The sequence below is a fragment of the Litoribrevibacter euphylliae genome (genome assembly GCF_042646085.1).
GTDB classification, from domain to species: Bacteria; Pseudomonadota; Gammaproteobacteria; order Pseudomonadales; family Litoribrevibacteraceae; genus Litoribrevibacter; species Litoribrevibacter euphylliae.
The window spans coordinates 57,672-115,342 of record NZ_JBHRSZ010000004.1; the positions used below are offsets into that span (position 1 = coordinate 57,672).

The following is a 57,671-nucleotide window of genomic DNA, read 5'->3' on the forward strand; positions in this document are numbered from 1 at the left end:
GGAAGCTGGAGGAATCGCTGCGCTGTCGATTTTCTTCCGATTTTTTATCTGCTTTCAAGTCGTAATTGAAAATCTTAAGACTGTTGGTATTAAGCTTTTCTAGAGGGAAGCGAACCCAGCTGTTTTCCCAAACACCGGATTGGTTTTCCAAGTATTCATTGAGTCGTTCCACTGCGGAATCCGCAACATCACCGGTTTGGGACCGGCGAAGAACGTTAGCGTAGTAGGAAGACTTTCTGATGGTGCAAGGAAGGTCAACATGGTCCTTATCACCCATCACAGCCACTTGGAGTTCAGTTTCTGAGCCTGCAGTTATGTCTTCGGCAGAGAAAGGAAGGGTGGAAAGGTCTTTAGGGTTGATACCGAGCAAATCACAGCATATTTTTTCGTTCAGAAGCTCATTGGTTGGGCGTTCTTTTTCTTGTTCTTTTAGCTGGATATAGGTCGGATGTTCACGGCTTTGGGACATCTTGAGTCCGACTCCTATTACTGTTTTATTAGAAGTCTATGGCGGTTATGTGTATGAAATTTGGCCGTTCGTTGAACAAGATGTGACTGTTTTGTTTCAGTATTATTACAGTGGCAAGCTGAGAAATACCTAAAAATCTCTATAAATTAAGAAGCTAGAGGAGACTTTTCAGGTGGTGGTTAATCATTGTGATGAGTGCTTTAAAGACGCTGTGTGGAAAAATTGAGAGGTTTCCTAACCTCTCATTGAGAGGCTAGAAATATTACTTAAGCGGCAGGAATGATTCGGGCAGATTTGATGATATTTTCTTTCACCTGAAGAATTTCAATGTAATAGCCATCTAATTTCAGGCTCAGGTTGGCATCCGGTATGTATTCCAAGTATTCAACAATTAGACCGTTGATGGTTTTTGGTCCTTCCGTAGGTAACGCCCAGCCCAGGGTTTTGTTGATGTCACGAATTGCTGCAGTGCCATCAATAATGAAAGAGCCATCGTTTTGCGGCGTAATATCTTTGTTGAAGGTGGCTATGTCGGTAGTGAACTCACCGACGATTTCTTCAAGAATGTCTTCCAGAGTAACGATGCCCTGAACGTCTCCATATTCATCTACAACCAGAGCAATACGACGCTTTTCTTTCTGGAAATTGAACATCTGAGTATGCAGTGGTGTGCTTTCAGGAACGAAATATGGCTCTCTGGTCGCTTGCATGATCATTGACTTGGTCAGTCGGTTTTCATTAAGGAAACGGTTAATGCTTCTTAAATGAACGATACCTACTACTTTATTAACGTCGGATTTGTACACCGGCATTCTGGTGTGCTGACTGTGGCGTATTTGCTCGATGATTTCTTCTATATCGAGATCAATGTCGATACCAACCACTTCGTTTCTAGGCACCATGATGTCGTCGACAGAGACTTTTTCGAGGTCAATAATCGAAACCAGCATGTCCTTGTATCTAGGAGATATGCGTTGGCTTGATTCAAACAGAACTGTTCTTAGCTCTTCTTTGCTTAGTGCGTCTGAACCTTCACCGTTGGAGCGAATACCTAGAAGAGATAATAAAGACTTAGTGATGATGTTCAGTAGCCAGATTACTGGGTAAAGAACTTTCAATAAAATGGCTAAGATATACGATGCAGGGAAGGCGATGCGTTCTGGATGCAGTGCCGCAATAGTTTTTGGTGTCACTTCAGCAAAGATAAGTACCACAATGGTTAGCGCGGTAGTGGCAATCGCAATACCCGCATCACCCCAAAGTTGTACTGCAATGATGGTTGCAATGGCGGAAGCAAGGATGTTTACAAAGTTGTTTCCAACCAAAATGACGCTAATCAGCTTGTCTGGCGTCTTCAGTAGTTTCTCAGAATTTTTTGCACCCCGATTTCCGCTTTTGGCCAAATGTTTCAGGCGATAGCGGTTGAGCGACATCATGCCAGTCTCAGAGCTTGAAAAGAATGCAGATAAGATGATTAAGAATACAAGGAATGCACTAAGGAGTGCTATGGGGTACTCGTTCAAGGAATGTTTGACCTAAAAAGCTGATTTGTTCGAATTGTTAAGCACAAAAGAGTATCCGTCAAGAAGTGACTGGAATTTGAAGTACTAATTCTAATACTGCCTTACTTCCAAAATATCCAAGCAGTAATAACGCCCAGCCGCCTAAAGTCCAGCGAATGGCCTTCTTGCCACGCCAACCATACAGTTGGTGGCCCAATAGTAACGTACCCAAAACAATCCAGGCTGCAATAGACAGTACCGTTTTATGGACTAAGTGCTGTTCAAAGAGATCTTCTACAAATAAAACGCCAGCCACCATGGCGCCTGTCAATAAAATGAAGCCTGTCCAAAGCATGTTGAACAGTAGGTGTTCCATAGTTTGCAGTGGAGGCAAAGTTTTAATGATGTTCCAGCTGTTGTGGCGTTGTTTTAGTTTTTTATTCAGAACTAAAAGCAAAATCGCTTGCAATGCCGCAATGCTGAAGAAGGCGTACGAGGTAATCGACAAGATAATATGTGTCGCTAAGCCTGGCGAAAGATGTTCAATGGTTTGTGAATCAGAGTGCGTGGCAAGCACTGACCACATTAAAGCGCCTGCGGCAATCGGAGCAATGCCGATAAATAAGCTGAGGACAGGTTTTTTAAAGCTGTTAAGGAACACCATCAGAGCAATAAGAGCTGCCACTAATGATGAAATATTGTCGATGCTGATGTCTGGACCATGATCGGTACGAATGCTACTGCTGCATAAGACAAAGTGGATAAATATAGCGAATCCCAGAATAATGTTCTGTTTTTCCAGAGGGATGCCAGATTTTCCATTGAGAATCCGTAGCTGAGAGCCAGCTACAATTATGTATGTAATGGAAACGACTATGGCCGCTGCAAGTTCCCACATATTCTCTTATTGTTCCTGTTTGCGCTTAGATTCTTACCTGAATACCGAGAGGTTGACCTGTTCAAGATCAAAAAAACCATCGTAGTTTGTCACAGATAAGGGGTTTATAGAAGAGTCTGAATAGCTTAACAGGGGTGGAATCAGTTAGAATTGTCCTCAATCATAAAAAAGGTGTGTTTTTAAGCTGTTTTGATCCCTCTGGATATTTATTATTGTCAGCCCTTGGGATGCGCTATATACACCCTTATTATCAAGAGTATTACTGACAGATTTTTATGTGCGGTGATACTCGTTTGAATTTAGCCGTATTAAGGTAGACAGATATTCATGTTTGAAAATTTATCCGATCGTTTAACGGACTCCCTCAAACACATAACCGGTCAGGCCAAACTGACAGAAGACAACATCAAGGGCACCTTGCGTGAAGTTCGCTTGGCGTTGCTTGAGGCTGATGTTGCTTTGCTGGTTGTTAAAGAATTTATTGGTAAAGTTAAAGAGCGAGCTATTGGTTTGGATGTTTCCCAGCATCTGAATCCTGGTCAGGAATTTGTCAAAATCGTTCAGGAAGAGCTTGAAGCTCTTATGGGCGAGGCGAATGAAGATCTTAACCTTAATGCGCAACCGCCGGCTGTGATTATGATGGCTGGTTTACAGGGGGCGGGTAAAACCACCACTGTAGGTAAGCTAGGTAAGTTTCTAAAAGAACGTAATAAGAAAAAAGTGCTTGTTACATCGGCTGACGTTTATCGTCCTGCTGCAATTAAACAGCTGGAAACCTTAGCTAATGACCTCGAATTAGAATTCCACCCTAGTACAGGCGATATGGATCCTGTGGAAATTGCACAGGGTGCTATTGCTGATGCGCGTCGTAAGCAGGCAGATGTGGTGATTGTGGATACCGCGGGTCGTCTTCATATCGATGAAGAAATGATGGGCGAAATTAAGCGTCTTCATGCTGCGATCAACCCAGTAGAGACTTTGTTTGTTGTTGATGCGATGACAGGTCAGGATGCGGCAAATACAGCGAAAGCATTTAACGATGCGTTACCGTTAAGTGGTGTGATTCTAACCAAGGTTGACGGTGATGCGCGAGGTGGTGCTGCATTATCTGTACGCCACATCACAGGTAAACCAATTAAATTCTTGGGTGTTGGTGAGAAGACAGATGCGTTAGAGCCTTTCCACCCAGACCGGATGGCGTCTCGTATTCTTGGGATGGGTGATGTTCTATCTCTTATTGAAGAAGCTGAACGCAAAATCGATAAGCAGAAAGCTGAAAAGTTCGCGAAGAAGATTAAGAAAGGTAAAGGCTTTAACCTGGAAGATTTTCGTGATCAGCTTCAGCAAATGAAAAATATGGGTGGTATGACCAGCTTACTAGATAAGCTTCCTGGTATGGGGAATTTATCTCAGATGGCCGGTGACCATTTGAATGAGAAAATGTTTGTTCAAATGGAAGCAATTATCAACTCAATGACACCTCATGAGCGTCGCTTCCCGGATGTTATCAATAACTCTCGTAAAAAGCGTATCGCTGCCGGTTCAGGTACTTCTTTGCAGGATATTAATCGTCTTCTTAAACAGCACAAGCAAATGCAGAAGATGATGAAAAAATTCAGTAAGAAAGGGGCTGTAGCAAATCTGATGCGAGGTATGGGCGGTATGTTTGGTGGCGGCGGCCCTGGTGGTGGTATGCCACCGGGCGGAATGCCTCCTGGTGGTATGGGGGGCGGTTTACCACCTAAGTTTTAGGCCGTTGTTGAGTATTATTAAAAGCCGTAACCTGAAGGTTACGGTTTTTTTATGTCTACTATTTATATAGTTTATATTTTTCTCTGTTGGCTAGCCCATGTTGGGACAAGGACTTGTTCAGAGGTTCTCTAGAAAAAACAGGTTTCTTTTATTTGAGTGTTCACGTAGAATACGCGCACTTATTTTACCGGGTATTTCAGGCCTAGCTAAGTCTGAATTGCCTTAAAACCAATGGTAGGTGATATCAAAGCCTCCCGCAGATAAAGGATCGATACTATGGTAGTAATTCGATTAGCACGCAGCGGTTCTAAAAAACGCCCTTTCTATCACATTTCAGTAGCTGACTCACGTAATGCACGTGACGGTCGCTTTATCGAGCGGGTAGGGTTTTTTAATCCAGTCGCTCGTGGTCAGGAAGAGCGTCTACGCATCGACAATGAGCGTGTTGAATACTGGGTGTCTAAAGGTGCTCAGCTTTCTGACCGCGTTGCTAAGCTTGTTAAAGAAGCTAAGTAATTAGCTAAGAAATATTTTGGTACCGGACTGATATCCTTACTCGATGCAAAATAATATGCAGTCAAAAAACACTGAAAAGACAATTAAGCTAGGAAAGATTACTGGCGTTTTTGGTGTTAAAGGTTGGGTTAAAGTGTATTCCTACACTGATCCGATGGAAGGGATATTTGATTATCAGCCTTGGTATATCAATCACAACGGTCAGGAACTGGTTGTTGAGGTTGAAAGTGGTCAACGACATGGCAAAGGTTTGATTGCCAAGTTGAAGAACTACAATGATCGTGATCAGGCGGCATTGTTATCAGGAAGTCTTATTGAAGTCGCTTCTGATGAGTTGCCTGAATTAGATGAAGGTGAGTATTACTGGCATCAGTTAGAAAAGTTAAATGTTCTGACTGTGGCGACAGAAGGTGAACCTGTTTTATTGGGTAAGGTTGCTTACTTAACAGAAACGGGATCAAACGATGTAATGGTAGTTAAGCCTTGTTCAGGAAGCATCGATAAAAGAGAGCGTTGGGTGCCATATTTACCTGACCAGTTTGTACTTAAAGTCGATCTTGATGAGCAAACGATTACTGTAGACTGGGATCCTGAGTTCTAGGTGTGGTTTTCAACCAAAGAACTAAAAAGGTTTAGTCAATGCAAAGTAAGTGGATTGGGGTAATCTCTCTCTTCCCTGAAATGTTTTCAGCAGTGACTGAACATGGGGTGACCAGAAGGGCATGTGAGCGCGACTTGTTGAAAGTCGAAACTTGGAATCCTAGAGATTTCACTCATGACCGACACAGAACAGTAGATGATCGACCTTATGGTGGTGGTCCTGGCATGTTGATGAAGGTTCAGCCTTTACAAGATGCGATCCATGAAGCGAAAGCAACCATGGGGCAGGATTCGAAAGTCATCTATATGTCGCCTCAGGGGCGGCCGTTAGATCAAGAGGGTGTTAAATACCTCGCTTCATTAGACAAGCTGATTATTGTAGCGGGTCGATATGAAGGCATTGACGAACGGGTAATAAAAACGGAAGTCGATGAAGAGTGGTCAATCGGTGATTATGTGTTGAGCGGCGGCGAATTGGCTGCAATGGTGATGATAGATACGGTAACCCGTATGATCCCAGGCGCTTTAGGTCACGAGATGTCAGCGGAAGAGGATTCTTTTGCGACAGGGTTGTTGGACTGCCCACACTATACCAGACCGGAAGAAATAAACGGTTTGACGGTACCGGACGTATTACTTAGTGGCAATCACGAAGCCATCCGCAAGTGGCGATTGAAGCAAGCACTTGGCAGGACATGGCAAAGGCGGCCTGAGTTACTGGACCAGCAAGAGCTGGATAAAGAACAAAAGGCGTTATTAGAAGAGTTTGTACGTGAGTCGGAAAACCCGGCCACGAGTAAGTAGGAGTTGTGTCATGAGTGGCAAAAACCCAATTATTCAACAAATCGAAAACGAACAAATCAATAAAGAACTACCAGCGTTTGGCCCAGGCGACACTGTAGTAGTTCAAGTAAAAGTAAAAGAAGGTAACCGTGAGCGTCTTCAGGCATTTGAAGGTGTGGTAATCGGTAAGCGTAACCGTGGTTTGAACTCTGCGTTCACTGTACGTAAGATCTCTCACGGTGTTGGCGTTGAGCGTACTTTCCAAACTTATAGCCCGCTAGTAGACAGCGTAGCAGTTAAGCGTCGTGGTGACGTTCGTCAAGCTAAGCTTTACTACTTGCGTGAGCTTCAAGGTAAGGCTGCTCGTATTAAAGAGAAAGTGTAACTTTCTAGTTAAGCGAAATGCTGTTGGTGGTTTAGGTTGTTTCGGTAACTTGAACCACTTACTAAAAAAAGGCAGTCTTGATGACTGCCTTTTTTAATGCCTGTATTTTTTATGGCTGTAAATAATGGGTGATTAAGGCTTAGCGGTAAGATGGATGTTTACTTGAATGAACGCTGACAACGAACAAATTATTTCAAATTATTTAGATTCGCTCTGGTTGGAAAAGGGGTTGAGTGATAACTCATTGGCAGCCTATAGAAGAGATTTAAAAAGCCTTGCTGAGTTCGTTGAAAAACTTGATAAAACTCTCCTTCAAGTGGATCGAATTGATCTGATGGATTATCTGGGAAGTCGAATGCGTGCAGGTTATAAGGCGCGATCAACGGCTAGAATGATGTCGTGTGTTCGTAGTTTCTATCGGTATTTGATTCGAGAAAGTAAAATCTCTGAAGATCCAACACAAAACTTGGAAAGTCCAAAGCTTGGTCGTCCGATTCCTGACTCTTTAACAGAAGAAGAAGTAGATCGACTCTTGGATGCGCCTGATATTAAGACAAACCTTGGTTTAAGAGATCGAACCATGCTCGAGGTTTTATATGCAACAGGCTTGCGAGTGTCGGAGTTGGTTGGTTTACGTTTGGAGCAGGTTAATCTTCGTCAAGGGTTGGTTCGAGTTACCGGAAAAGGAAATAAAGAGCGACTGGTTCCGTTAGGTGAAGAAGCGATGGATTGGATTGAGAGCTTTTTAAAAGAAGCGCGGGGAGAGATGTTGCCTGATTTATCTGATTCCATTGTGTTCCCGAGTCAGCAGGGTCGTCCTATGACACGTCAGACGTTTTGGCATCGTATAAAGCGGTATGCCATTGAGGCAGGGATCACTAAACATTTATCTCCTCATACGCTTCGGCATGCATTTGCTACACATCTGTTAAATCATGGGGCGGACTTGCGTGTTGTTCAAATGTTACTGGGTCACAGTGACTTATCCACAACTCAAATCTACACTCATGTTGCTCGCCAGCGATTGAATGCACTTCATCAACAACATCACCCGCGTGGGTAATTTCTTAAGGTAGTTTCGGAACTATCGCTGTACCCTCAAGTCTGATAGGGTATGTCAAAATCGTAACTAATTGGATTATTAGGTCATAGAATGAAAATGAATCAGGTTACCAAGTTGTGCTCTGGAGTTGCATTAAGCTTGGGTTTATTCATGGGTGCTGTAAATGTTTCTGCCGATGAGACAACGCCAGATATTACTGCCAAGTTAAAGAAAGTGATTCCGCAGGCTCAAATTGAGTCGGTATCTGAGAGTCCGGTGCCTGGTTTGTACGCGGTTGAAGTGGTTGGCAACGGTATTATTTATATGTCGGAAGATGGAAAGCACTTCATTGCCGGTGATTTATATCGTATTGGTACAGATGGTTTGTCCAATGTCACTGAAGAAAAAATGAACACAGTGCGTGCCAAAGCTTTGTTGTCTGTGAATAAAGATCAAATGATTACGTTTCCTGCAAAAGGGAAAGAGAAAGCTAAACTGACGGTCTTTACCGATATCGACTGTGGATATTGTCGTAAGTTTCACCAGGAAGTCCCTGAGTTAAATGATTTAGGTGTTTCTGTGAGTTATCTGGCTTTCCCTCGTGCGGGAATTGGTTCAGGGTCGTTTAACAAATATGTGTCTGTTTGGTGTTCCGATGACCAGCAGGCCAGCATGGATAAAGCAAAGTCTCGTAAGCCTGTTGATCCAAAGACGTGTGAAAATCCAGTTGAAGCACAATACCTGTTAGGGCAGCAAGTAGGTGTTAATTCTACCCCTAACTTGGTAACAGAGTCAGGTGAGTTGATTCGTGGATATGTGCCTGCAAAACAATTGGCCGAGCGTCTTGGTGTAAACTAAGAGTGTCTTGCCGTGAGGCAAGTTTATTCGGTCTTGGAAAGCCATCAGATGATGGCTTTTTTTTGTCTGTACTTCTTGTGTGACCAGTGGTCACAAAATGACTGGTAGTCATTTACGAAGGCTTTTTGTTCAGTTAAGCTGTCGGCTATTCAATGTACTACTGAAATGTGGGTCTATGACGACAGAGTTAACTTCAGCTCAAAATAGAAAAGAGCGCGAATTTCAGCGTAGGGAGCAAGAGATATTAACTGCTGCCACTTCTTTATTTAAGAAGGATACGTGGGAAGATGTAACGGTTTCGCAAATTGCGGAGCAGGCTGAAATAGGAAAAGGCACTGTTTATAAGCATTTTAGCTGTAAAGAAGATATCTATGCACGTCTTGCACTGAACTTTCATTATCAGTTAATGGCGGTCTTTAAGTCGATCGAACGCAACCAAGATACTCTTGCGTTTATGAGGGATGCGATTTCGGAATCGTTTCGTTTTTATCGTAAAAATACGGTGTGTGCCAAATTAAGTTCGTACTGTAAGCGAGTTGATTTTAAACAGCGTATTTCTCCGACCTTGAGGGCAGAGTACGAGTCTCTTGATCTTGAATTTGAGTCTTTTTTTGGCTCCTTGCTTCAAACTGGTATTGACGATGGAACCATAAAGTCACAACCCATTACTCATTTGATGGTTGGTCTAGAGGCTACGTTCGAAGGGGCACTCTCTATGATGATGAATGATTCTTATACTGACTTTTCGGAACTAAAAGAAGATGAATTTGTCGAGGTTATCACAAGTTTCATGATGAATGCGTTAAGTGCTGAAGCGGAAAAAACAACGATATAACAACCAACAACAGCGGAAGTTGGATCTTAGGGGGAACTATGAATAAATCAATGTGGATTGCCTTAGCCTTATCAGTAGGGTTATTAGCTTGGGTGGTGACCGGGCCTGGTCGCACAACCTCTGAAGTGGCTCAAAAGGAACAGGTACCGTTAATGAAGGTTCAGGTGGTTGATGAAGTAGCGAGCTCGGTTGATCTGAAAATTAAATTACAAGGCGAGTTGTTGCCTGCTCGAGCTGTTGTGTTGCGTGCGGAGACTCAGGGTCGGGTTGCATCGATTGACGTCGATAAGGCGCAGAAGGTTAATGAAAACCAGGTTCTACTTTCGATAGCGATGGATGATCGTCACGCCCGTTTAGAAGGTGCGAAAGCTGAACTGCTGAAGGCGGAAAGTGATCTTGAAGCAAATCGTAAGTTATTCAAGCGGGGCCTGTTATCTGCTAGCCAATTAAAGCAAGATGAGGCCAATTATGCCTCGGCGAAGGCGGCGTTGAGTCAGATTAAAACAGAGATTGATCATACCCGAGTGAAGGCGCCCTTTAATGGCGTTGTGGATGATCGATTTGTGGAAGTTGGTGATTACCTGAAAAGTGGCGATGAGCTTGCCAGAGTTCTTGATATTACTACGTTGAAAATGACTGGCTGGGTTCCTCAACAAAAGGCAGCGTCTTTATCTGTTGGCCAGGACGTCGAAACAACCTTAGTTAATGGTAAGAAATTACATGGAAAGATTAGCTATGTAGCCCCTCAAGCCAATACAGAAACCCGTGCGTTCAAAGTTGAAGTTACGATTAAACCGGAGAAGCACATCAAATTGTTGGGTTCTAGTGTCAGCGCAGAAATTACAACGGAGCAGATTACTGCGCATTTCTTATCGCCGTCAGCCATTAGTCTTGGTACGGATGGGACATTGCTGGTTAAAACGGTGAATGAGGAGTCCAAAGTTGAATCCTACCCTGTTGAAGTGTTGCAAAGCGAAGCCTCTGGTTTATGGATTAGAGGCTTGCCGGATCGTGTTCGAGTTATCACAGTAGGGCAAGGCTTTGTGATCGAAGGTCAGCAAGTCGAAATATCATCAGTGGATGCAGAAAAAAATGAGCCAACAACGTCTGTGTCCGAAGCTTCGACGAAGCCATTAGCGGATGAGAAGACCGCTCAGGAAGTGTAATTATGGCTAAATTGATTGAATTTGCACTTCAGAAGAATCGTTCTGTTTTTATCATTTTCTTGTTCCTCATGATCAGTGGCATTGTGGCACTCAACAGTATGCCAAAAGAGTCGGAACCTGACGTAGCAGTTCCCTTCATCTATGTATCTATGGTGTATGACGGAATATCACCTGAAGATGCTGAAAGACTGCTGGTTCGTCCGATGGAATCAGAATTAAAAAGCATTGAAGGTGTAAAAGAAATGAAAGCCATGGCCAGTGAAGGTCATGCGTCTGTGACCTTGGAGTTTGATGCTGGCTTCGATAGCAAAACTGCACTACAGGATGTTAGAGAAAAAGTGGATCTAGCCAAGGTTGAATTGCCGGATGGGGCAGAAGAGCCTGAAGTGCATGAAATTAATGTGGCGTTGTTTCCGGTAATGTCGATCGGCTTATCGGGGCCGGTTCCTGAGCGCCAATTACTTATGATTGCCCGTGATTTACGTGATGACATTGAAGCTTTAGGTGGTGTACTTGAGGTTGAAATTGGTGGCGAACGTGAAGAGATGTTGGAGATTGAAGTAGATCCCGTCATTCTTGAAACTTATAACGTGAATCTTGAAGAAGTCATTACCATTGTTAGCCGAAATAATCAGCTTGTGGCTGCCGGAGCGTTAGATACTGGCCATGGCCGTATGGTCATGAAGGTGCCAGGAGTCATTGAAGAGCCAATGGACTTACTTGAATTGCCTGTGAAGGTTCATGAAGGGCGTGTGGTGAAGATTGGTGATGTGGCAAAAGTACGCAGAACCTTTAAAGATCCGGAAGGGTTTGCTCGTGTAAATGGTCAACCCGCCTTTGCTCTAGAGGTTAAAAAACGTATTGGCGCCAATATTATTGGAACATTGGATGAAATTCGCACCATCATTCAAACCAAGCGCGAGTTTTGGCCGGCGGAAGTTGAAGTTTCTTACATCTTGGATAAGTCAGAAGAGATTGAAGAAATGCTTACCGATCTCTTCAATAATGTACTCAGTGCAATTGTGCTGGTGATGATCGTTATTATTGCTGCGATGGGTTTTCGTTCTTCTTTGATTGTGGGCTTGATGATTCCTGGGTCCTTTTTAGCGGCATTGTTAATCATTGATGTAATTGGCTTTACACTGAATATTGTTGTTCTGTTCAGCTTAATTCTCGTTGTGGGAATGCTGGTGGATGGTGCCATTGTGGTGGCAGAGCTGGCAGATCGTAAGCTAAAAGAAGGGGAATCACCTAAAGCGGCTTATGCGGCGGCAGCAACAAGAATGGCTTGGCCGGTGATTGCTTCTACTGCAACAACACTTGCTGTATTTTTGCCTCTACTGCCTTGGCCGGGAGTGATGGGTGAGTTTATGAAGTTCTTACCTGCCACTGTGATCATTTGTTTGATTGCTGCCACGCTGATGGCGTTGATTTTCTTACCCGTGATTGGTGCTGCCATTTCTCGTAATAAGTCGAAAGGCTTTGTAAGACAAGAAATAAAACCGTCGTTAATTACCCAAATGTATGGCCAACTCTTGGCGGCGTTGTTGAAAATGCCGGCTCGTTTTTTCTTGCTGATCATGGTTTTGGTGATTACAGCTTATGCCTCCTATTTTAAGTTTGGCAAAGGTACTGAATTCTTCCCGGATGTAGAACCCGAGTCCGCACAGATATTGATTCGTGCGCGTGGTGATCTATCGATCTATGAAAAAGATGCATTACTGCGAAAAGTTGAAGAGCGTATTGTTGGTATGCCTCAATTACTGAATGTCTATGCGCGTTCGTTTAATCAAGCCTTGAATGAAATGCCAGCAGACGCAATCGGTGCCTTGCAGTTTAGATTTATTGATTGGCAAGATCGACCGAAAGCCTCAGTGATTCTGGAGGAAATGAAACAACGTACGCAAGATATCTCAGGTGTGATTCTTGAATACCGTAAGCAAAATGATGGGCCATCAGGTGGTAAGCCAATTCAGTTGCAGGTGTCAGGCTATTTCAATGAGAGTATTCAGGAAGCGGTGAATACAATTGTTGGTGCTTTGGACTCAATGGAGGGGATTAAGGACTTAGAAGATAATCGTCCATTACCTGGTATCGACTGGAAATTAAATTTGGATCGTGAATTGGCGGCTCAGAATGGCGCCGATGTAACCTTAACTGGCTCTGCAGTTCAATTGGTCACGACAGGTATTCGAGTTGCTGGTTATCGTCCTGATGACAGCGATGAAGAGTTAGATATCCGAGTTCGTTATCCAGTGGAGTTTCGTAATCTAGAGCAATTCGAACAGATTCGACTTAAGACGGATCGGGGGATGGTGGCGTTGGGGAATTTCTTGACGTTGGAGCCAGATCCTAAAGTCGGTAACTTAACGCGTGTTGACAGTCGGCGAGCTATTACAATTCAGGCTGATGTTGCTGAGGGAGTCTTGGTTAGCGATAAGTTGAAAGAATTGCAGGACGTGTTAGAGGGGGCTTCTTTCCCTGTGGACATTCGCATTCAGTTCAAAGGGGAGGACGAAGATGCGAAGGAAACAGGTATGTTCCTAAGTAATGCCTTTTTGATTGCGATTGTTTTGATGTTACTGATCTTAGTAACCCAATTTAATAGCTTTTATCAAAGCTTGTTGGTGTTAAGTGCGATCGTGCTCTCATCAGCCGGTGTTATGCTTGGGCTGTTGGTAACTGACCAGCCGTTTGGCATTGTAATGTGTGGTCTTGGTATCATTGCTTTGGCCGGTATCGTAGTGAACAACAACATTGTATTGATCGACACCTACAACCAATATCGTTCGGCGGGCTATGAGGCTTATGATGCGGCACTGCAAACGGGGATGTTGCGCTTGAGACCGGTATTTCTTACTGCATTCACTACGGTGCTAGGATTAATTCCTATGGTAATGTCGATGAATATCGATTTAATTAACCGTTATGTGGCTTTTGGTGCCCCTTCGACTCAATGGTGGACACAGCTGTCCAGTTCAATTGCTGGTGGCTTGTCTTTTGCTACAGTTTTGACGTTATTACTAACGCCTTGCTTATTGGTCTTGGGAGATAATGTATCGAGCTGGATTCGTGGTTTTAGAGCTAAACCTGAAGGAGTAAGGAATAATCCTTTGGGAAGTTCTTCGGAGGAACCGAGTAAACCTAAACCAAAGAATGAAGTTGTTTAATAAAAAGGCCTGAGATGATCAGGCCTTTTTTCTTTCTGAGAGATGGATGTAAGTTTTGTAAGCTTCTGCTGACTTTTGTCAACTCTAATTAGTATCTGATGAAAACCTGCTATCTTGAATTAAAAGCGATAAAAGGTCTGAAGGAATATTGGACTAATTAATAATAGAGACGCAGGATGAAACAGACAGAGAAAACACTCATTGAGCAGATGAAGATCAGTGAGTTTGAGATTGCTCAACGAAAACTACTTTTCTCCCTGACTTCTGAAGACATTATGCTTCTTAAGGTCTCAAAGCCTCTAATTGATCGTAATATCGATTTCATTGTAAAGCGGTTTTATGAACTGCAAACGGAAATTCCAGAGATTTCACTTCTGATCGGCGATGCGGATACGCTGCAACGATTAGCTCATGCTCAGCGAAAGTATGTGGTTGATTTGTTTAGTGGTTTGTATGACATCGAGTACGTTAATAACCGCTTGCGTATTGGTTTGGTTCATAAACGTATTGGTGTTGAACCAAAATTGTATTTATCTGCTATCTATACGTTGAAAAGCCTTTTGAATCAGGTGATCAGGGATAACATTCAGGATCAGGAGCAAAGAGTAAGAACCCTGAATGCGTTGGAAAAACTAATGTATTTCGATATTACTTTGGTATTTGATACCTATATTCGGAGCTTAGTGACTGAGATAGAGATCGAAAAAGAAAAGTCGGATCAGTATGCGCAAGATCTTGAAGAAAAAATTAAAGAGCGCACCAATCAGCTTGAAGTTATGTCCCGTACCGATCCTTTGACTGGATTATTAAACGTTCGCCATCTCACGGATACCTTAACCAGTGTTTTGCGGGCTGCGCAGCGTCGGTCTGAACCGGTGTGTTTTGCTTACATTGACATTAATGATCTCAAGAAAGTAAACGATACCAAAGGTCATCAAAGTGGTGATGAAATCTTAAAGAATTTTGCAGAGACAATTCGCATTGTGTCTCGGGCTGAAGACAGCTGCTTTCGTTATGGTGGTGACGAGTTTTGTATTATTTTGCCGAATTGTGGATCTGCCAATGCGATTGAAATTTATAAGAAACGCCTCGAAGATGAGATTCAAAAGCGTTCAGGGTTTGTGAGTTACAGTATTGGTGTCATTCAAACCGGTCCTCAAGATTTTTTAGATCCTGAGGAGTTGATTCATCAGGCCGATGATTTGATGTATCACCAGAAGGAGCAAGCGAAAATTAAATTGCAGGCGTCTGAGGTATTGGAGCTAAGACAGAAGAAATAGCGCTTAACGTTTTACTTTGCTGTATACCTTTTCATAAATAAAGCTTCGAAACCATTTGTGTAATGGGTCTTGGTGCATTCGGGCATGCCAGAACATGGAGACTTTCATTTCTGGTATTTCAAACGGAGGTTCTATTACGCGGAACTTCGCATCATCGACATAGCGTCTGATAAAGTGGTTAGGAAGCAGAATCATATGATCGGTGTTGGCAACGACCTCGAGTGCTGCAAAAAAGTGAGGAACCCGAACAGAGACATTTCGTTTATACCCTCGTTGTTCCAACAATTCGTCGATCACACTGTTGCCGTGGCCTGATGGACTGATCATGATGTGATTCAAAGATAAGTAATCTTCAAGGGTTATGTTTCCTGATAATGGATGCCCTTCTCGAACCACGCCTTGAAAGTAATCATGTGCGAGTACTCGTTGGAAAATATCGGCAGGTGGCTCTTTCGTTCCTCCTATAATCAGATCTACCTTGTTGGTTTCGAGTTCTGTCAGCAGATTGGAAGGCCAGTCAACGGCTGAGATTTGGACATTTGGCGCTTCTTCAGCGAGCAATGGGATCAGTTTCGGTAATAACGTATGAGTACCGTAATCTGTCGTCGCCAACCGTATGGTGCCCTGATGTGTCTTAGGATCAAACTGCTCTGGTTTCAGTACATCCTGAATTTGTTGAAGAATCCTGGATAGGATTGGCTGTAAACGTTCCGCTTTATTGGTAAGCGCTAAATGTTTACCAGATTTTACTAAAATTGGGTCATCCAGTGCTTCTCTTAGCTTGGATAGGCTTCGGCTGACCGCAGATTGCGTCAGGTTTAATTTTTCTGCTGCATGTGTGACATGTTTTTCTTCCAGTAGAACATTTAAGGTCACTAACGAATTTAAATCGAATTGTCTTAAAGCTTTGATATCCATGGTGTCTTGTCCTCAGGCCTGCAAAGCATACTTCTATTCATGATTATAAATCATGATGGTTATTAGTGTAATGAATTTCAATTATGTTTGATTGAGCGAGATAATACTCATTCAAGATACTGATTAGTGAGAGGGGTTCCTTATGTCTGAAGCTTTGTATGAAAAAGCGTTTGAAATTCGTTGGGCTGATTGCGATGCAAACCAACACATGAGACATAGTGCGTACTCAGATTTGTGTGCTCATACTCGTATTGGGTTCCTTACTCAAATCGGTATGACGCCACAATGGTTCAAAGAAAAAGGCATAGGCCCGGTATTGTTTAAAGAGCAAACCGAGTACTTTCGTGAAGTATTTTTAGGGGAAGAGGTTCGCGTTACTGTTGAAACGGGTGAACCAACTGGGTCTAAGAAATCTGTTTGTATTGTAAATAAAGTCTATAAGCCAAGCGGTGAGCTTGCTGCCCAGCATCAGGTCGTTGTTGGTTGGATGAATGTGGTTAAACGCAAAGTCGTTGAGTTACCGGAGAAAATTCGAGAACTCTATTTTGTGGATGAGGCTATCGTTAAGTCGTCTCAAGCATCAGTAGAAACAGAATCCGCTTAATACAATTGATACGCTTTCTCGAAATGTCTGATTAAGCGTTGATTTTTGTTGTTCTATTTAGTGTTGTACGTTTTGGCCCCTTTGGGGCCTTTTTTGTTTGTGAAGTTTATTTTCCTGGAAGTATTCAGATGTATTCCTTTGCTGGCCGATGGCGTAGTCGTTTGACTACCAATTTTGGGGTGGATTCATGTAGAATGTCTGCCTCTTTATATCTAGATAATAAAAAACGGAGTACGTTTTGAAACCGGTTAGCGTTGGTATTTGTGGACTAGGCACCGTAGGCAGCGGTACTTTTAATATTTTAAAGCGAAACGCCGAGAAAATTTCAGGCCGAATTGGTCGTGATATTGTGGTAACACAAGTAGGTGCTCGTCGTGATAATCCAGCATGTGATTTAACTGGTGTTGACGTAACCCGTGATATTTTTGATGTAGCAAAGAATCCTAATGTTGACGTTGTGGTTGAGCTAATTGGTGGCTACGACGTTGCTAAAGAATTAGTACTTACCGCCATTGAACATGGAAAACACGTCGTTACGGCAAACAAAGCTTTGATTGCTGTTCATGGTAACGAAATCTTTGCAGCGGCTGAAAAGAAAGGTGTTACTGTAGCTTATGAGTCGGCAGTTGCTGGTGGTATTCCAATCATTAAGGCTATTCGTGAAGGTCTTGCCGCGAATGATATCGATCATCTATCGGGTATCATCAATGGTACTGGTAACTTCATTCTGACTGAAATGAGTCAGAAAGGGCGCGATTTTGGTGACGTCCTGAAAGAAGCTCAGGAATTGGGTTATGCGGAAGCTGATCCAACGTTCGATGTGGAAGGAATTGATGCGGCTCATAAGTTGACCATTCTTGCTTCTATTGCGTTTGGTGTGCCTCTTCAATTTGAAAAAGCCTATACCGAAGGTATCAGTAAAGTAACTCCTCAAGACGTGAAGTTTGCCGATGAGTTGGGTTATCGCATTAAGCATTTAGGTATCGCTAAGCTAACTCAAGACGGTGTTGAGTTGCGTGTTCATCCAACATTGATTCATGAATCACAATTGATCGCGAAAGTTGATGGTGTGATGAATGCGGTTGCCGTACACGGTGATGCCGTGGGTGATACCATGTACTACGGCCCAGGCGCTGGTTCAGAGCCAACGGCTTCTGCTGTGATAGCTGATTTAGTGGATTTGGCCAGAACATTTGATGCTGACAGTAATGCTCGTCCAGCACATTTGGGCTTCCAGCCTGAAAGCATAAACAATATCGGTGTTTTGCCTGTCGAAGAAATTGAAACCTCGTACTACTTGCGTATGGAGGTTCAAGATCATGCGGGAGTTATGGCTAAGTTGACTCAGATTTTGAGCGATCGTGGTATTAGCATTGAAGCTATGATGCAGAAAGAAGCCAAGGGTGGGAGCTCTAATGCGACTGTGGTTCTGCTAACGCACGAAGTGAAAGAAAAAGTAATGAATGAAGCGATTACTGAAATTGAGGCCTTTGATGATGTGTCTGGCTCAGTGACCCGTATTCGCGCAGAGCATTCTGAATAATTGGTTTTTGGATAGAATTTAAAGTTAGGTTATCAACATCATGGCGATGAAATATATCTCGACTCGAGGCAATGCCCCCGAGTTAACCTTCGAAGAAGTTCTGCTGACTGGTCTGGCATCAGACGGCGGCTTATATGTTCCTAAAGAAGTGCCTCAGTTCAGCAAAGAAGAAATTGCGTCATGGCGTGATCTGTCCTATGCAGAACTAGCACATAAAGTGATTTATCCGTTTGTAGAAGGTTCCGTGGATAGCGCTGCGCTTGAAACGATGATCAATGAGGTTTATGCAGGGTTTGGTCATAAAGCCGTGGCTCCAGTGCAACAGATTGATCATAACGAATATGTGCTTGAGTTATTCCATGGTCCGACCTTAGCGTTTAAAGATTTCGCATTACAGATGCTTGGTCGTTTGTTGGATTACGTACTAGAGAAGCGTCATGAGAAAGTTGTGATTATGGGCGCAACGTCTGGTGATACTGGATCTGCTGCGATTGAAGGGACTAAGACTTGTAAAAATGTAGAAATCTTTATTCTTCATCCACATGGAAAGGTTTCAGAAGTTCAGCGTCGTCAGATGACTACGGTTGTAGGCGACAATATCCATAACATTGCTATCGAAGGTAATTTCGACCAAGCACAGGATATGGTGAAAGCCAGCTTTGGTGATCAGGCGTTCTTGCGTGGTGAGCGTAAATTGGTGGCTGTAAACAGCATCAACTGGGCTCGTATCATGTCTCAGATCGTTTATTACTTCTATTCAGCACTGAACCTAGGTGCGCCAGAGCGTTCGGTTGCTTACTCGGTACCAACAGGGAACTTTGGTGATATCTTCGCAGGTTACATGGCGAAGAAAATGGGCTTGCCTGTTGAACAGTTGATTATTGCAACCAACAGCAACGATGTACTTCACCGTTTCATGAGTCAAAACCAATACGAAGTGCGTCCTTTGCAGCACACTATTACTCCTTCGATGGACATTGCTGTGTCGTCAAACTTCGAACGTTTGTTGTTTGATCTCTATGATCGTGACGGTGCGGCGTTGTCAGAACTGATGGCAAAAATGAATGCGAAAGAAGACATAGTGTCATTGGATGAAGCGAAATTGGGCAAAGCTCGTGAGCTGTTCGATAGCCTTGCTGTGGATGAAGACACCACTGTTAAGACAATGCAGGAAGTCTTTGATGAAACAGGTTATCTGTTGGATCCTCATACTGCTGTAGGTGTTAAAGCCGCTCGTGAATGTCGTCGTAATCCTCGTATTCCTATGATTACGCTAGGTACAGCGCATCCTGTTAAATTTGAAGAGGCGGTTCAGCGTGCAGGCTTCGATATGCCAGCGTTACCGCACCATCTTTCAGATCTAATGGATCGTGAAGAGCGTGTGAACGTACTTCCAGCTGATCTTAAAGCGGTTCAAACGTTTATTGCTGAAAATACCTTTAAGTAATTCTGTAAAACAGAATTTAGCTTATTAGCGTATACAAAAGCCCGGTTACTTTGTTGTAAAACAGAGGCTGGGCTTTTTCTTTTTCATCTCAAATATTTGGAACATTCTCTCAACGTCGTTATGAAAATCCAGCAGCGAACCATTCCTGATGTTCAGCATAACCTTGATAGCTTTTCTCCGTTGCTCCAACGATTGCTTTTGTCTCGGGGTATAAGCAATTGCGAGCAACTCGACTTTAAATTAAGTCGCTTGTTATCTCCTCTTTCAATGAAGGGCATCGAAAGCGCATCAAGGCTTTTAGCAGATGCTGTTCAGCATCAAAAACGAATTTTGGTGGTGGGAGATTTTGATGCAGATGGTGCAACCAGTACCGCTTTAACACTGCGTTGTTTAAAGGCGTTTGGCCATGGAAATGTGAGCTATTTAGTGCCAAATCGGTTTGAGTTTGGCTATGGCTTGTCTCCTGCCATTGTTCGGGAAGCGGTGAACTATCAACCTGATTTGATTATGACGGTAGATAATGGCATCTCCAGTATTGAAGGTGTTGCAGAAGCCAATCGTCTTGGGATTCAGGTGGTGGTTACAGATCATCATTTGGCGGGAGAGCAACTTCCCAAAGCTGCTGCCATTGTTAACCCGAATCAACCTGGATGCGAATTTGCTAGCAAGGCAATGGCTGGTGTGGGTGTTGCTTTCTACACCATGTTGGCTTTGCGGAAAGTACTGAGAGACTCAGGCTGGTTTGTGAGTAAAGGGATTGAGGAGCCTAATATGTCTCAGTTCCTGGATTTGGTAGCTGTGGGGACAGTCTCTGATCTGGTTCCATTGGATAATAACAACCGAATCATGGTGGCGATGGGATTGGAGCGAATTCGTTCTGGCAGAGCGATTCCTGGAATTTATGCCTTACTGCAAGTGGCAAAACGCTTACCCAAAAACCTTACTAGCACCGATATTGGTTTTGCCATTGGACCTCGTATCAATGCGGCTGGTCGTTTGGATGATATGTCCGAAGGCATTGAGTGTTTGTTGTGTGACGATCCAAATCAAGCCTTAGAGTTAGCTGCTCACCTTGATTCTTTAAATCGCGGACGAAAAGAAATTGAACTAGGCATGAAAGAAGAGGCCGAGCGTTATGTCGATTCTTTGGTGGCATCAAAGGGTATGCCCAAAGGCATTGTGGTTTATCAAGCAGATTGGCATGAAGGCGTCATTGGCATTGTTGCTTCACGGATAAAAGAGCGCTTCTATCGTCCGGTGATTGCCTTTGCAGAAGCAAATGATGGTATTAAAGGGTCTGCCCGTTCGATACCGGGTTTGCACATGAGAGATTGCTTGGACTTGGTGGATAAACAAAATCCTGGTCTCATTAAAAAGTTTGGTGGGCATGCGATGGCTGCCGGATTGACCATTGAATTAGGTGCTGTGGATAAGTTTCAACAAGCATTGAACTATGTTTTAGAAAGACACTTTCAGCATGTTGATTTTCAAAAGATTTTACAGACCGATGGTGCACTATCAGCTCAGGAAATGACACTATCTAATGCTGAGCTCCTCGCTATGTCTTACCCTTGGGGACAGCAATTTCCTGAACCTCTCTTTGAGGGGGTATTTAAAGTTGACTCGATTTGTATCTTAAATGGCGGCCATATTAAATGGACTCTTCTGACCGAAGCAGGGGAGTTGGTGGACGCCATATATTTTAATGTTAAAGCGCCTGAGCTGTTTGAATCTCTACTGCAGGTGAGATTGTGTTACCGCTTGGCTGTGAATGAATTTAGAGATCGAAGGAGCCTTCAGTTGATGGTTGAGTATGCGGAAAAGCTAGCTTAGAGGAGAACGAATGAAAATAAAAACAGGTAACGTAGAAGAGGCCAAAACGATGAAAGCTGGTTGCGGTATGAGGTATGACCCTGATCAGTTGGGTGATCAGACGGGATTTGATTTTCCAGGGACTGATCTCTGGGAGTTATTACGTACAAAAGATAAGCCTGAAAATGAATCAGAGAAAACATCGAATGATTAACGTTGAAGAGGCTGGATAAATATCCCCTTACTTTTATGAACTCACAGTGTGACTCAATTTGTTACACATGGATTTGAATTTGTGAATTGCTCTTAGCCTCTCAGCTGATTTAGAGTAAAAAGACTAATTATCTTGTTTAATATGTGATAACTTTCTCAAAACTGAAGCTTTTTGTGCTAAATGACGACAAGATGTCGTCTAAGCGCATGTGTAACTGATCGTAACTGGTTAGTATAAAAACAATAAAAACTATTACCTCAAATAAGAAGATTTCCACCGGACAGTGAGAAATCCTTAAAAGCTAGCAAAGGTGAAAGCAGTGAAAAACAATAATAACAAGCTGGTCAAACTTGTATCTGTTATAACTATGGCTCTACTCGGCTCAGGTTGTAACCTCATCTATAAAATCACAGGCGATACCATGGCAGGCTACAGCGCCGATCATGCTGTTCCTTATATTATGTCCATGAGTGATGCCGATATGGGATGTGCTTCCGGTGAAGCTATGTCTCCTCTTCTAATGTCTTTCGGTCGAGTGACAACTCCGGCTCACAATGTGGGTGTGTTGCTTTATGCTTCTGCAGCTTCATGTGCTGAGCAGAAGGGCTGGAATGAAGAACTTCGCTATTTAAGAGCGTTAAAAACGGGGAATGCACCTGAAGCTGAAGATGCTCGTGAAGCTCAGAAGCGTTACTTCGCTTTAGCTGCTCAACGCCAATACAAAGCGTATAAACATATGGAAGCGTACTTTGATGTAAAAGTCGGTGAAGAGTGTGGCGATCTTGATGATCGTGAAGATCAGCTAGTTTGGTTGGTAGGCAGTCTATCAGGACTACAATCACTTAATAGTCAGTTATCTTCATTGTCTGATCAGGGTATTCCAACCAATATTGCTTCTAAAGTAGGCCGTGCCGCAGAATGTTTGAGTGATGATGATTGGTGGGGCGTTCCTTCTGCTATGCGTGCAGTGGTCTGGACTATGGTTCCCGGTACTATGCCGAAAGGGCAAAATGCCTGGGCTCGTTTATCTCAATCTTCTAAGCAAGGCGAAAATGTTGGCGTGCGTTTAGCTCATGTTTTCGAGGCTCTTGCAGCTTCTAATGCTAATAAGAAAGATTTAGTAAAAAACGTCATTCGTTCCCATGCTGATTCCATTAAATCAATGCCAGTTCGCAAAGAAGCTGCAATGTTAGATCGTATTGCAACTCTAAACATACAAGCTATTTCAGATCGTATGTGGACTGAGCATACTGGCCATAGAACACCGGCTGGCCGTCTAGGTAAGTTTCCGGATGACGTGGTTCAGGTAGAAACTCTGGATTTAGATGACTTGCTATAGCCTTTTAGCAAATCATCCATATAAAAAACGCAAACAAATAATAATAACGAGATAAGTTCGAAACGAGGCAATCACTATGTCGCTTAAAAAAATCCTGGCTGCAGGTTTCGCTGCAGGCTTAATGGTGGGTACTGCACAGGCTGCAGAGAAAAGAACTTTTTGTGTCTTTGATCCTGTTGGCTCTAATGGTCCACTTTTTAATTTAATGAAAGATTCCAAGACGTTTGCTTTAAAAGAAGGTGTGGATCTAGAGCTTCGGGCTTACACCGATGAGAAGATCGCAGCTGAAGAGTTTAAAGCAGGGCAATGCGATAGCGTTCTATTAACCGGTACACGTGCTCGTGAATTCAATAAATTTACTGGTACCCTGGAAGCTATGGGGGCGATTACTTCAAATGAAGAGCTGCGCTTGATTCTTCAAACTTTGCATTCTCCAAAAGGTGCGAAGTTTATGAAAGAAGGTAACTATGAAGTAGCAGGTGTTCTGCCTGCAGGTGCTATTTACTTGTACATGCGTGATAAGTCTGTAAAAGATGTGCAAGACCTTCAAGGTAAGAAGTTTGCTACCCAAGATTATGATCCAGCGGCTTTGACCATGGTTCGCCATGTAGGTGGCTCTGTAGTTCCTGCTACAGTATCTACTTTTGCGGGTAAGTTTAATAACGGTAGCGTGGATATTGCTTATGCACCGGCCGTGGCTTATACACCACTTGAGCTTTACAAAGGCTTAGGCACTGAAGGTGGCGTATTTAACTACAAAATTGCCCAAATGAATTTCCAGATTTTGATCCATTCCGACAAAATGCCGGAAGGCTTTGGCCAAGCGTCTCGTGAGTTTTCTATGGCTCGTTTTGATGAGGCGTTCGGTATCATTAAAACTGCTGAACAAGAAATTAAACCTTCTTATTGGGTAGAACCAATTTCTAAAGACCATACAACTGGTTATGACAACATGCTTCGTGATGTTCGTATCAAGCTTCGTGATGAAGGTGTCTATCATGAAAAAGCCCTTAAATTAATGTTTAAGGTTCGCTGTAAGATGGACGCTTCACGCCCAGAGTGTGCTGAACGTTTAGAGTAAGTTAGTCAGAGATGATTGGAATCGACATCTCATAAGTTGTAAGTAGTAGGCCCGGACGGGATTCCGGGCTTTTTAATAGAAAGAGGGTTTGTTCATGTCTTCTGGTGGTTTTGCCAATCGTACTTGGCAGGAATGGCTGTCGTCACTTCCCGCATTATTTCTTCTTCTTGGTGTCATCGCTTATACCACAAGTGCTGATATTCATGCTCAGTTACTAAAGCTTGGGCAGAGCACTTGGGACAGTTATTTTGATCTCAGAAATGACCCTCAGGCTCCAACTTGTGATCCTTCATTGAATATTGATACTGAACTTGCTCGTTTGGTGGCTCAGCATGAAGCTGAAGCGATTGAAGATGAGTTTGGTCTTTTCGATGATGAGCCGCTTGATACTGATTCCATGAGGGAATCACTAGAAAATTCTAAGTCGTTGTGTCAAGAAAAGTATGCCTCTTATGAGGAAATTAAAGACCAAATGACAACCGGTGTTTTGATTTATCGTTCTGTTGAGCGATTTGTTGCCGATGTTGTTGCATTTGGCTTGGCGGCCCAAAAGTTTATTCTGGCTTTTCTTGTGTTGATCTGCGCGGCAACGGCTACGCTATCAAGACACCAGATTGCAATGCGCCCGATGGAATCCCAGTTTGATCATCGCTGGTCTTCTTTGCTTCAGTTTATTGCCAACGGCATGTTGTTTTATTCTTCCATTGAGTTTTGGTCATTATCTTACGTTGGTAAAGAAAGTATTGAGGCTGCTCGTGAAGGGATTCATGCTTCTTGGGTTATCGGGTTTGGTTTGCTAACGATCTGTAGTCTTTATCAGCTAGTAAATGTGCCAAAAGATGCGAAAAAGGGCGGTAGCTTTGGTCATGCGATGCTGTCCGTTCCTCTTTATACGCAGATGTGCTTGATCTCGGGGACCTACTTCATCTTGCAAGGCCACACGGCGGGAATAGGTGTTTACCTAGACAAGATGATGGACTTCTCAGATATGTTCCTGAATCTAGGCTTGTATGTGTGGACGGGGATGATGCTTAAAGAAACCCGTTTAGCCTCTCTAGTCTTTAATGTGTTCCGACCGTTTAGAATGCCGACTGAGTTATTGGCCTTCGTTGCTGTTGTTGTTGCTGCGGTACCAACGGCTTATACCGGGGCATCTGGTATTTTTGTAATCGCTGTGGGTGCAGTGATTTATCAGGAGTTGAGACGAGCAGGAGCACGTCGTCAGCTAGCACTGGCAACTACTGCTATGTCAGGCAGTATGGGGGTTGTGCTTCGTCCATGTTTGTTGGTAGTTATCATTGCTTATCTAAATCGTGATGTGACCACTGACGAGCTCTTCTACTGGGGTAATCGTGTTTTCTTATTAACGGCGTTGTTGTTCCTAGCATTTGTTTGGTTGACTCGTGATAGAAATGAAAAATCAAATCCTGCGCCTCTTTCGGAAGCGATTCCTACTGCGACGAAACTTCTAATGCCGCTACTTCCATACGCACTGATCGTTGCGGGAGTGGTTATCTTCTATGATCAAGTGCTTGATACTGCTCTGAATGAGTTCTCTGCACCACGTATCTTGCCTGTGATGATGTTAGGTTTCTTGCTATATGAGCACCTTACTCGTAAGCGAGTATCAAAAGCTGAGCTTGCTTCAGGCGTTGATTCGGACTCTACAGAAACTGAATATCAAGGTATTGAAAAAGCGACTCGTAATTCTATTAATGAGACGACTGCGCATATCGGTGCGCTGCTGCTGCTGATGGGCTTGTCTGTGAGTATCGGTGGGGTAATGGAACGTTCTGGTGTGATGGAGCTTTTCCCTACTGTGTTTGACAGTCAGTTTGCTGCCATGACGGCGTTGGTGGTGTTACTGGTATTTGTGGGCATGATAATGGATCCATACGGTGCAGTGATTCTAGTGAATGCAACAGTGGCTGTGATTGCTTTTGAAAGTGGTATCGAACCATTGCATTTCTGGATGGTGTGCTTGGTGGCATTTGAGCTTGGTTACTTGAGTCCGCCGGTTGCTTTGAACCACTTGTTGACTCGACAGGTCGTAGGTGAGGAAGAAGTTGATAAAGCACGGAATGAAGGAAATACCTTCTGGCGACGTCATGAGAAGATTCTACTTCCGTTGCTTACTATGGGAACTGCGTTACTGTTAGTGGCTTATGTACCTCTCTGGTATATGTCTAATTAAGCATGATTCTAAAGTAAGAAAAGGGGCTCGGTTGAGCCCCTTTTTTTATGCTTTCAGTTTTTATTTGCGAATCAATTAGTTGTACGTAACCTTTGGCTTAATATCAAAAGCGTAAGTTTTTAGTTCTTTGGCTGTTGCGGTAAAAAGGTCTTTGTATTCTTGCTCGATAGATGCCATTTCTTTTTCATATTGGAACTTTTCTTTTCTCGAAAGTGCTTTCCAGTTTTCGTGAGTTGGAATATGGCCAACCTTTTCATAAATGACATCTAAAACGATAAAAGGTTGTTTCTCTTCGGCAGAAAGAGGGAGGTTGTCCAAAAGAACTTTAAGACGAATAGAGGCTTCGATTAGCTCTACTTGTTGATCTTCATAAGCGCTAGCAATAACTCGGATGCTTTCAATGATGTTATCGTGACGTTGGTTAACTGAATCCAAGATGTCTTTTTCTTTCTTTTTTACTTGCTGGGTTAAGTTCCAGGCCCAGTAAGAGAGTCCTGCAATAATACCTAGTGCAATGATGAGAAGAGTAATGTGTAATGTTGTCATGCCTATCAACCTTCACTTGTTCTAGCTTTAACTTGTTTTAAAACCTGATTCACTAATCCAGCCGCAATGACTGCGGTGATGAAATACCCAATTGTGATGCCTACAAGTAGACCTTGAAAACCATTCAGATATCCTCCGATTGCGGCAAAAGGAATGGTAATTATTAATAACCGAATAATACTGACCAAAAGTGCCTTGTTAGGCTGCGACAATGCATTTAATGAGGATGCGGAGAGAATTACGATTCCCATAGCGCCGTGTCCCAGTGGCAGGATGTAAATGACCAGTTGGATCAAATCATGAACTTCTGTTGAATCACTAAAGATCTGGGCAATGCCTTCGGAGAAGGCAATTAAAGTGAGATAAATTAAGAATTGCCAGACTACTGAAAATTTTCTGGTCAGGGCAATAGCTTGTTGAACTCGACCAAGTTGTTTTGCACCGAAGTTCTGGCTAATAAATGGTGGAAGCGTCATAGAGAGCGCTAAAATCATGAGGATGGCCAGAGATTCAATACGTGTTCCAACTCCAAATGCGGCAACTTCGGCTTCGCCATAGCCCGAAATAATCGCGATTAGAATGCTGCTGGTTATGGGAGTAAGCATATTTGCAGCAGCGGCCGGTATACCGATTTTTAGAATTTGTTTTGAATGTTGCTGCACCTGTTTAAGAGTGGGAACTTCTGTAAACCAGTGTTCATGACGTTGAATATAAATCATGCCAATACCGCAGCTGATCACCCAAGCGATGAGAGATGCTATTGCGGCCCCTTGTAGTCCATAAGCTGCTATTGGGCCAAACCCAAAGATAAATAATGGATCCAGTAGTACATTCAGTATCGAGCTAATTGCCATGATGGCTGCAGGAAATTTAGTTTTACCGGCTGCGCGTTGCAGGCTATTCATGGTCATAATAAACGCATAGAAAGGCGCTGCCAGATACCAGAAGCTGATATAGTCCATAATCAATTCGATCATGTCATTATCGGCCCCCAGTAAGGAGAAAATTGGTCGGCTGAAAACAAAACCGATTGCACTGGCGAGTGAGATAATGACTAAATTTAAGATCAGTGCGCTTTGGTGTACGTTTTGTTTTTTATCGCAACCGCGCCCAATGGTTTGGGCAACGTAAGTGGAAACACCAATGCCAAGCCCGATAGAAAGGCTAATGAAGGTAAATGTGATAGGAAAACTAAAGCTCAAGGCTGCGAGTTCTTTAACACCAAGTTGGCCGACAAAATATGAATCCACGATATGAAACAGCATCAAGCTGATCAATCCAAGTGTCATTGGGAGTGTTTGACGGGTAAGCGTGGAAGCTATATTACCTTCTAACAAATGATTGGTTTTGGGCATAGATGAGATCTGTGTTGTGTGACGTCGGTTTTGTGGTGATTGAAATGAGTCTCGGTGCTTAGGGTGGTTATCCTAACATAAGTTGCTTGTTGATGGGTTTGACGAAAAAGCGATGGGTTTGTTCGAAGAGTGTCATTTTTCTTTCGTGAAATGGTCAACTTTGGGTGATTTATTGTCATCTCTTGAATAGAATATTGTTGCTAATTTTGATGTGTTTGGCCTGGGAGGGCTGTCAATGTTATTGAGTGGAATCAAAGGCGCATGGAGAATCGCGCAAACGACTTCAGTACTTGCCAGAAATGGTTTTGACTGGCTTCGTGGAGATCGTCCTCCAACCCCTAAGTTATTAAGAGAAACGTTTGAAGATTTAGGGGCAACCTACATCAAATTAGGGCAGTTCATTGCCAGCTCACCGACGCTCTTTCCTGAAGAATATGTTGAGGAATTTCAAGCCTGTCTTGATCAGACCGAACCTCTTCCTTATTCCTACATCGAATCTGTTTTGCAAAAAGAACTGAGACAACCTTTAGATCAAGTCTTCTCTGAGATTAATCCCAAAGCCTTAGCGTCCGCTTCTATCGCTCAGGTTCATGCAGCTCGATTGGTGACGGGTGAAGACGTAGTGATTAAGGTTCAAAAACCGGGTGTGGAGCATGTGATTCATACCGACCTGAACTTTATTCATTTGGCTATGAAGATTTTAGAGATGATTACACCGCATCTTGAGATGGCTTCTTTATCTGAAATTGTGAATGAAATTCAAAAGTCCATGATTGATGAATGTGACTTCCTTAAAGAAGCTCAAAACATAGAAGCCTTCCAAAAGTTTCTCGATAACACGGATAATCATCTTGTTGTTGTGCCTAAGGTATATCATCAGGCAACCAGTCGTAGAGTGCTTACTATGGAGCGTTTATACGGTGTATCCATGACGGATTTGGATGCTATCAAACGCTACAGTGATAACCCTGAGCTAACGTTACGAATTGCGATGAATACTTGGTTCGCAAGTCTTCATCAGTGTGAAATTTTCCATGCGGATGTTCATGCTGGCAATCTAATGGTGCTGGAAGATGGTCGTGTTGGTTTTATTGATTTTGGTATTGTAGGTCGTTTAACACCGGGTACTTGGGATGCAATGAATGACTTTGGTGAGGCTTTAATTGCCGGTGACTATGAAACCATGGCAAATGCAATGGTAGTTGTAGGTATTACCAAGCAAAAAGTTGATACAGTGAAATTGTCATACGACTTGGAAAAGTTCATAAAGCGTGTTGATGGTATGCAATCGGTAAGTTACCTCGATATCACCGAAACTGAGAACGACATTAATAAGCTAATGACGGATTTCGTACGTATGGCCAAGCGTCATGGTATTCAATTCCCGCGTCAGTTTGGTCTATTGATTAAGCAACTTTTGTACTTTGATCGTTACCGTCATGTCATGGCGATTGATTTGGTTGCTGAAGATTACATGTCATTCTTGAATTAATATGAGCTGACATCGAATGGCACTTTGTCGAATGGAACCCCGTCGAATGACTCGACAACTCTTAAATAAAATAGTGGCTGGCTCTGTTATAGGGTTGGCCATTTTTAGTATCTACGCCTGTCAGAATCAGTCTGTTGAAGCGTCTTCGGATCTTCCTGCGCATCACTTGCCAGATGGCACCTTTCAAAATCTCTACCTTGAGAACAGCAAAAAATCGATTTTTAAGTTTCTTTGGGCAAAGTACACCTCTGACTGGTCTGATTGGGAAGGGCGGGAGATTCATGTTTTACCCGTAGACTTGAATAAAGAAGATGTTACTCAAAATTTTTATGATAAGCCGCGGATCAGTTGGATCGGTCACTCTACAGTCCTTGTTCAATACAAGAATATTAGCGTACTGACCGATCCTATCTTCTTTGATCGAGCATCTCCTGTAAGCTTTGCTGGCCCTTTGCGAGCGTTTAAACCAGCAATAGCGTTGGAGGATCTGCCTGAGATTGATTATGCCATTATCTCCCATAATCATTACGATCACTTGGATCGGTTAACCGTTGAGGCTATGGGCGAATCAACGCAATGGTTAGTGCCGCTAGGGTTGAAAGAGTGGTTTACTGAGCAAGGTGTTCAAAGCGTCATTGAACTGGACTGGTGGGAAGCGTATCAGGCCAAAGAGGTGACGTTACGACTGACCCCTGCTCAGCATTGGTCTAAGCGCACACCGTGGGATACCAATGAATCTCTGTGGGGGTCGTGGCAAATCCAGATCGGTGATTTCAATAGCTGGTTTGGCGGTGATACTGGCTACAACGACATTCAATTCAAAGAGATTGGAAGTAAAGTTGGCCCGTTTGATTTTGCAATGATTCCGATTGGCGCGTATGAACCTCGCTGGTTTATGAAAAATATGCATGTAAACCCTGAGGAGTCTGTAAAAATTCACAAAGACATTCGTTCGTCTTACTCCATGGGGATTCATTGGAGTACCTTCCAGCTAACGGCTGAACAGATTGATGCGCCACGTGAGGATTTGAAGACGGCTTTATCAAAAGAAGAGAAAATAATGCCTTTTGAGGCGGTACCTATTGGTTCAAGCTTCGAGATCATCTTATAACTTCATAGTTAAATCATTGCCAAGTATTGAAAAAGTCGCCTTTGCCCTTGACCTGCACAGGCACTTACCCCATAATTCGCGACCGTTGTGGTGGCCTCCATTGGTCCCCTCGCAACAATAAGCCGTGAACCTGGTCAGGCCCGGAAGGGAGCAGCCACAGCGGCCGACTTGTGTGCCGAGGGTGTGCTGGTGGAGGTCGCCTCCATTCTGCTTCCTCACATCTCTTTTTCCCCATAAAATTCCATATCTTTATTAACCATCGGCACTTGCTGAGGTTTAATCGTTGTTAAAATTCTTAGGAATAAATAAATAAAGACACCCACCCTAAGAAGATTGGCCGATAGTATCTTTAACTGTCTTTATATACAGTTGTTGTGTTCTTACTATCCAAGGCCAATCTCATGCCCAAACCACGCAAAGCTCAGATATCTCTTGATGCTACGCCTTACTATCATTGTGTTTCACGCTGTGTTCGGAGAGCTTTTCTGTGTGGCTTGGACCAACTCACAGGCAAGAGCTATGAACACAGAAGGGGCTGGTTAGAGAACAAGTTACTTTCCCTTCCTTCCATTTTCGCCATTGACATTGCAGCGTATGCCATCATGTCCAATCATTATCATGTGGTGTTGTATGTGGACTCTGAACAAGCCAGGAACTGGACCGATTATGAAGTGGTAGAGCGGTGGCATAAGTTGTTTCGAGGTTCGCCTGTTTCAGCTAAGTTCCTTCAACACAAGGAATTAAGTGACGGCGAAAAGACTACTCTAGATCTTTTAATTTCAAAATGGCGTGAGCGCTTGCAGGATATCAGTTGGTTTATGCGGGTTCTGAATGAGGCGATTGCTAGGGAAGCCAATCGGGAGGACCGATGTACTGGTAGGTTCTGGGAAGGGCGGTTTAAATCCCAAGCCTTGCTTGATGAAAAAGCCTTGTTGGCTTGTCTGGCGTACGTGGATCTCAATCCAGTGCGAGCTAAGATGGCAAGAACGCCAGAGCATTCCGACCATACCTCCGTTAAGAAACGCTATAACAAAGCTGTAAAAGCCTCAAATCCCAACCCGCCAGAACATCAAGTGAAAGGCTTGTTGCCGTTTACTGGGCACCCTAATAACGATATAAAAAAAGGGCTTCCGGTTCCATTAACGGATTATCTGGCGCTGGTGGATTGGACTGGGCGGATTATTCGTGAAGATAAAAGAGGCGCAGTTTCCAGTTTTCTACCACCCATTTTGGATCGTTTGAATCTGGATCAACAGGAATGGATTAAGCTCTCTCAAGGCTTCGAAACATCCTACAAAACCTTTGCTGGCTGTACGGAGAAAATGAAATTAGCTGGTCAGCTACTTGGATATCAGAGAGTGCGAACGACCTGATTTACTATTCCCCAAAAATAGACTGTGATCAGCGATTGCTGAGGTTTTGGTGTGTCTGAAATCTGTGATTTTGAAGGATCTTTTTGTGATCGGCTTTTGAACTGAGATTTGATGCAAGGGTTAGATGGTTTTGTGGTGATAGACTAGGTGTTTTTCTTAAAGTGGATGTCTATTTTTTTTAATCAAAACCACGCAACGTGGCCATACCGTCAACTACCGCTACGACGACAACGGCAACCGTACCCAAGTGGCCTCTCACGGGGGGACTACCAACTACAGCTACGACAGCCGCAACCGTCTAAGCACGGCGGTGGCCAATGGTGCTGTGACCGCGTACCACTACTTCCCGAACAACTGGAAAGACAAAGTGGTCTACCCGAACGGCACGGAAGTCGCCTACACCTACGACCAAGTCGGACGGGTGGACACCATCGTCAACCAACAAACCGATGATCAAAGTCTGATCTCCAGTTTTGATTACGACTACGATGACAACGGCAACCGCACCGAACAAATTGAAATACAGAATGGCTTTGCGGCCAGCAAACAACAAACCACGAGCTACGTCTATGACGACCTGGATCGCATGGCAAGCTACATCATTGTGGATAACGACACCGGCAACACGGTAGAAACCGCTTACCGCTTCTACCCAAGCTACGACCGTGAAACCGAAGTGATCACCGAAACCGTCGGCGGCGTCAGCACGGTTACCTCCAACCGCAGCTATCGCTATGACGAAACCAACTGGTTAACTGACGTCACCGATCAGGACAGCGGTAAGACCATCAGCTACAGCTACGACAACAACGGCAACACACTGACCAAGCTCGACAACATTCAGGCCACGCCGGAACAGACCGACTTCAGCTACAACAGCCGAAATCAACTGGTCAAAATCACCCGTGGTCCGCCGTCGGCTCAAACCAGCCTGGGGCGTTACGACTACAACTACGCAGGCATGCGTATCCGTCACTTGGGCTCCGACCGGGGTGATATCGAATACATCTACGATGGCCTGTCCATCCTTGAAGAAGTACAAAACAACACCGGCAGTTTGGTAGCGCATTACCGCTATGCGGATCGGTTGATCTCACTCACCACACCGACCGACAGCCAGTACTACCACTTCGCGACACTGGGTACCACCGCTAACTTAAGTGACGCCAACGGCAACGTCGCCAAATCCTACCGAACCGACCCTTACGGTGAAATCACCCACCAGGAAGGGGCGTCGGTCAACCGACAAGTCTTTACCGGCCACGAACACGACGACGAAACCGGCTTAATCTACATGAAAGCCCGTTTCTATGATCCGGACATGGCGCGGTTTATCACTCAAGACAGCTATTTGGGCCAGCCGGGTACGCCGCCGAGCTTGCATCGTTATTTGTATGCGTATGGGAATCCGACGGTATGGGTCGATCCGACGGGGCATGTTCCTGCGCTGGATGAAACCGGACAGTATTTGATGGATACCGGCGATAAGCTCTTAAATATGGTAGATGAAGATGATGGCCTTGCCTCTACTGCATTTTTTGGTGTTACCGCTGGAGCAAACTACTTAGTTGGTGGGGTTGTAGAGACCGTTAACTTTGGTCTTAATATTTTAGGTTCTGAAGGTTATTTAGGTGAAGGAGTTCAAGATAGGGCCACAGAAGAACTGCATCAGGCCTTTGATACGATTCATCACATATCGCAGAACAAGGAAGAAGTTGCTTCCAACCTAGTAAATACAGTTGTAAATGAGATTGGTGGTGCAGCTGCAGGAAAAAGACCCTCCCAAGCGAATATTATTGCAGGAGCTACCAGTATCTTTGGTGCCGGTGGCGCAGCAGCCCCAGGGAAGATCAGTCAGGGGTTAGGTCAGGTTGGTAAATCAATTGCTAATTCAAAGCTTGTAATCAGTGCGACGAATACAGCGGAAAGAGCGATTATAACCGGTGGTAACCGAATAGCTGAAGTTGGGAAGTCAGCTGCTTCTATTACTCGAAAAACAACTAACTTGACGGTAAATCATGCTAAGTCAGCTGTCAAAGCCTTTAAAGATTACCGAAGTGCTAATGCCTATGCATCGAAACTTTATAGCATATCAGGAAAATACGGAAAGCAAGCTGGTGCAGCTAGGATTGCATATACTAAGATTATTCGGGTTGGTAAACAGTATGTTCCTGAGATTAAACAATTTGGCGCGCATTTGGAAAAGTTAGGAAAGGATGTTCTAGGCTATAGCAAACCTGTAGCAGGACAGATGGATTCTCCACATGCCCATCATATAGTATTCAAAGGTAACTTCTTCCATAGACCTGCTATGCGTGCTGCTTTGTTAAGAAGTAGGGCTGTAATGGAGAAGCATGAGCTGAACTGGTATTCAGGTAAGGAAAATTTGGTTTGGGCTCCTAATGTTAAAGGCCAACATACGACGGCAAATGCTCAAAAAGTAGCGGATATTCTTGAAACTGCAGATGAGGTCGGTGGTAAAAGAGCTGTGGAAAAAGCTTTGAAGCGTATAGGTAAAGAGATGAGGAACTTGGAATTCTAATGGTTACGGAAATTGATAAACAGATATATGGGTTAGTGGAGGATGGCGATTGTGAGGGTGTAAGAGTATTGCTTATTCAGCATCCTGATAAAGTGAATGAACAACCAACTTATTATTCCTGGTTACATTATGCAGCTGAGAATAATGATACTGACATGATAGAGACTTTGTTGTCGTTAGGGGCAGATGTAAATGCTAAGGCTGCCAAAACCAACTCGACACCTATAGTAATGGCTGTCAATGAAAGAGCTCTGGAAGCAGTAAAATGCCTAGTAGAAAATGGAGCAGAGATTAATACTGGAGGTGGTGAAAGTGGTACTCCTCTCTCTGCTGCTTGCGCTGAAGGAGATTTGGAGGTGGTAGAGTATCTCGTCCTACAAGGAGCTAATATGAATGTTGTATTTGGTGATCCTCCAAATACTGCCTTGAGCTATGCGGTAATGTATAAACATAATGATATAGAAGAATATCTAAGAGAAAGAGGTGCTCGTTTGCCTTAGGTGTCCCGTCCGAATGTTGTCCCGTCCGAATGTCCGCAAGACTTTCGGCATGATATTTCAAGGCTGATTTTTAAGATTGCTGTTTAAAAATCAGCCAAGCTCTTTAATTGAAATACATAGACACCCACCCTAAGAAGATTGGTCGATAGCATCTGTGTCTGTATTTATATACAGTTATTAGGTTCTTACTATCCAAGGTCAATCTCATGCCCAAACCACGCAAAGCTCAGATATCTCTTGATGCTATGCCTTACTATCATTGTGTTTCACGCTGTGTTCGGAGAGCTTTTCTGTGTGGCTTGGATCAACTCACAGGCAATAGTTACGAGCATCGACGGGGTTGGCTAGAGAGCAAGCTACTCTCGCTTCCATCCATCTTTGCTATTGATATTGCGGCTTATGCCATCATGTCAAACCATTATCATGTGGTTCTCTATGTTGATGCAGAGCAAGCCAGAAACTGGTCAGATTATGAAGTGGCAGAGCGTTGGCACAAGCTGTTTCGCGGTTCGCCAGTTTCAGCAAAGTTTTTGCAATTTAAGGAATTAAATGAAGGTGAGAAGATTGTCCTTGATTTGTTGATTTCGCAATGGCGTGAGCGTTTGCAGGATATCAGCTGGTTTATGCGAGTTTTGAATGAGGTGGTTGCCAGAGAAGCTAATAAGAGAAGCTAATAATAAGAGAAGCTAATACATAGACACCCACCCTAAGAAGATTGGCCGATAGTATCTATAACTGTATTTATATACAGTTATTAGGTTCTTACTATCCAAGGTCAATCTCATGCCCAAGCCACGTAAAGCTCAAATCTCATTAGATGCAACGCCTTACTATCACTGTGTCTCACGCTGTGTTCGACGAGCTTTTCTATGCGGGCTGGATGAGCTAACAGGCAATAGTTACGAGCATCGACGGGGTTGGCTAGAGAACAAGCTACTCTCGCTTCCATCCATCTTTGCTATTGATATTGCGGCTTATGCCATCATGTCAAACCATTATCATGTGGTTCTCTATGTTGATGCAGAGCAAGCCAGAAACTGGTCAGATTATGAAGTGGCAGAGCGTTGGCACAAGCTGTTTCGCGGTTTGCCAGTTTCAGCAAAGTTTTTGCAATTTAAGGAATTAAATGAAGGTGAGAAGATTGTCCTTGATTTGTTGATTTCGCAATGGCGTGAGCGTTTGCAGGATATCAGCTGGTTTATGCGAGTTTTGAATGAGGCGGTTGCCAGAGAAGCGAATCGGGAGGATCAGTGCACGGGAAGGTTTTGGGAAGGGCGCTTTAAATCTCAAGCATTACTTGATGAAAAAGCACTATTGGCTTGTATGGCCTATGTCGATCTCAACCCGGTTCGAGCAAACATGGCTCGAGCGCCGGAGCATTCCGACCATACCTCCATCAAAAAGCGCTATACCAAAGCCGTAAAAACAGCCGACCCCAACCTGCCAGAGCAACAAGTGAAAGGCTTGTTGTCTTTTACGGGTTACCCGAATAACGATATGAAGAAAGGGCTTCCGGTGCCATTAACGGATTATCTCGCTTTGGTTGACTGGACAGGGCGGATTATTCGTGAAGATAAAAGAGGCGCAGTTTCCAGTTCGCTACCGCCCATTTTGGATCGTCTGAATCTGGATCAGCAGGAATGGATTAAGCTCTCTCAAGGCTTCGAAAAGTTCTACAAAACCTTTGCGGGTTGTACGGAGAAAATGAAATTAGCCGGTCAGCTACTTGGATATCAGAGAGTGCGAACGACCTGATTTACTATTCCCCAAAAATAGGCTGTGATCAGCGATTGCTGAGGTTTTGGTGTGTCTGAAATCTGTGGTTTTGAAGGATCTTTTTGTGATCGCCTTTTGAACGGAGATTTGATGCAAGGGCTAGATGATTTTGTAGTGATAGTCTCGGTGTTTTTCTTAAAGAGGGTGTCTATGTTTTGTTATGAAAACAACGAAAGCATTCAGCATCTAAGTGATCTGCCGAATAGGCAGCTGGAAATCAAGCATCAGAACAGTCTCGCCAAGCGTCAGAGTGATCTGCCGAATAGGCAGCTGGAAATGTCACCGACACCGACGTACACGCTGAAATCATGTGATCTGCCGAATAGGCAGCGGGAAATGTCCGTAGGCGAAGGGGATATCGCTATGTGGTGTGATCTGCCGAATAGGCAGCTGGAAATTTAAACAACGAGCCTCTTTAATTTCGAGATTGGTGACCTGCCGAGTAGGCAGTTGAAAATAGGCCTGGAAGTAAACATCCACATCGGTAAACGATTTCTGCCGTAGAGGCAGTTTAAAGGCATATAGCGATTAGTTATATGCCTTTTCTTTTGCTCAGGAAAAATGGAGATTTATGCAGGCTTATGGTGCAAGTTTATGCAGACTTATGGAGTTAAATTAGTTCTAAGTTATTGTTTTATAAAAATCGGCTATGCAGACTTATGGTGCTATCGACAGCTTCCTCTTTATTCAGTTTTTATATCTTTTTGCTTTAATGGCCCTTTCTTGTTTGCAAGCTTCTACGATTGATTATTAATTTAATTGATTATCAGATTATTCTTCTTGTATCTAAAAAGTCCTTTGACTTTTCTTTTTCGTAAAACCGCCCACTGCGTCACATTGCTGCTATGTTTTCATGTCTAAATTTCATGACTTGATACTCTTACAGGTCATATCCTTTCTTGAGGTATGATTTATTACATGTGATGCTTTATTTGTTACATGTAAATTTATTTGACAGTGTTACATGTAAGTATTATTGTTGGCTTTATGAACAAAAAATCATCAGCACATTATCAACGAGAATTCAGGCGACGACTGCGGGAGCAGGGGTTGGTTAAAAAGGAAGTTTGGATTCGTCCGGAGCACGCGAAGCGTTTGTCTGCTATCGAAAAGCAGCTGCGCAATTCGAGTGTTTCTACGTGGATTAATACAGGAGACGTAATAATGGGTAATGCAAGTGAGTCCATGACTATGTGGACAACAGGTTCTTTGTACGAGGCATTGTTGAAAAAGCCCTTGTTTAGTGAGGGTGCGGCGAGTATTGAATTGATCGATGGTGTTGAACCATCTCTTCATATTGTTATGAAAGAGTTTGGTGATTTACCGGTGTTTTTAACGGTGGCTGGCGAGCAGATTATTGTTGAGTCTGTTTTGTGGAGCAGTGATGAAGTGGCTGACGTCACAGGTTTTAATGATGCGGTGTTAAGAACGCATAAGTATTTCCCGCTCTCGACCATTAGTTTGGATTCAATGGCGGATGGGCAGGATTACTACCATATGTTCGGAGCACTCAGTGCATCGTCTTTGTTGGATAACATTATCTTTGAAATTGAGGTGTTGGCGACAAATGTGATTGAAGCAACCGAGGCTTATGGGGAGTTTCTAACCTCTCAGGCAGCATCTTAATCAATAGTTAACGCATTAGTTAAAAAAGAGGTAGATCATTATGAATATCTGGGCAAAAATGATGACCGCACTTCGAGGTGGGGTAAATGAGGCCGGTGAAGCGATTGTTGATAGTCAGGCGTTACGCATTTTGGATCAAGAAGTTAGGGATGCGTCTGAAGAGTTAAGAAAGTCAAAAGAAGGCCTGGTTTCTATTATTGCTCGCCAGAAGTTGGCGGAAGAAAAGGTATCAAAGCTGAAGCTGAGTGTTGAAGAATACGAAGGGTATGCTTTGAAAGCACTCGAGAAAGGCGATGAAACGCTTGCTCACGAAGTGGCTGAGAAAATTGCGGATTTGGAAAACCAACTAGCAACTGAACAAGAAGCGGCTAATGGTTATGCGCAAAGCGCTGAAAAGTTGAAATCTGCGGTAAAACAAGCTGAAGCAAACATTAAGCGTTTGAAGCAGCAAGTGGATACAGTTAAGGCGACTGACAGTGTACAGCGTGCTCAAAAAGCGGTGGCGGAGCGTCATGCAGGGTCTAACTCCAAGTTGAGAACTGCGATGGATTCGCTAGAGCGAATCAAAGAGAAACAAGCGCTTGAGTCTGCAAAAATGGAAGCTGCAAGTGAAGTGGCTGTTGAGACCTCGAGTCAAAATCTACAGGATAAATTAGAGCAGGCAGGAATAGCTCCTGGTGCAAAACAAGCTGATGATATCTTGGCGAGATTAAAGAAAAAGTCTTAATCAGTCGCCCGGATTCACTGTTGAATCACTCTTTAATCAATGACGATTATTAACCTAAGGAAAGGTAAATATGAAAGAAAATCGTGACTATTTAGAAATGTCGTTTCAGTCCATCAACTGCTTTGCTGACGATGGCAAACTGGACGCGGGCGAGCTGATGAAAATCTTTGAAATCGCTATGCGTGACGGTGTAGTTGATGAGAATGAACGACGTGTACTTCGTAATATTATTTCAAGACTGACGCCTGAAGAGCTGACTTCTGAAATGAAGGAGGCGCTGAAAACTATTCAACAGGAAGTTGCTGTTTGATGGCTTCAGCAATGAAGGGCGTTGTTTCCTTCAAACGTTTTCTACATGTTCAAAGTTCATAAAAGGAGGTAGTTATGTTCGCGATCTTACTGAGCGATAAGATGGACCCGTTCTATCAAAATATTGCCTCCTTCCCGACGGTATTTTTCACCTTCTTTTTCGTCCTATCTCTATGTTACTGGTTAATCGCCATTCTGGGAGTAGTCGATTTAGAGTTTCTGGATCTACCTGATGTAGAAGGTGATGTACCATCTGCAACTACCCTAGGAGGCGTGTTATTTAAGTTCGGTTTAAATGGCGTGCCTCTGACCATTATTATTTCAATCATGTCTTTGATTGGATGGTTTTTATGCTATTTCATCGTGCATTTCTTCTTCGGATATGTACCTGATGGACTGTTGAGGTATTTGGCTGGTTTACCTGTTCTTATTGGTTGTTTGTATGTGTCGGCTCTTATCACTGGGCAACTGATCAAACCATTACGACCCATTTTCAAAAAGGCTAATGCTGACTCAGTGAAAGACATTTTAGGACAAACGGCGGTAGTACGTTCTTTGAGAGTAGATAATTCCTTTGGTGAGGTATTTCTCAGTGACGGTGGGGCCGGCCTTATTTTTAAGGCAAGATCAACCGGAGATCAAACGTTTAAAAAGGGGGATAGGGTGGTTCTCTTCGAGTACTTGGAGAACGAACATGCCTACCGCGTTATTTCTGAGGAAGAGTTTCTTAATTAAGGCAGAAAACTAATGAGCTGCTCGTAAAGTTCTGTGGTTTTCTTATGGATTTAGGCTCAACTAATACCAACAGAGTTATAAGTTTTATTAACAAATGGAGTAATTGTTATGGCTGATTTATCAGTATTAGCGCCCTTTACAGCAATTGTAATTGCTGTTTTGGTTTTTATTTTTGGCTTCTTGATGGCTGTAAAGGCGTTTTATGTCAAGGTCGCTCAAGGTACAGCGCTTATTATTAACGGTTTGGGTTCAGTGCCAAAGGTTAAATTTACCGGTGGTATTGTCCTTCCAATTATCTACAAAAAAGAATTGATGAAAATTTCATTGATTACTTTGGAAGTAGATCGCCGTGCTAAAGACGGTTTGATCTGCGCGGATAACATGCGTGCAGACATCACCGTTGCCTTTTACCTTCGCGTGAATGAAACCCAGGAAGACGTACTTCGCGTTGCTAAATCGATCGGTGCAGATCGAGCCTCTGATAAAGACGCAGTATATGACCTGTTTGCAGCTAAGTTCTCAGAAGCGCTGAAAACCGTAGGTAAGCAGATTGAGTTCGTTCAGTTGTTCGAAAACCGTCTTCAATTCCGCGAGAAGATCATCGAAGTCATCGGTGATGATTTGAATGGTTATGTGCTGGAAGACGTTGCCATTGATTACCTTGAGCAAACGCCTAAAAACGCGCTTGATCCAAATAACATTCTGGATGCTGAAGGTATCAAGAAGATTACCCAGTTAACAGCGGATCAAAACGTTATCACCAATGACCTAGAGCAAAATGAAGCTTTGGCGATTAAGAAGAAAAACGTTGAAACCCGTGAAGCGATGCTGGAATTAGAACGTCAGCAAGCGGATGCAGAAGCGAAGCAAGAGCGTGAAGTTGCCACCATTCGTGCGCGTGAAGAAGCGGAAACGTTGAAGGTTCAGGAAGAAGAACGTCAGAAAGCAGAAGAAACCAAGATTCGAGTGGATCAGGAGTTGGCTGTTCAGACTGAGAACCAGAAGCGTGAAATCGAAGTGGCCGAGCAGAATCGCCAGCGTGCCGTTGTGATTGAAGTTGAAAAAGTAACGCGTGCGAAAGATCTAGAGATCGTTTCTCGTGAGCGTGAAGTAGAACTTCAGAAGATTGAAGCTGAAAAAGCGGTTGAAGTTGAGAAAAAAGAAATTGCGAACGTGATTCGTGAGCGTGTGGCTGTTGATAAAACAGTAGCAATTGAAGAAGAGCGCATTAAAGAAGTTCGTGAAGTTTCTGAAGCAGATCGTGCGAAGCAAGTTCAAGTACTGACTGCCGAAGCGGATGCTGAAGAAGAGAAAGTGAAGCAAGTGAAGGCGGCGGAAGCGGAAGAACAAGCGGCTAAGTTCAAAGCGGTTGAAGTCACCACTATGGCTCAGGCAAACCTTGAAGCAGCTGCGAAAGAAGCTGACGCTAAGAAGAAGATGGCTGAAGGTCAGCAAGCTGAACAAGCGGCAAGCGGTCTAGCGGAAGCGAAAGTGCAGGAAGCGAAAGCGGATGCACTTGAGAAAGAAGGTCTTGCACAAGCAAATGTGATTGCGGCACAAGGTGAATCTGAAGCGAAAGCCGTTCGTGAGAAAGGTTTGGCGGATGCTCAAGTGATTGCAGCGAAAGGCGAATCGGATGCGAAAGCATTGCGCGAAACTGGCTTGGCGGATGCAGAAGTTATCGGTGCGAAAGGCGATGCCGAAGCGAAAGCCCGTAAAGAAGTTGGCTTGGCGGAAGCCGCTGTTACTCGCGAGCACTTCAAAGCAGAGGCCGAAGGTCTGGTCGACAAGTTCGAAGCTATGGGTCAGATGAGCGATCAAGCACGCGAACACGAAGAGTTCCGTATGAGCTTGGAAACGGCCTTCAAAGAAGCTATGGCGTCTATTGAAGCTGGTAAAGACATTGCGAAAGAAAACGCAGAAGTGCTTTCAACTGCATTGCAGAAAGCGAAGATCGACATCGTGGGTGGTGAAGAGCACTTCTTCGATACCTTTGCGAAGTCATTGTCTCTCGGTAAAGCCGTTGATGGTTTAGCGTCGAAAAGCAGCACCGTTGGTGCCTTGTTGGCGAAGGTACTAGACACGCAAGGTAAGAGTGCGCCACCAAAGCCTGAAGGTGAGGTCTCTCACTAAGCGCTAACTCAAAACTTCTGGAACCAAGATGACTGGAATCAACACGTCTGGTCTCTTGAGTTGTGGTCACCTGCGAAGGTGGCCACGCCCCTCTTTTTCTGTACTGAGTGAAGGAATTAACGATGGTGCAGCAGGATCAATCTCTTTCATCTGGCAATCAGACATCAGAAGACGGCAGCAGCCATGTTGAGTCGGCCGTTGCACAAGGTGGTGCTTACGAGGTCATTCGAAAGCGCTTAACCGATCAAGGAAAAAAACTCTATCAACAAACCCAAACGCTGAATGACGCTCGATTAACAGAGTTCGGTAGCTCTGATATGAAAGTGGCCTCTCGGGTGCGTATTCGTACTGAGAATAACAGCGTTGCTCGGGATATGGTTCAGGTCGGCGACTTTTTATTGTTCGGCTATAACGTCTTTCTGGGCTTGAAGAAAGAAACCAAAATCGAGGATGTATTCACCCTGTTTCGCTTAAAAGGCGAAGGAGAAGAGTACGATCTGGAAAGCGTCGATAACGCTGACAGTTTTCTGGCTGAATCGTCTTTTGTCAGCGATTTTGATGAACTCTATCGCTACTACAAGCACACCAAACTTGTTCAGTTAACCGTTAAAGACGGTAAGTTACTGGCTGGTTTTCAAATCGGGGAACGTCTCGAAGATATTCGGGTATTTCGTTGGTCCGTTTCGGCTGATGGCAAGGACATTCGATATATAGATAATCGCGGTGAACGTGATATCCAGTTGCCACCAGCCTATGATTTTGAGTGGATCGAAACGACCCGTGAAGATACGGTCAATGGTCGTCATCCACACATTAATATTCTTGATCGAGTGTTTGTGGAAACAGTGGGCGGTGATCTCACCGTTAAGATTGAAAACAACACGGAAGATGGCTTAGGTATCTATCGGGAGCCGGTAGAAGATAAGACCCAGTCTTTGGACGATGCGAGCATACAGTATGCTCAGTTGGGCGAATTAATCTTATTAAAAGTATTACCTTATCGTGAAACCACCAGTCGCTATTTAGTGTTTAATGGTTTGACTGAGGAAGTACTAAGAATTGATGCCATTGGTCAGTCATGCGTTCAATTACCAGAAGATCACGGGATTATATTTCCTGGTGGTTATTACTTGCAGACTGGGGAATATAAGAGCTTCGATTTGGAGCTGATTGACACTGAATCTCAATCTCTGAAGTTCAAGCGAGCAATTCGTTCACCCAACGGCGAAGATGTTCTTTATGTGTTTTATGAGCAGGACAGCGGCACGTTTGGATTGTTTGCTTACAACTTAATTAGTAAAGCATTACAGAACCCAATTTATGGCCATGGATATGCTTTGTTTGACGATGGCAAGCTGGTGGTGTTCTCGGCGGAGCAAGAGCCTACGCGCGTGCATCCGATGCAAATTTGGGAAACGCCATTTGTCAGTCAAGAATATGCGAGTCAAACAGAGGTAAGCCAGACCTTCTTTGGTCGTATTGGTAACTCGGCGTTGGTTCGAGGCGTCTCTGATTTATACAGTATTTGCCGATTGATTGATAACCAGTCGGTGTCAGTTCGTATGTACGAAGAGCTGACTAAATCTGCGAATAAAGTCTTCGACAGCCATTATTGGATTGAAGATTACCGTCCTGACGGTGAGAGTGATGCCTCTGTTGCATTACTGCTTAAAGAAGTCTCGAAAACGTCGGAATTGGTCATCGACGAGTTTGAAAAAGTAGAGAGTATTCGACGTCAGTCTCAGCAATCAATGAACGAAGCTGAAGCGACTCAGACTGAAATTTTACAGTCTCTGCGTCCTGAAAACTGGGAAACGGCAGAGCAATACGTTGAAGCATTAGATCGCTTACGTCATCAGCGTGGTCATCTGACCACCATCAAGGAATACCGCTACATAGACCTTTCACGCATTGAAACGCTTGAACAACAACTTGTTGAAGCGCAAGAGCGCGTCAGTGAAGAAACAGTTACTTTCTTATCGGATGAAGAATCATTAACCCCTTACTTATCGAAAATAGATGAGATCAACAAAGACGTTGAAAAGGCGGAGAGTAATGCCACCTTAGATCCATTAATCGAGACGTTAGAATCAACCGCGTCTGGATTGGATTTGCTGTCTGAACTGATGGCCACCTTAAAGGTTCAGGACACCACGGTTCGTACGCGCATTGTTGATTCGATTTCGGAAGTCTACTCCAAGTTAAACCAGAGCAAAGCGGCAGCGCGTCATAAACAGAAGAACCTAGGTTCGGAAGAGGCGACGGCTCAGTTTGGTGCTCAGTTCAAATTGTTTTCGCAGAGTATTGCCAATGCGCTGAGCATGGCGACCACGCCCGAGAGATGTGATGAACAGTTATCTCGTTTGCTGGTTCAATTGGAAGAACTTGAAAGCCAGTTCAGTGAATTCGATCAGTTCCTTGCCGACATCATGTCAAAACGTGAGGAAGTGTATGAGTCTTTCGAGTCCCACAAACAACAGCTGTTGGATGAGCGTCAACGTAAGGCGCAAAGTGTGGTGGACGCAGCTGGCCGGATTCTAGCCAGCATTGAACGTCGTTCGTTCAAGTTCACCGATGCCGATGAGCTCAATACCTATTTCGCTTCCGATGCGCTGGTGTTGAAAACCCGTGAAATGGTTGAGCGCTTACGTGAACTGGACAGCGCGGTTAAAGCGGATGATGTTGAGTCTCGCTTTAAGGCCATCAAAGAACAAGCGTTGCGATCGCTACGTGACAAGACCGATATCTATGAAGAGGGCGGTAATGTCATCAAACTGGGCCCTCGTCACAGGTTCAGTGTTAATACTCAGGAATTGGATTTAACCATCATTCCGCGTGATGGTGTGCTGAATGCTCACCTTACAGGAACGGATTTCTTCGAGCCTTTGGAGAGAACAGAGCTTCAGTCGCTTAAAGCCTATTGGGACATGACGTTGGAGTCAGAAACCCCGGATGTCTACCGTGCAGAATATCTGGCGTATCTGATCCTAAAAGCGTGTGAAATAGGTGAAGAAGCAACGTTTGACCAGCTGAATGATGCCTTGTTGGACGATCAGAAACTACTGAAGCTGGTTCGTAGTTTTGCCACGCCTCGCTACAAAGAAGGCTATGAAAAAGGCATTCACGATCACGATGCGACTTTGATTCTGAAACAGTTAGTACCTGCTTTGGACAGTGCCGACTTGTTGAAATTTGATCCGCAATGTCGAGCTTTGGCTCAAATATTCTGGGCCAACATTCAGCATCTGGATCGCCAAGCTGAAGCGGATCTTTCTGCGATTAAAGAAACATCCAATGGTTGGCACGAGCGCGCTCAATCGGCCGCGTCCATGCAAACCATATTCAACAATGATCAAGCCATTCGTTTACTGAATGCAGAAATTCATCAGTGTTTGGAAATCTTCTACGAGCATCATCCAATTGAGTTTTCGCAGCGAGACTTAGAACGTGCTGCTGAATATTTGGTTGCAGAGCTCAGTCGTGATCGTTTGGATTTCATTTCCAGTAAGTATGCGCAAGCGCTGGTGGATGATCTCAAACGGAGCATGGACGATGCGTCTTGGAAGAAGTACCAAGCGTCATTGCAGAAGCTGAAAGGGCAAGTGGCAGCGCGTTGGTCATTAAGTGCTTCTTGGTTGTCGGCGTTGGTAAAAGGTAAAGAGTTAGCGCATTTAGAGCGCTACATCCCTGAAGCCGTGGCTTTGATTAATGCGGATGGCCGCATTGAGCGTCGTCCTACTGAGGCCGATGTCGAACTGAAAATTACAGGCTTGTTGGGGGATCACCCAAGGATCGACAGTCAGACATTATCCTTTGCTTTGGATGAATTTATTCAGCGTTTAGACGATCACAAATATCGTGTGGTTGCGGGGTATCATCAATACCTGGATCTGAGACAACACATCATCGAAGAAGAACGTGAAGCACTGCGTTTAGAATCCTTTAAACCTAAGCCTTTGAGTTCTTTTGTTCGGAACCGTTTGATCAATGAATCCTATCTGCCTTTGATTGGTGACAACCTGGCGAAACAGATGGGGACCGTCGGTGAAAACAAACGTACCGACCTGATGGGCTTGTTGATGATGATCTCGCCTCCGGGTTACGGTAAAACCACCTTGATGGAATATGTGGCAAACCGACTTGGTTTGATTTTCATGAAGATCAATTGTCCGTCGTTAGGCCATGATGTGTTATCTCTGGACCCTGAACAGGCACCAAACGCAACGGCTCGACAGGAGCTGGAAAAGCTTAACTTAGGCTTGGAAATGGGTAATAACGTGATGCTGTATCTTGATGATATTCAGCACACAGACCCGGAGTTTTTGCAGAAGTTTATTTCCTTGTGTGATGGTACGCGACGTATTGAAGGGGTTTGGAAAGGGAAGCCGAAAACCTATGATATGCGCGGTAAGAAGTTCTGTGTGGTCATGGCGGGTAACCCGTATACGGAAACCGGTGAAGCCTTCAGAGTACCTGACATGCTGGCTAACCGTGCCGATATTTATAACCTGGGTGATATTCTGGGTGGCATGGAAGAGGTCTTCGCACTCAGTTATATCGAGAACAGTTTGACCTCGAACCCTGTGTTGGCACCGTTGGCGACCAGAGAAATGGACGATGTCTATAAACTGGTGAAAATGGCACAAGGCCAGAACGTGGCGTCTACCGATCTTAGTCACCAATACAGTGGTGCCGAAATTGGTGAAATCACCGGAGTACTTAAAAAGCTGTTCAAGATCCAGGATGTCGTTCTCAAGATCAACCAGCAGTACATTGCCTCGGCGGCGCAAGACGATGTTTATCGAACGGAACCTTCCTTCAAGTTGCAAGGGAGTTACCGAAACATGAACAAGATGGCCGAGAAAGTATCGTCGGTGATGAACGATGCCGAACTGCTTCAGATGATTTCGGATCACTACCTCGGTGAATCGCAGTTACTTACTAACGGCGCAGAAGAAAACCTGCTTAAGTTGGCGGAATTACGCGGCAATATGACCGAAGAAGAGCAAGCCCGTTGGACACAAATCAAGAAAGACTTCCAGCGCAACAAAGCCATGGGTGGCGATGATGCTGACGTAGGTGGCAAGGTTGTGGCTCAGTTGGTGGATCTTGTGGATGGCGTTAAGCAGCTTGGCTTGTCGGCTCAGACGGCGGCAACCTCGTTTGCGGATCAGACATCGGCAGAGCAACCAAACGAGGCTCAGGTAGCTCAGTTGGATGTCATTAATAAATCTTTGATTCGTATTGGTGATTTGTTGGCAGAAGCTGGCAGTGTGGTTCAAACGCAGCCACAGGCTCAAGCACCTGTTGAAATGCCAAGTGTTGAGATTGTTCATCAGCCTGACCCGGATGTGAATAAAGTACTGAGAGTCCTTGCGTTCACCCTGAGAAAAGGCATTTTCCCGCTGGTTCGTGGTATGAATCAACGTATGGAATACGAGCTGATGACGCATGAAAAAATGCAGGCCATTCAGGATCAATTACAACAATTGGAATCTGAATTCCCATCAGCGGATGATCCGAACTAATGTTTGTAGCGTGATCGACGTATGAAGTGTGATCGGCGTATGACTGTCTTGAATTGTGATCGACATATGGCTGTCTTGAGGAGCATATGGCACGCAAGTTAAGTACGCTTCTGATCAAGAAGGTCAAAATCGTTGGCTTATTGTGCGCTTGCCTTATTGGCAGCCACATAGCCAACGTGCTCTTAAACGGCGCTTTATTTCAGTATGGGATTCAACCCAGAGAGCTCGATCGGCTTCATCATATCTTTACTGCCCCTTGGGTACATGGTTCGTTCAGTCATTTACTTAATAACTTAGTTGGTATCGTGGTGTTCAGCTGGTTGTGTTTGATCCGTTCAGTACGACTGTTTTGGTTCAGCAGCTTTATCATTGTGTTGGTGACTGGGTTGTTAGTGTGGTTGTTCGGGCGACCTGCCAATCACATTGGTGCCAGCGGTTGGATATTTGGGCTGTGGAGCCTCAGTATTTCTCTGGCTTGGTTTGATCGGCGTTTGATTAACATCGTGATCGCGATGTTGGTCATTCTGTTTTACGGCGGTATGGTGTTTGGCATGTTGCCGCAATCGAGTGATGTGTCTTTTGAGTCTCACTTGTTTGGTGCCGTCGCTGGTGCCTTTGCAGCCTGGTTGAGTACGCTCAAGCCGTTAAGAAAGAAGCTGAAAGACTAAGAAAGCCAAGTTTAAATAATGGGATATAAGAAAGAAAACAGGAAAAACGTATGAAATGTCCTGCGTGTCATGGTTCTGATTTAGAACCTAAACAACTCGAAACAGGCCTTATTGCTGGATCTTGTCAGCAATGTGACGGTGCTTTGTTATCGTTAATCAACTACCGCTTTTGGGCTCAGAATTCGGAGCTTTCCAATGAGGTAAATGAAGAAAGTGTATCCGTGGATGTACCTGAGGCCACTGAAGAGAAGGCGATGGTGTGTCCGAAGTGCGCTCGATTGATGACCAAGTTTAAGATTGGTTTGATGACCGCCAATCAATTGGATCTGTGCAGCCATTGTGATGAAGCCTGGTTGGATCAGGGTGAATGGCGTTTATTAAAACAACTGGAATTGCACGGTCAGCTGCCGAAGATTTTCACCGAATCTTGGCAACGCAACATCAGAAAAGAACGCATGTATAACCTTGTGAAGCAACGATACGTCGACATGATGGGGGATGAAGACTTTGATCGTGTTGAGCAATTCAAGCAATGGTTAGATCAGCACCAGAGCAGAGAAGACATTAAGCAATTTTTAGTGACCTCCTACGATTAAGCCGGGGGCCAATCCTTCAGTTATAGGGATTCAGTTAAAGGAATTCAATTAAAGGAAAAGTAAATGCGTATCAAGGAATTAGAGGCTTGGTTGATCGAAGCGTTACAAGACACCAAGTTAGATAACACTGAGAAAGCCGAGCTTCGTAGCATGGTGCCAATGCTGTCGGTGGAAGAAGGGCGTTTTCTACGAAATAAAGCCTTTGCTTTGGCCAAAGATGAAGTGCGGAATGATCCCGAGTTGACGTTATCCGTGTTCAAATGGTTAGAGAAAGTCGTAAAAACCATCGACTCTGCGGATAACCCGACCACCGTTGAAAGCAGTGCCCATTTTAGCCCAGGCGATGAGTGTCGTCGTAAGATTCTCGATCTTTGTCAAAACGCAAGACGCTCCATTGAAATCTGTGTGTTTACTATTTCTGATGACAGTTTGAGTAATGCCATTCTGAAGGCGCATCAAAGAGGCATCGAGGTTCGTATCATTACGGATAACGATAAGTCCAATGATCTGGGTAGTGATGTCGATATGTTGAGCAATAAAGGGGTGCCGGTTCGTATGGATCGAACCGACAATCACATGCACCATAAATTTGCGCTGTTTGATCGAGCAACGCTGCTCAATGGCAGTTTTAATTGGACGCGCAGTGCTTCGCGTTATAACCAAGAGAACATTGTGGTCAGCGGGGATGTTCGGGTTTTGGATCGTTTTACCACAGAGTTTGATCGGTTGTGGGCGCAATTTGGTTAGTCTGAGCTAATACATCTAGCCATTGCTACTCATTCCGACCCCGAACTGTTTCATGTGCACTGCAAGTAAAACAGTTCGAGGCGCTTTAATATTTTTCACCCTTGTTTTTGTGAAAAGCGTTCAAGCTTAGAAAGAATGGCGTTCGCTTGAAACGGTTTGAATAAATAGCCATTTGCACCGGATTTAATGGCATCAATGATTTGTTCTTTGGAGCTTTCTGAGGTCAGCATCAGTACCGGGATATTAGCCAGCTTCTGTGTGGAACGAATCTGCTTCAATAAATCCAGGCCATTCATATTTGGCATTTTCCAATCGCTAATTACTAGATCAATGTCGCGTGTTCTCAACAGCTCTAATGCGGCATGACCATCCACGGATTCATGTACATTGGTATAGCCTGCGTCTTGCAAAATATTAATCAGTGTCCAACGCATGGTTGAACAGTCGTCGACGACCAGGATATGTAAGTCGGTGGATTTGTTCATTACTGTATTCTCCAATATCGCTCGATGCATTTCATCAATCTCGCGAAAGTCGGTTGTTAGTCTTCTCCGTTAGCGTGTCCTTGTTGTCGTTCCGTCGTTCCGTCGTTTGCGTGGGGTGTTCTTATTCAGAGCTTAATTTGTTGTGAATCATTCAAATGGCTGCATCCGATGTTAGGCGCTCGTTTGAGTCAACGGTGGTTGAATAGGCCGGAAAAACAAGAATGAAGGTGGTTCCTTGATTCGGAGCGCTTTTGACCAAAATATCCCCGCCTTCTTCCGTGACTTTCGTTTTTAATGCATTTAAGCCAAAGCCTCGTCCGGCCAGAGCCGTCGCTTCTACGGTGTTACTGAAACCGGGGAGGAAAAGGATTTTCCATGGCTGATCGGCGTCGAGGTATTCCGTGATCAGTTGTTGATTAAGGTTTGGATCATGGGTGGCTTTATGGATGATTTCTTCCCAACGAATGCCGTAGCCATCATCGCTGATTTCAATTTCTATCTGATCATTCTTTTGTAAGCAGCGGAAAACAATTTGACCGCTGGATGGTTTGTCGGCTTGCTCTCGTTCCGTCGGTGATTCAAGCCCATGCGTGATGCAGTTTCTTAATACGTGAATCAGCGAGGCCTCAAGCTGATCAAACAAGCGGCGGGAGATTCGAACGGCCTCGCCTTCGGCTCTGACCTGAACCCGTTTGCCTTGTGATTCAGCCAGGCGTTGTGCTTCATTTGACCATTTTCGAATCAAGGTTTTAGCGGGCACAGAATCAAAGGTTTCGATTACTCGAGTCGCTCGTTGCCAGTTCTTGTCTTTGATTGCTGTTTTTAAGTGCTCGAAACCGTCTTTGGTAAGCACGATGCCAAGCAGTCGTGTTTTTAATTCACTACCCAGACCGTCCAAAATGTGTCGGATCGAATCGCAGTCGCTTAAGAATTGCTGCCAACACTCGTCGAAGGCCTGATTGTCGTTAAAGGAACCGGTAGAGGAGGAATCGTGTTTGGTGTCTTCCTGAGTCATCTGTCCAAGACAATGTTCAAGTTGATGACAGCTGCTTTGAAGTGCTTCTTGTTCCAACATCCCGCACATCCCTTTTAGGGTATGCAGTTGTCGTTGAGTTTCTTCTAACTGCGGCCCGGTTTGACTGGTTACTGTGCCTTGGGTCGCCAACTTATGGAGGGTGTCTTGAATTTCTGCGTCTTGGATTTCTTCGACAAGATTCAGCAATCTCAGAAAATGCTCTGGATTATCGTAGAGAACCCGCATACGCCGTTTTTCTTGTTCAAGAAGCACGTTTTTCCGAGCCAGCTCTCGTGCATGGGTTACGTCTTCAATACCAATATCGACGTAATTGATGTGATCGTGGAGATCTACACAAGGGTAGTAGGACAGACTGTACTCTCTGAGATTGCCTTGCGCATCCATGAATTTGGTTGCTTCAGGCAATAGGTTTGCGATTTCTTCAAAATCCATCGCATGGTCTGTTTGGAAGAATAATGGATACAAGGTAGAAAACTCGTCGATGTGCTTGGGATCATCAACAAACAGGCAGTCGTCTGCGGGTTTGCCAAGCAGTTGTGAGCTGTTGAACAGCTCGCAGCATTTTCTTGAAAACTCTTTGGTAATGACGCCTTTCGGATCGACTTTCAACAGGCCTTGAGAGAAGTGTTGCAGCAATTCACTGATCCGTTGATTGGCAATTTTCAATTGGGTCGACTTTTGCTGGAACAGGTTCCGCCAAAGTTTAGGAATACGAATGATGATTTTGTAAAAGGTGTCCTTTTCAATGGCTAATGTTTGGCAGGCTTCGATCGTCCGGACGGTATTTTGAGCTTTGCTTTCAGAGCTGATGACGTGACGTTCACCAAAGAGATCACCGACGCCACCATGAGTAATCAGTTCGTGATTGATCCAAACTTCGACGGTTCCCGAGGCAATCAAGTGCACATGATCAAACGATTCGCCTTGCGTCAGAATATTGGTATTCGGTTCAATGCTGAGCTCCGTCATATTATTTGCCAGCATCATCAGATCGTAATTACTTAAGCCTTTGAATAATGGTGCGTGACGTAACAGATTTAATCGGGACTGGTTGGTGACGGTATTGGGGATGTTCGCCAATTGGTTGAAGTCGAATGCTTCTCCGAGGATGTCGCAATAGTGATGGGTGATTTCAATAAAAATCTGATGCAGTTCTGGGCTGGAATGTTTTGAGAGTTTACTAAAGGCGGATAAAAACTCGCCTAATGCAGCCTGAACTCGTCTGGGCAGACGTTGCCATGCTGGGAAGAGCTCTCGAAATTTCAATGTTTCAGCTTCAAGGTCTTGCCGCTTTTTCTTTTCTTTGGCGAGTTCATCTTGAAGGTGACGATGGGCAAATTGCAACTCCTGATGACTTTCTCGCAGTTGCTTTATTTTGTGTTCATTATGAAAGATGGCTTCTATTCGTGTTATCGCCAGAGATTCAACCAAGGGCAGGGTCAGATAGTCAATGGCTCCTGCGTCGATGCAAGGCTGTACCAGCGCGTGTTGATCCGGTGCGACGAGCAGCAGGATAGGAACGGAGCAGTGGCCAGGGTGGCGTTTGAGTTTCATGATCAGTTCAACGCCGTCTTCGCCGTATGCTTCGATGTTCAGCACAATCAGGTGGATACTTAGGTATTTCAGGGTTTCCCAAAGCTGAACTTCCATATCTACCACTTTGAGTTGTGGATGTAAGCCAGATCGGGTTTGCACAAAGTCTTGGAAGCCTTCGTTTTTCCCCAGCAAAAGCAGGTGCAGCTCCGGTGTCGAAGACTTACTATCCTGAGACGCCATGATTCTTTCCACTTAGCTTGCTAAAGCGGGTCTGGGAATTTCACCAAGATGGCCGTAACAGCGTTGACGATAGATTTGAATGACAACGTCGTCCGGGTCTATTTCGTAACATTTCTCGAAGAATCTCAGAGCTTCGATATAGGCTTCGGTCTGATAGGCATTGATGCCTTTCTCATACATGGGCAGAGTTTGCAGTTTTTTCTTCTGGCGTTCAGGTAAGTCGCCATCAATAACCTCATACAACATCACGTTTTCAGACTTGCCTCGGACGACAACACAATCGATGTAGCGCAGTGAGTAAGAGATATTGTTTTGTAAGCCGATAAAGGTGTCGCTACCGATCAATATTGGCGTCTCATAGGTTTTGGTGAGGTGTTCAATCCGAGCGGTGAGATTGACGGTATCGCCAATGACGGTACTGTCCATACGAATTTCACCGCCGACGGTACCTAACATTAAGTCACCGGTGTTGATACCAAACCCAAGTTTGATAGGAACATAACCGCATTTGGCGCGATACTGATTATAGGTCAGTAGCATTTCAGACATGGCAATGGCTGCTCGAACTGCATCGTCGGGATTATCAAACAAGGCCATGATGGCGTCTCCGATGTACTTGTCGATGATGCCGTTTTTATCTTTGATGATGGGGGCCATGAAGGATAAGTAGGAGTTAATGAATCGGAAGTTTTCAGAAGGGGTCATGGACTCAGACAAGGATGTGAAAAAGCGAATGTCTGAAAAGAATACCGTCATGCGTTTTTCAACATGATCCCCCGGATTTACATCAATGATGTTTTTCTTATGAAGTATTTTCAGGAATTTATCAGGGACAAACTGTTGAAGTTTGTCATTAAATTGCTCAAGTTCTTCGGAGCGTAATCTGAGCTCACGGGTCCGCTCTTCAATACGTTCTTCCAATACTTCTTTGGCTTTTTCAAGCTCCTGGTTTTGTTCTTGAATGACTTCCCCTTGATGTTCCAACTGTTGGTTTTGCTCTTCCAGAAGTTCGTTGGCTTCGGCAATTTCTTCTCGTTGGATTTCAAACTGGGTCAGCAATACCTGCATTTCGACACGGGATTCGGCGGCGTAGAGGCTCAGACCGATGGTTTCCTGCACCTGTTCCAAGAAATCAATGTGGATCTCTTTAAAGGGCTCAAAAGCTGCCAGCTCCAGTACGCCATTCAATCCGTCCCCAATTTTTATCGGCAGAATTACCAGATTACGAGGCGTTGCTTCACCGAAAGAAGACGACACTTGTACGTAGTTATCGGGTAAGTCACTTACAACAATTAGTTTTTGATCAATGGCTGCTTGCCCGACCAGACCCTCTCCGAACCGTAAGGTTTGCGTTTTGCTCTTGGATTTAGGGTAGGCGTAGGTGGCTAACAGTTTTAGAGTTTGAACTTCCGATGCGAGACCGTAGAGAGCACCTACCTGAATGTTAAGTATGGTAGAGAGCTGTTTAAGGATATTCTGAGCCAATTCAACCAGATCTTGTTCACCTTGAATAGCCTCATTCAACGTGGACTTACTGCTTTGAATCCAGTGTACGGCTTCCATTTTCGTGGTGCGCTTCTGAACCTCGTCTTGTAAATTTGACAGGGCGTTGAGCTGCTGTAGCGTGCTGTGAACGGCCACGCTTAACTGTCCGATCTCATCTTCATTGTTGGCTTGTGCCAGGGCTACTTGGGAATCTTCTTGCGTGCTTACCAGATTGAGTAACTTTGAGATTTTGTTGCTGACCATGTGCTTAAAGTACAGATAGACCCAAAGGCCATAAGCGACAATCATAGTCAGGGCGATGGCAGCCAAAGACAGGGATTGCGTACTGGTCGCGCGTTCTACTGCAAATACCACAAGTAACATCGGCAGTAAGATGGCTAATAAAGATTTAGTGAGGAGTGTCATAGTGCCTCCGGTGATTCATTCAGAATGGAAAGAAAGTTGCGTGCTTCATGGTTGTTGGCATTCAGGTTTAGGCACTGTTTAAAGTGTTCCTTTGCTTCGTGATAGTTACCGGCCTGTAGGTTGAGTGTGCCTAACAGTAAATAGGCTTCATCGTGTTGGGTGGCGCTGAGTACTAACTCAGCCAGCTCTGCGGCTTGTACTGAACGACCTTGATCGGCATAGAGTTTTGCCAGACCCAGATGACACTCTGTGGGGTGTTGCTGTTGTTCAATGCCTTGTTGGTAATACTGTTCTGCTTGGTCATAGGCTTTCTGTTCGTAGGCTTGTAGACCGAGCTTGAAGAAGTTGGTTGACGGCGATAGTGTGTCCGATTTGTTAGTGGCCTTAGGCCGGTCTTCTTTTAACTGAGGTGGAATGAATGTCGACTGAGCCGGTGTACTCGTCGTGTGCTGTGTAAAATCTTTAAGAGCGTGCGTGTTAAGTTGAGCTTGATGCTGCTTGTGTTTCGGTTGAGCTAGGCTATACCAAAAACCCTGTGTTGTTCGGTTGACTTGAAATTGTTCATTGATTGGCATGATCGAATCGGTCGGCGCCAAGAAGAGCCTGCTACGTTCGTTCATTAATTGTTTAATGATTGGTATGAGACGAGTAATGGTATCGCCATCAAAGTAAATCATTACGTTCATACAGAAGATAAAGTCGTAGTGCTGAATCAGTGGGCTATTCGGTAAATCGAACACATTCATGCTGAAGAAATTCACTTGCTGGGCGACTTCTTGGGATAATTCAAACTGTTTATTCGGTCGTTCTTGAAAGTAGAGTTGTTTCACCAGTGGGTTGGTATTGCGTAACGCGTTTTGGCTATACAGACGATTTTTTGCGTGCTGAATCGATTGTGGATTGAGATCAAAGGCATTGATTTGGATCGGTACGGAACCTAAATGGCCGGATTGATGCAATAGTATGGCAATGGTGTAGGGTTCTTCTCCGGTTGAGCAGCCAATGTTTAAAATCTTTATTGGTCGGTAGATTGGAGACGCTGATGTCAGTAAGGCCTCTTCTGAAAATTGGTTCAGAAACAGTTGGTAGCTTTCAGGGTAGCGAAAGAAACAGGTTTCGCCGGTAGTGATCGCATTTATAAATCGGGCTTCTTCGTCTTTTTGAGTGGTTAAGCGATCCAGGTACGCGGCGGGACTGTCTATTCCGAGCGCTTTACAACGGTTGTTAATGGCCAGGGTTAATTGTGTTGTATTTTGCTCGGTAAACGCTAATGCGTAGCGACTTTTTATAAAATTTATAAACTGAGTTAATACCAAAGTATGCATGCCTTATGTTCCCAGTTTGTTATGCACTAACGTGTGCATAAGGATACTTACACAGCAATTGCTCTTTCGGAGTGTTGTTGTGTTTTGGAGAGGTGCTTGTCAATCGCATGTAATATCACCCCTTTATCGAACTCCGCTTTGGTCAGGTAATCATTGGCTCCGACTCGATAGGCTGTTTGCTTGTCTTGATCCCTTTCCTTGTAGCTCAGCATCAGGATGGGAACGTCGGAATTCTTTTTAGAGGCTCGCATTTGTTTCACCATTTCAAACCCGTTTAATCTGGGCATGTCGATGTCGGAGACCACCAGATCTGCGGTAATTTGATCAAATTTATTGAGACCATCCTGGCCATCCACGGCACTGACCACCTGATAGCCGTTAGCGGTGAGCATTTGTTTCATTAATTCTCTGACCGTGGCTGAATCTTCTACGACCAAGATGGTGGGTTTGTCGTGTTTTGCGTGCTTTGTTCGTAGCTTGTGTTCACCGTGCGTATGGCTCATTTCCCGAATGGTGTTGAGCAGGTCATGAATGTCGAGCATTAATGCGCCTTTACCGTTTCGTAACGTGGCAACACCGGAGATGTCTTGAAGTTTGCCAATTCGGGCATCACAGGCTTGAACTATGACGTTTTCCTCGTGCAGCACTTCCTCAACCAGCAACGCGGCATATTGACCCGCTGTCCCGAGAACGATCATGGTTTGGCTTTTGGTGGTATTGGGCACATCGGGTTGCAGGAAGAGAGTTTTTAACTCGCAATAGGGAACAAAACGGTCATTAAATTTGAACATCTGACGGTCTTCGACCAGCAGCGTATCTTCACGATGATTAGGGTAAAGGCCAACGATTTGGTTAACTGGAAGAAGATAGATCTGATTCCCAAAGAGTTCAGAATTCCCTCCGACAACGGCTAAGGTCGGTGTGAGTGAGATGGTGGCCGGAAATTCCAGTAAGAACGACGTAAAT

General features: G+C 44.2%; 48 protein-coding genes and 1 other RNA gene (2 of these 49 cut by a window edge). 38 read left to right on the top strand and 11 right to left on the bottom strand.

From position 1 onward, the window contains the following. Positions 1 to 469: the start of a hypothetical protein gene (locus tag ACFOEK_RS07805; protein WP_386718753.1), read on the bottom strand. 1,994 nt of this gene lie to the left of the window's left edge; only the first 469 of its 2,463 coding nucleotides appear in the window; its start codon is at positions 467 to 469; its stop codon lies off the left edge, out of view. 1 nt (position 470) lies between these two features. On the opposite strand from ACFOEK_RS07805, the gene ACFOEK_RS07810 reads away from it, so the two are divergent. Further along, positions 471 to 602, top strand: coding sequence for a hypothetical protein (locus tag ACFOEK_RS07810; protein ID WP_386718756.1), 132 nt, complete (start codon positions 471 to 473; stop codon positions 600 to 602). Between the two features lie 133 nt (positions 603 to 735). On the opposite strand, the gene ACFOEK_RS07815 is transcribed toward ACFOEK_RS07810, so the two are convergent. Next, positions 736 to 1,992 carry an HlyC/CorC family transporter gene (locus ACFOEK_RS07815; RefSeq protein WP_386718759.1) on the bottom strand — a complete coding sequence of 419 codons (1,257 nt, stop codon included), beginning with the start codon at positions 1,990 to 1,992 and terminating at the stop codon, positions 736 to 738. Between the two features lie 58 nt (positions 1,993 to 2,050). After that, positions 2,051 to 2,869: a cytochrome C assembly family protein gene (locus ACFOEK_RS07820; protein ID WP_386718761.1), complete on the bottom strand. Its 819-nt coding sequence runs from the start codon at positions 2,867 to 2,869 to the stop codon at positions 2,051 to 2,053. Between the two features lie 327 nt (positions 2,870 to 3,196). Here ACFOEK_RS07820 and ffh point away from each other — a divergent pair, with 327 nt between their 5' ends. From ffh to ACFOEK_RS07875, 11 genes are all read left to right on the top strand, one after another. Next, positions 3,197 to 4,621, top strand: a complete 1,425-nt coding sequence (gene ffh / locus ACFOEK_RS07825) for a signal recognition particle protein (RefSeq protein WP_386718764.1) — start codon at positions 3,197 to 3,199, stop codon at positions 4,619 to 4,621. Between the two features lie 276 nt (positions 4,622 to 4,897). Beyond that, on the top strand, positions 4,898 to 5,137 hold the full coding sequence (rpsP, locus tag ACFOEK_RS07830; RefSeq protein WP_386718767.1) for a 30S ribosomal protein S16: 240 nt from the start codon (positions 4,898 to 4,900) through the stop codon (positions 5,135 to 5,137). Positions 5,138 to 5,192: 55 nt separating this feature from the next. Continuing rightward, positions 5,193 to 5,738: a ribosome maturation factor RimM gene (rimM, locus tag ACFOEK_RS07835; RefSeq protein WP_386718770.1), complete on the top strand. Its 546-nt coding sequence runs from the start codon at positions 5,193 to 5,195 to the stop codon at positions 5,736 to 5,738. Positions 5,739 to 5,776: 38 nt separating this feature from the next. Next, positions 5,777 to 6,541, top strand: coding sequence for a tRNA (guanosine(37)-N1)-methyltransferase TrmD (gene trmD, locus ACFOEK_RS07840; RefSeq protein WP_386718773.1), 765 nt, complete (start codon positions 5,777 to 5,779; stop codon positions 6,539 to 6,541). Positions 6,542 to 6,551: 10 nt separating this feature from the next. Next, entirely contained in the window at positions 6,552 to 6,905 is a 354-nt protein-coding gene (gene rplS, locus ACFOEK_RS07845; protein ID WP_386718775.1) for a 50S ribosomal protein L19, read from the top strand. Positions 6,906 to 7,071: 166 nt separating this feature from the next. Further along, complete coding sequence (gene xerD, locus ACFOEK_RS07850) at positions 7,072 to 7,968, top strand: site-specific tyrosine recombinase XerD (RefSeq protein WP_386718778.1); 897 nt, start codon at positions 7,072 to 7,074, stop codon at positions 7,966 to 7,968. Positions 7,969 to 8,058: 90 nt separating this feature from the next. Continuing rightward, positions 8,059 to 8,805, top strand: a complete 747-nt coding sequence (locus ACFOEK_RS07855; protein ID WP_386718781.1) for a DsbC family protein — start codon at positions 8,059 to 8,061, stop codon at positions 8,803 to 8,805. 175 nt (positions 8,806 to 8,980) lie between these two features. Beyond that, complete coding sequence (locus ACFOEK_RS07860; RefSeq protein ID WP_386718784.1) at positions 8,981 to 9,640, top strand: TetR/AcrR family transcriptional regulator; 660 nt, start codon at positions 8,981 to 8,983, stop codon at positions 9,638 to 9,640. Between the two features lie 38 nt (positions 9,641 to 9,678). Next, entirely contained in the window at positions 9,679 to 10,806 is a 1,128-nt protein-coding gene (locus tag ACFOEK_RS07865; protein WP_386718787.1) for an efflux RND transporter periplasmic adaptor subunit, read from the top strand. Between the two features lie 2 nt (positions 10,807 to 10,808). Next, a complete protein-coding gene (locus ACFOEK_RS07870) occupies positions 10,809 to 13,976 on the top strand; it encodes an efflux RND transporter permease subunit (protein WP_386718790.1) in 3,168 nt (1,055 codons plus the stop codon). A 176-nt stretch (positions 13,977 to 14,152) separates the two neighbouring features. Further along, entirely contained in the window at positions 14,153 to 15,256 is a 1,104-nt protein-coding gene (locus tag ACFOEK_RS07875) for a diguanylate cyclase domain-containing protein (RefSeq protein ID WP_386718793.1), read from the top strand. A gap of 3 nt (positions 15,257 to 15,259) precedes the next feature. Here ACFOEK_RS07875 and ACFOEK_RS07880 read toward each other — a convergent pair whose 3' ends face one another. Next, positions 15,260 to 16,174: a LysR family transcriptional regulator gene (locus ACFOEK_RS07880; RefSeq protein WP_386718797.1), complete on the bottom strand. Its 915-nt coding sequence runs from the start codon at positions 16,172 to 16,174 to the stop codon at positions 15,260 to 15,262. 142 nt (positions 16,175 to 16,316) lie between these two features. On the opposite strand from ACFOEK_RS07880, the gene ACFOEK_RS07885 reads away from it, so the two are divergent. The 8 genes from ACFOEK_RS07885 (at position 16,317) to ACFOEK_RS07920 (ending at position 26,408) form a co-directional block, all read left to right on the top strand. Further along, the gene (locus ACFOEK_RS07885; protein WP_386718800.1) at positions 16,317 to 16,778 is read left to right on the top strand and encodes an acyl-CoA thioesterase; all 462 of its coding nucleotides are present in this window, start codon (positions 16,317 to 16,319) and stop codon (positions 16,776 to 16,778) included. Positions 16,779 to 17,016: 238 nt separating this feature from the next. Next, positions 17,017 to 18,321, top strand: a complete 1,305-nt coding sequence (locus tag ACFOEK_RS07890; protein WP_386718803.1) for a homoserine dehydrogenase — start codon at positions 17,017 to 17,019, stop codon at positions 18,319 to 18,321. 46 nt (positions 18,322 to 18,367) lie between these two features. After that, positions 18,368 to 19,768 carry a threonine synthase gene (gene thrC, locus ACFOEK_RS07895; RefSeq protein WP_386721529.1) on the top strand — a complete coding sequence of 467 codons (1,401 nt, stop codon included), beginning with the start codon at positions 18,368 to 18,370 and terminating at the stop codon, positions 19,766 to 19,768. Positions 19,769 to 19,888: 120 nt separating this feature from the next. Further along, positions 19,889 to 21,601, top strand: a complete 1,713-nt coding sequence (gene recJ, locus ACFOEK_RS07900) for a single-stranded-DNA-specific exonuclease RecJ (RefSeq protein ID WP_386718806.1) — start codon at positions 19,889 to 19,891, stop codon at positions 21,599 to 21,601. A 10-nt stretch (positions 21,602 to 21,611) separates the two neighbouring features. After that, complete coding sequence (locus ACFOEK_RS07905; protein ID WP_386718809.1) at positions 21,612 to 21,794, top strand: hypothetical protein; 183 nt, start codon at positions 21,612 to 21,614, stop codon at positions 21,792 to 21,794. 319 nt (positions 21,795 to 22,113) lie between these two features. Beyond that, on the top strand, positions 22,114 to 23,133 hold the full coding sequence (locus tag ACFOEK_RS07910) for a hypothetical protein (protein WP_386718812.1): 1,020 nt from the start codon (positions 22,114 to 22,116) through the stop codon (positions 23,131 to 23,133). Between the two features lie 76 nt (positions 23,134 to 23,209). After that, complete coding sequence (locus tag ACFOEK_RS07915) at positions 23,210 to 24,214, top strand: putative solute-binding protein (protein WP_386718815.1); 1,005 nt, start codon at positions 23,210 to 23,212, stop codon at positions 24,212 to 24,214. 94 nt (positions 24,215 to 24,308) lie between these two features. Beyond that, entirely contained in the window at positions 24,309 to 26,408 is a 2,100-nt protein-coding gene (locus tag ACFOEK_RS07920) for a TRAP transporter large permease subunit (RefSeq protein ID WP_386718818.1), read from the top strand. 75 nt (positions 26,409 to 26,483) lie between these two features. Here ACFOEK_RS07920 and ACFOEK_RS07925 read toward each other — a convergent pair whose 3' ends face one another. Continuing rightward, positions 26,484 to 26,954: a DUF2489 domain-containing protein gene (locus ACFOEK_RS07925; RefSeq protein ID WP_386718821.1), complete on the bottom strand. Its 471-nt coding sequence runs from the start codon at positions 26,952 to 26,954 to the stop codon at positions 26,484 to 26,486. Positions 26,955 to 26,959: 5 nt separating this feature from the next. After that, entirely contained in the window at positions 26,960 to 28,309 is a 1,350-nt protein-coding gene (locus ACFOEK_RS07930) for an MATE family efflux transporter (protein WP_386718823.1), read from the bottom strand. Between the two features lie 235 nt (positions 28,310 to 28,544). On the opposite strand from ACFOEK_RS07930, the gene ACFOEK_RS07935 reads away from it, so the two are divergent. The 18 genes from ACFOEK_RS07935 to ACFOEK_RS08015 all read left to right on the top strand — a co-directional run bounded on the left by ACFOEK_RS07935 (position 28,545) and on the right by ACFOEK_RS08015 (position 50,172). Further along, complete coding sequence (locus ACFOEK_RS07935; protein ID WP_386718826.1) at positions 28,545 to 29,801, top strand: ABC1 kinase family protein; 1,257 nt, start codon at positions 28,545 to 28,547, stop codon at positions 29,799 to 29,801. A 46-nt stretch (positions 29,802 to 29,847) separates the two neighbouring features. Next, positions 29,848 to 30,912 carry an MBL fold metallo-hydrolase gene (locus ACFOEK_RS07940; protein ID WP_386718829.1) on the top strand — a complete coding sequence of 355 codons (1,065 nt, stop codon included), beginning with the start codon at positions 29,848 to 29,850 and terminating at the stop codon, positions 30,910 to 30,912. Positions 30,913 to 31,010: 98 nt separating this feature from the next. Further along, an RNA gene (gene ffs / locus ACFOEK_RS07945) (signal recognition particle sRNA small type) lies at positions 31,011 to 31,107 on the top strand. Positions 31,108 to 31,313: 206 nt separating this feature from the next. Beyond that, the gene (locus ACFOEK_RS07950; RefSeq protein ID WP_386718832.1) at positions 31,314 to 32,285 is read left to right on the top strand and encodes a transposase; all 972 of its coding nucleotides are present in this window, start codon (positions 31,314 to 31,316) and stop codon (positions 32,283 to 32,285) included. A gap of 247 nt (positions 32,286 to 32,532) precedes the next feature. Then, a complete protein-coding gene (locus tag ACFOEK_RS07955; protein WP_386718835.1) occupies positions 32,533 to 34,827 on the top strand; it encodes an RHS repeat-associated core domain-containing protein in 2,295 nt (764 codons plus the stop codon). Next, positions 34,827 to 35,327 carry an ankyrin repeat domain-containing protein gene (locus ACFOEK_RS07960; RefSeq protein ID WP_386718838.1) on the top strand — a complete coding sequence of 167 codons (501 nt, stop codon included), beginning with the start codon at positions 34,827 to 34,829 and terminating at the stop codon, positions 35,325 to 35,327. The genes ACFOEK_RS07955 and ACFOEK_RS07960 overlap by 1 nt, the downstream gene beginning before the upstream one ends. 206 nt (positions 35,328 to 35,533) lie before the next feature. Then, positions 35,534 to 36,001: a hypothetical protein gene (locus ACFOEK_RS07965; protein WP_386718841.1), complete on the top strand. Its 468-nt coding sequence runs from the start codon at positions 35,534 to 35,536 to the stop codon at positions 35,999 to 36,001. Positions 36,002 to 36,110: 109 nt separating this feature from the next. Further along, positions 36,111 to 37,082 (top strand): transposase, encoded by a 972-nt coding sequence (locus tag ACFOEK_RS07970; protein ID WP_386718844.1) that lies wholly within the window; start codon positions 36,111 to 36,113, stop codon positions 37,080 to 37,082. 171 nt (positions 37,083 to 37,253) lie between these two features. Further along, the gene (locus ACFOEK_RS21240; RefSeq protein WP_449280222.1) at positions 37,254 to 37,505 is read left to right on the top strand and encodes a hypothetical protein; all 252 of its coding nucleotides are present in this window, start codon (positions 37,254 to 37,256) and stop codon (positions 37,503 to 37,505) included. 585 nt (positions 37,506 to 38,090) lie between these two features. Continuing rightward, complete coding sequence (gene bacA, locus ACFOEK_RS07975) at positions 38,091 to 38,729, top strand: biofilm formation regulator BacA (RefSeq protein ID WP_386718846.1); 639 nt, start codon at positions 38,091 to 38,093, stop codon at positions 38,727 to 38,729. Positions 38,730 to 38,769: 40 nt separating this feature from the next. Then, on the top strand, positions 38,770 to 39,456 hold the full coding sequence (locus ACFOEK_RS07980; protein ID WP_386718849.1) for a PspA/IM30 family protein: 687 nt from the start codon (positions 38,770 to 38,772) through the stop codon (positions 39,454 to 39,456). Between the two features lie 70 nt (positions 39,457 to 39,526). Then, positions 39,527 to 39,766: a hypothetical protein gene (locus ACFOEK_RS07985; RefSeq protein WP_386718852.1), complete on the top strand. Its 240-nt coding sequence runs from the start codon at positions 39,527 to 39,529 to the stop codon at positions 39,764 to 39,766. A gap of 74 nt (positions 39,767 to 39,840) precedes the next feature. Continuing rightward, complete coding sequence (locus ACFOEK_RS07990) at positions 39,841 to 40,500, top strand: DUF1449 domain-containing protein (protein WP_386718855.1); 660 nt, start codon at positions 39,841 to 39,843, stop codon at positions 40,498 to 40,500. Between the two features lie 108 nt (positions 40,501 to 40,608). After that, positions 40,609 to 42,633: a flotillin family protein gene (locus tag ACFOEK_RS07995; protein WP_386718858.1), complete on the top strand. Its 2,025-nt coding sequence runs from the start codon at positions 40,609 to 40,611 to the stop codon at positions 42,631 to 42,633. Between the two features lie 122 nt (positions 42,634 to 42,755). Next, positions 42,756 to 48,161, top strand: a complete 5,406-nt coding sequence (locus ACFOEK_RS08000; protein ID WP_386718861.1) for a DNA repair ATPase — start codon at positions 42,756 to 42,758, stop codon at positions 48,159 to 48,161. 86 nt (positions 48,162 to 48,247) lie between these two features. Beyond that, on the top strand, positions 48,248 to 48,829 hold the full coding sequence (locus ACFOEK_RS08005) for a rhomboid family intramembrane serine protease (protein WP_386718864.1): 582 nt from the start codon (positions 48,248 to 48,250) through the stop codon (positions 48,827 to 48,829). Between the two features lie 50 nt (positions 48,830 to 48,879). Next, positions 48,880 to 49,425, top strand: a complete 546-nt coding sequence (locus ACFOEK_RS08010) for a hypothetical protein (RefSeq protein ID WP_386718867.1) — start codon at positions 48,880 to 48,882, stop codon at positions 49,423 to 49,425. A 63-nt stretch (positions 49,426 to 49,488) separates the two neighbouring features. Continuing rightward, on the top strand, positions 49,489 to 50,172 hold the full coding sequence (locus ACFOEK_RS08015; protein WP_386718870.1) for a phospholipase D-like domain-containing protein: 684 nt from the start codon (positions 49,489 to 49,491) through the stop codon (positions 50,170 to 50,172). Positions 50,173 to 50,267: 95 nt separating this feature from the next. Here the strand turns inward: ACFOEK_RS08015 and ACFOEK_RS08020 are convergent, their stop codons facing one another. The 5 genes from ACFOEK_RS08020 to ACFOEK_RS08040 all read right to left on the bottom strand — a co-directional run. Continuing rightward, positions 50,268 to 50,657 (bottom strand): response regulator, encoded by a 390-nt coding sequence (locus ACFOEK_RS08020; protein WP_386718873.1) that lies wholly within the window; start codon positions 50,655 to 50,657, stop codon positions 50,268 to 50,270. Between the two features lie 151 nt (positions 50,658 to 50,808). After that, the gene (locus ACFOEK_RS08025; protein ID WP_386718876.1) at positions 50,809 to 53,469 is read right to left on the bottom strand and encodes an ATP-binding protein; all 2,661 of its coding nucleotides are present in this window, start codon (positions 53,467 to 53,469) and stop codon (positions 50,809 to 50,811) included. 12 nt (positions 53,470 to 53,481) lie between these two features. Beyond that, complete coding sequence (locus ACFOEK_RS08030; RefSeq protein ID WP_386718878.1) at positions 53,482 to 55,380, bottom strand: adenylate/guanylate cyclase domain-containing protein; 1,899 nt, start codon at positions 55,378 to 55,380, stop codon at positions 53,482 to 53,484. Further along, complete coding sequence (locus tag ACFOEK_RS08035) at positions 55,377 to 56,705, bottom strand: CheR family methyltransferase (protein ID WP_386718881.1); 1,329 nt, start codon at positions 56,703 to 56,705, stop codon at positions 55,377 to 55,379. The genes ACFOEK_RS08030 and ACFOEK_RS08035 overlap by 4 nt, the downstream gene beginning before the upstream one ends. 47 nt (positions 56,706 to 56,752) lie before the next feature. Continuing rightward, positions 56,753 to 57,671, bottom strand: the 3' portion of a protein-coding gene (locus tag ACFOEK_RS08040) for a response regulator (protein ID WP_386718884.1). Its footprint extends 1,439 nt past the window's final position; only the last 919 of its 2,358 coding nucleotides appear in the window; its start codon lies off the right edge, out of view — the gene reads right to left on this strand; it ends in the stop codon at positions 56,753 to 56,755.

Excerpts from the sequence above, each read along its gene's own strand:
- ACFOEK_RS07820 (WP_386718761.1), bottom strand. The coding sequence starts at position 2,869 with ATGTGGGAACTTGCAGCGGCCATAGTCGTTTCCATTACATACATAATT.
- ffh (WP_386718764.1), top strand. The coding sequence starts at position 3,197 with ATGTTTGAAAATTTATCCGATCGTTTAACGGACTCCCTCAAACACATA.
- rpsP (WP_386718767.1), top strand. The coding sequence starts at position 4,898 with ATGGTAGTAATTCGATTAGCACGCAGCGGTTCTAAAAAACGCCCTTTC.
- rimM (WP_386718770.1), top strand. The coding sequence starts at position 5,193 with ATGCAGTCAAAAAACACTGAAAAGACAATTAAGCTAGGAAAGATTACT.
- trmD (WP_386718773.1), top strand. The coding sequence starts at position 5,777 with ATGCAAAGTAAGTGGATTGGGGTAATCTCTCTCTTCCCTGAAATGTTT.
- rplS (WP_386718775.1), top strand. The coding sequence starts at position 6,552 with ATGAGTGGCAAAAACCCAATTATTCAACAAATCGAAAACGAACAAATC.
- xerD (WP_386718778.1), top strand. The coding sequence starts at position 7,072 with ATGAACGCTGACAACGAACAAATTATTTCAAATTATTTAGATTCGCTC.
- ACFOEK_RS07855 (WP_386718781.1), top strand. The coding sequence starts at position 8,059 with ATGAAAATGAATCAGGTTACCAAGTTGTGCTCTGGAGTTGCATTAAGC.
- ACFOEK_RS07860 (WP_386718784.1), top strand. The coding sequence starts at position 8,981 with ATGACGACAGAGTTAACTTCAGCTCAAAATAGAAAAGAGCGCGAATTT.
- ACFOEK_RS07865 (WP_386718787.1), top strand. The coding sequence starts at position 9,679 with ATGAATAAATCAATGTGGATTGCCTTAGCCTTATCAGTAGGGTTATTA.
- ACFOEK_RS07870 (WP_386718790.1), top strand. The coding sequence starts at position 10,809 with ATGGCTAAATTGATTGAATTTGCACTTCAGAAGAATCGTTCTGTTTTT.
- ACFOEK_RS07875 (WP_386718793.1), top strand. The coding sequence starts at position 14,153 with ATGAAACAGACAGAGAAAACACTCATTGAGCAGATGAAGATCAGTGAG.
- ACFOEK_RS07880 (WP_386718797.1), bottom strand. The coding sequence starts at position 16,174 with ATGGATATCAAAGCTTTAAGACAATTCGATTTAAATTCGTTAGTGACC.
- ACFOEK_RS07885 (WP_386718800.1), top strand. The coding sequence starts at position 16,317 with ATGTCTGAAGCTTTGTATGAAAAAGCGTTTGAAATTCGTTGGGCTGAT.
- thrC (WP_386721529.1), top strand. The coding sequence starts at position 18,368 with ATGAAATATATCTCGACTCGAGGCAATGCCCCCGAGTTAACCTTCGAA.
- recJ (WP_386718806.1), top strand. The coding sequence starts at position 19,889 with ATGAAAATCCAGCAGCGAACCATTCCTGATGTTCAGCATAACCTTGAT.
- ACFOEK_RS07905 (WP_386718809.1), top strand. The coding sequence starts at position 21,612 with ATGAAAATAAAAACAGGTAACGTAGAAGAGGCCAAAACGATGAAAGCT.
- ACFOEK_RS07915 (WP_386718815.1), top strand. The coding sequence starts at position 23,210 with ATGTCGCTTAAAAAAATCCTGGCTGCAGGTTTCGCTGCAGGCTTAATG.
- ACFOEK_RS07920 (WP_386718818.1), top strand. The coding sequence starts at position 24,309 with ATGTCTTCTGGTGGTTTTGCCAATCGTACTTGGCAGGAATGGCTGTCG.
- ACFOEK_RS07925 (WP_386718821.1), bottom strand. The coding sequence starts at position 26,954 with ATGACAACATTACACATTACTCTTCTCATCATTGCACTAGGTATTATT.
- ACFOEK_RS07930 (WP_386718823.1), bottom strand. The coding sequence starts at position 28,309 with ATGCCCAAAACCAATCATTTGTTAGAAGGTAATATAGCTTCCACGCTT.
- ACFOEK_RS07935 (WP_386718826.1), top strand. The coding sequence starts at position 28,545 with ATGTTATTGAGTGGAATCAAAGGCGCATGGAGAATCGCGCAAACGACT.
- ACFOEK_RS07940 (WP_386718829.1), top strand. The coding sequence starts at position 29,848 with ATGACTCGACAACTCTTAAATAAAATAGTGGCTGGCTCTGTTATAGGG.
- ACFOEK_RS07950 (WP_386718832.1), top strand. The coding sequence starts at position 31,314 with ATGCCCAAACCACGCAAAGCTCAGATATCTCTTGATGCTACGCCTTAC.
- ACFOEK_RS07960 (WP_386718838.1), top strand. The coding sequence starts at position 34,827 with ATGGTTACGGAAATTGATAAACAGATATATGGGTTAGTGGAGGATGGC.
- ACFOEK_RS07965 (WP_386718841.1), top strand. The coding sequence starts at position 35,534 with ATGCCCAAACCACGCAAAGCTCAGATATCTCTTGATGCTATGCCTTAC.
- ACFOEK_RS07970 (WP_386718844.1), top strand. The coding sequence starts at position 36,111 with ATGCCCAAGCCACGTAAAGCTCAAATCTCATTAGATGCAACGCCTTAC.
- ACFOEK_RS21240 (WP_449280222.1), top strand. The coding sequence starts at position 37,254 with ATGTTTTGTTATGAAAACAACGAAAGCATTCAGCATCTAAGTGATCTG.
- bacA (WP_386718846.1), top strand. The coding sequence starts at position 38,091 with ATGAACAAAAAATCATCAGCACATTATCAACGAGAATTCAGGCGACGA.
- ACFOEK_RS07980 (WP_386718849.1), top strand. The coding sequence starts at position 38,770 with ATGAATATCTGGGCAAAAATGATGACCGCACTTCGAGGTGGGGTAAAT.
- ACFOEK_RS07985 (WP_386718852.1), top strand. The coding sequence starts at position 39,527 with ATGAAAGAAAATCGTGACTATTTAGAAATGTCGTTTCAGTCCATCAAC.
- ACFOEK_RS07990 (WP_386718855.1), top strand. The coding sequence starts at position 39,841 with ATGTTCGCGATCTTACTGAGCGATAAGATGGACCCGTTCTATCAAAAT.
- ACFOEK_RS07995 (WP_386718858.1), top strand. The coding sequence starts at position 40,609 with ATGGCTGATTTATCAGTATTAGCGCCCTTTACAGCAATTGTAATTGCT.
- ACFOEK_RS08000 (WP_386718861.1), top strand. The coding sequence starts at position 42,756 with ATGGTGCAGCAGGATCAATCTCTTTCATCTGGCAATCAGACATCAGAA.
- ACFOEK_RS08005 (WP_386718864.1), top strand. The coding sequence starts at position 48,248 with ATGGCACGCAAGTTAAGTACGCTTCTGATCAAGAAGGTCAAAATCGTT.
- ACFOEK_RS08010 (WP_386718867.1), top strand. The coding sequence starts at position 48,880 with ATGAAATGTCCTGCGTGTCATGGTTCTGATTTAGAACCTAAACAACTC.
- ACFOEK_RS08015 (WP_386718870.1), top strand. The coding sequence starts at position 49,489 with ATGCGTATCAAGGAATTAGAGGCTTGGTTGATCGAAGCGTTACAAGAC.
- ACFOEK_RS08020 (WP_386718873.1), bottom strand. The coding sequence starts at position 50,657 with ATGAACAAATCCACCGACTTACATATCCTGGTCGTCGACGACTGTTCA.
- ACFOEK_RS08025 (WP_386718876.1), bottom strand. The coding sequence starts at position 53,469 with ATGGCGTCTCAGGATAGTAAGTCTTCGACACCGGAGCTGCACCTGCTT.
- ACFOEK_RS08030 (WP_386718878.1), bottom strand. The coding sequence starts at position 55,380 with ATGACACTCCTCACTAAATCTTTATTAGCCATCTTACTGCCGATGTTA.
- ACFOEK_RS08035 (WP_386718881.1), bottom strand. The coding sequence starts at position 56,705 with ATGCATACTTTGGTATTAACTCAGTTTATAAATTTTATAAAAAGTCGC.